A 57,671-nucleotide genomic window follows, 5' to 3' on the forward strand; every position below is an offset into this window, starting at 1 on the left:
CATTTTTTACCATCGGCTGATTGAAATGAGCAGGCGAAAGTTTCTCCTTCATTTCCGCATCACGGGTCACAATCACACTATAAAGTTGCATCCCACCCATCGTAGAAGCACGGAAAGAGGTTTCAAGCAAATCATTTAACAAACTCGGATTTATATCTTTAGGCAGATATTTCCGGATAGTTCTTCTGTTTTTTACGGTTTCAAACATATCTTTTTTTTGCAAAGATATAAAAAGAAAAAAATATTCCACCACACTAGCAGAATAGAATAGTTTTCTTTTTGGAAAACTTTAACCTTTGAACAAATTTCAATTTCATCTGTTTATCAAATACTTAGCATAAACAAATGGAAAACTTGCAACCTGTTAATAAATTAATTCATTTTTATTTTGATAGATGAAAAAACATTCTTAGCTTTGCGCCTACATTTGTTAACGATAAGTAAACTTCTACATATTACTTATTAAAAACGAGATTTAACACAAATTGAATCGTGGAAAAACATATTTATTCTTACGACGAAGCCTATGAAGAATCTTTACGATATTTTCAAGGCGACGAGCTTGCTGCAAGGGTTTGGGTAAACAAATACGCAGTAAAGGATTCTTTCGGTAATATCTATGAAAAATCCCCGGAAGACATGCATTGGAGAATTGCAAATGAAGTGGCACGCGTAGAATCGAAGTATCCGAATGCGTTGACAGCAAAAGAACTGTATGATTTACTGGATCACTTCAAGTACATCGTCCCCCAAGGTAGCCCGATGACAGGAATCGGTAACGACTACCAGGTTGCTTCACTATCCAACTGCTTCGTTATCGGAGTAGACGGTGCAGCCGACTCTTATGGCGCTATCATCAAAATCGACGAAGAACAGGTACAACTAATGAAAAGACGCGGTGGTGTAGGTCATGACTTATCACACATCCGTCCGAAAGGTTCTCCCGTTAAAAACTCGGCGTTGACTTCTACTGGTCTTGTTCCGTTCATGGAACGATATTCGAATTCCACTCGTGAAGTAGCTCAAGACGGACGTCGCGGTGCATTGATGTTGAGCGTGTCTATCAAGCATCCGGATTCGGAAGCATTCATTGATGCCAAGATGACCGAAGGTAAAGTGACTGGAGCAAACGTTTCTGTCAAGCTGGACGACGCTTTCATGCAGGCTGCCGTAGACGAAAAGCCGTATGTACAGCAATATCCTATCGACTCTGCCCAACCTACATTCACCAAGGAAATCGACGCTTCTACCTTGTGGAAGAAAATCGTTCACAATGCATGGAAATCGGCAGAACCGGGCGTTTTGTTCTGGGATACGATTATCCGTGAATCTGTGCCTGATTGTTATGCAGACCTGGGGTATAGAACGGTATCTACCAACCCATGTGGAGAAATTCCTCTATGTCCTTACGATTCTTGCCGCTTACTGGCTATCAATCTATATTCTTATGTGGTAAATCCGTTCAAACCGGATGCTTATTTTGATTTCGACTTGTTCCAAAAACACGTGGCTCTCGCTCAACGGATCATGGACGATATTATCGACCTCGAACTAGAGAAGATCGAACGTATCATGACCAAAATTGACGAAGATCCGGAAAACGAAGAAGTAAAACATGCGGAACGTGCACTTTGGGAGAAAATCTACAAGAAGAGCGGACAAGGTCGTCGTACCGGCGTAGGTATCACTGCAGAAGGTGATATGCTTGCTGCTTTAGGATTGCGCTACGGAACGGAAGAAGCAACGGAATTCTCTGAAAAAGTACACAAGACAGTAGCTCTCGGTGCCTATCGTTCTTCAGTGGAAATGGCCAAAGAACGCGGTGCTTTCGAAATATACAATAGCGAACGTGAACAGAACAATCCGTTCATCCAACGCTTGGCAGCAGCCGACCCGAAACTGTATGAGGACATGAAGAAATATGGTCGCCGTAACATTGCCTGCCTGACGATTGCTCCAACCGGAACGACCAGTTTGATGACGCAGACCACTTCGGGTATCGAGCCTGTATTCCTGCCTGTTTACAAACGTAGAAGAAAGGTGAACCCGAACGATACGAATGTGCATGTAGACTTTGTAGACGAAACAGGGGACGCATTCGAAGAATATATCGTATTCCATCATAAATTTGTTACCTGGATGGAAGCTAACGGATACGATCCGGCCAGACGTTACACCCAGGAAGAGATTGACGAACTGGTTGCCAAATCTCCTTATTACAAAGCGACTTCTAACGATGTCGACTGGTTGATGAAGGTGAAGATGCAGGGAAGAATCCAGAAATGGGTAGACCACTCTATCAGCGTAACCATCAATCTGCCGAACGATGTGGACGAGGATTTAGTAAACCGCCTGTATGTAGAAGCATGGAAATCCGGCTGTAAAGGTTGTACCGTATATCGTGACGGTTCACGCTCCGGAGTGCTGATCTCTACGAAATCGGATAAAGACAAGAAAGAAGGACTTCCTCCTTGCAAACCGCCTACGGTTGTAGAGGTACGTCCGAGAATATTGGAAGCAGACGTTGTCCGTTTCCAGAACAACAAGGAAAAATGGGTAGCTTTTGTCGGATTATTGGACGGACACCCTTATGAAATATTCACTGGTTTGCAAGATGACGACGAAGGTATCTTGCTGCCTAAGAGCGTAACTTGCGGACGTATCATCAAAAATGTGGATGAAGACGGTACCAAACGTTACGACTTCCAATTCGAGAACAAACGCGGATATAAGACGACCATTGAAGGATTGTCAGAGAAGTTCAACAAGGAATACTGGAACTATGCAAAATTGATTTCCGGCGTGCTTCGCTACCGGATGCCGATTGAACAGGTTATCAAACTGGTTGGCTCTCTGCAATTGAACAGTGAAAGTATCAACACTTGGAAAAACGGTGTAGAACGTGCATTGAAGAAGTATATTCAGGATGGAACGGAAGCCAAAGGTAAGAAGTGCCCGAACTGTGGCAACGAGACATTGGTTTATCAGGAAGGCTGTCTGATTTGTACTACTTGCGGCGCTTCCAGATGTGGATAATAGTCCTACGTATGTTAATTAATATATAAACAAAAGATTAAAAGGAGTCCGGTGCGGCTCCTTTTATTTTTTATTCAAAAAAATGTCTTATACTTGCAATGTCTTACATATACAATCAAAATCTAATATATATGATTCTATCATTTAATATTGAATACCGCACCAATTGGGGAGAAGAAGTAAGGATTTCCGGCTTATTTCCGGAATCAATTCCTTTACACACCACCGATGGTATCTATTGGACGGCAGAACTTGAGCTTGAAGTCCCTCAAGAAGGGATGACCATCAATTATAGCTATCAGATAGAGCAAAACGGAATAGTTATCCGCAAGGAATGGGACAGTTTTTCGAGATCTATTTTCTTATCAGGCAGTTCCAGGAAGATATACAGAATCAATGATTGCTGGAAAAATATTCCGGAACAACTGTATCTTTATAGTTCTGCTTTTACAGAAGCCTTACTGGCACATCCTGAAAAAGAGAATATCCCGCAAAGATATAAGAAGGGACTGGTTATCAAGGCCTACGCCCCACGTATCAACAAAGATTATTGCCTGGCAATTTGTGGCAACCAGAAATCATTAGGTCACTGGGACCCGGAGAAAGCGGTGTTGATGAGTGATACCAATTTCCCGGAATGGCAGATAGAGCTGGACGCCAGCAAACTTAAATATCCGCTGGAATATAAATTCATCCTCTACAACAAACAGGAAAAGAAAGCAGACTGCTGGGAGAAAAACCCTAACCGCTATCTGGCAGACCCGGAACTGAAGACCAACGAAACGCTCGTGATTTCCGACCGATATGTTTATTTCGACATTCCCGCATGGAAAGGGGCAGGAATCGCTATACCCGTATTTTCTTTAAAATCAGAGAAAAGTTTCGGAGTAGGTGATTTCGGCGACTTGAAACGTATGGTCGACTGGGCAGTAAATACTCGCCAGAAAGTTATTCAGATTTTACCGGTCAACGACACCACCATGACTCATGCATGGACGGACTCTTATCCTTATAACAGCATTTCAATTTATGCTTTCCATCCGATGTACGCGGATATCAGACAAATGGGAACTCTGAAAGATAAAGAAGCGGCATCGAAATTCAGCAAGAAACAAAAGGAACTGAACAGCCTCCCTGCTATTGACTACGAAGCGGTCAACCAAACTAAATGGGAGTTTTTCAACTTACTGTTCCGACAGGAAGGAGAAAAGGTATTGGCTTCCAAAGGTTTCAAAGATTTCTTTGAAACGAACAAGGAATGGCTGCAACCTTATGCAGTCTTTAGTTATCTGCGCGATGCCTACAAAACGCCCAATTTCCGCAAATGGCCGAGACACTCTGTTTACCAAGCGGAAGATATAGAAAAAATGTGCCAACCGGGAACGGCAGATTATCCTCACATTTCGTTGTATTATTATATCCAGTATCATCTGCACCTGCAGTTGTTGTCTGCAACCGAATATGCCCGCCAACACGGTGTCGTATTAAAGGGGGATATTCCGATTGGTATCAGCCGCAACAGCGTGGAAGCCTGGACAGAACCCCATTACTTCAATCTCGACGGACAAGCGGGTGCTCCGCCCGATGATTTCTCGATCAACGGACAAAACTGGGGATTCCCCACATACAACTGGGATGTCATGGAAAAAGACGGATACCGCTGGTGGATGAAGCGTTTTCAGAAAATGGCGGAATACTTCGATGCTTACCGGATCGATCATATCCTCGGGTTCTTCCGTATTTGGGAAATACCAATGCACGCTGTACACGGATTGTTAGGTCAGTTTGATCCTTCTTTACCGATGAGCCGGGAAGAAATCGAAAGTTATGGTCTAACGTTCCGGGATGAATATCTGCTACCATTCATCCATGAATCTTTCCTCGGACAGTTGTTCGGACCGCATACCCATTTAGTCAAACAGGATTTCCTTGAATCGGTTGATGACTCCGGACTTTATCGGATGAAACCGGGATTCGAAACACAACGGGAGGTAGAGCAATTCTTCGCCGGTAGAAATGATGAAGATAGTGTATGGATTCGGGAAGGGCTTTATTCATTAATCAGCAACGTCTTATTTGTTGCGGATAAGAAAGAGGAAGGTAAATACCACCCGCGCATCGGTGTGCAACGGGATTTCGTATTCCGGTCGCTGAACGAAGAAGAGAAAAATGCGTTTAACAAACTATACGATCAGTATTATTATCACCGGCACAACGAGTTCTGGTATCAACAGGCTATGAAGAAGTTACCTCAATTGACACAGTCAACCCGCATGTTGGTTTGTGGAGAAGATTTGGGGATGATTCCTGCTTGTGTGTCGTCGGTGATGAATGATCTCCGGATTCTTAGTCTGGAAATTCAGCGGATGCCTAAGAATCCGATGTATGAATTCGGGCATTTAAATGAGTATCCGTACCGGTCTGTCTGCACAATCTCCACTCACGATATGTCTACGTTGCGTGGCTGGTGGGAAGAAGATTATCAACAGACCCAACGTTACTATAATGCAACGTTAGGACATTACGGAGTTGCACCGACAACTGCCACCCCGGAGTTATGCGAGGAAATCGTACGCAACCATCTCAACAGTAATTCCATTCTCTGTATCTTGTCTTTCCAAGACTGGTTATCGATAGACGGGAAATGGAGAAATCCGAATGTGGCGGAAGAGCGAATTAATGTTCCATCCAATCCACGCAATTACTGGAGATACCGGATGCATCTCACTCTGGAACAGTTGATGAAAGCAAAAACACTTAATGATAAGATTGGTGAACTGATTAAATACACAGGAAGAGATCCGAATAAATAGAATAAAAGATACAAGTAACTTTCAAAAAGGATATTTTCCGGACACTACCGACGCGGATAACACTAGATTAAGAACGCTAAAAATCTATGTGATCCGCGTCATTCGTTTTTCAAGGATATATTGATAACAGAGGTAAAATAAGGAGTTTCAAAACATAGTCAACCATTTTTTTCGCAATAATATCATTACTATATATCATACTTTTTCGCTTTTCGCATCATTCGTTTATTTTTTCAATGTTCCTCTTTTTATTCCGATTTATAAAGTATCTTTGCGCCGAAAAAGAGAAATTAAAAAGAGATAATGGAAGGCAACCAGAGCAGACGTATTGATTTTGTGGACTTAACCAAAGGAGTCTGCATTATCCTTGTGGTAATGGCACACGTTGGAGGGGCCTTCGAACAACTGGATACGAATTCGATGTTATCCTGTTTCCGCATGCCGCTTTACTTCTTTATCTCGGGAGTGTTTTTCAAATCATACGAAGGCCTGTTCGGATTCATCCTACGAAAAATAAACAAATTGATTATTCCTTTTCTTTTCTTCTATCTAAGTGCATTTCTAATGAAATACATTGTTTGGAAGATTGCTCCAGGAGTGTTTCAACTGCCTGTGTCGTGGAATGAACTCTTAGTTGTATTTCATGGACACGACCTTATCAAGTTCAATCCACCGATCTGGTTTCTACTCGCATTATTTAATTGCAACATCCTATTTTATCTAATTCACTTTCTGCGCGAAAAGCATCTGCCTGTCATGTTCGCTGTGACAATCCTGATTGGTTGCGCAGGATTTTATCTCGGAAAATTACAGATAGAGTTACCCCTGTATATAGATGTTTCCATGACTGCCCTCCCCTTCTATGTGGCCGGTTTCTGGATCCGACGGTATAATTTCTTTCTATATCCCAGCCATCGTTTCGACAAACTGATACCGGTTTTTATTGTATTGGCACTGGTGGTAATGTACTTTACCGCTACCACATTGGGTATGCGTACCAACAATTATACGGGAAATATTTTTCAAGTATATATCGCTGCGTTTGCAGGAATATTTATGATTATGTTACTTTGCAAAAAAGTGAAGAAGATAAAGGTTGTTTCTTACTTGGGACGATATTCAATTATCACCTTGAGTATTCATGGACCGATACTTCATTTTTTAGGTCCATTAGTCAGCCGTTATATTCACAATAGTTGGGCACAGGCAAGCGCACTTCTGCTTATAACATTAAGCATCTGCCTTCTGCTCACCCCCGTCTTTCTTAAAGTGATTCCACAAATGGTTGCACAGAAAGACCTGTTAAAAGTCAAACAAGATCATACTAAAAAGACAGTATATGAAGATAAACAGTAGCTATATCCTTTTGAAGGAAATTCGTTGTTACGCCTATCATGGAGTCGCACCGCAAGAAAATCTGATTGGAAATGAATATCTCATTGACCTGAAACTGAAAGTGGATATCAGCAAAGCTGCCCGGACAGATGAGGTTGCCGACACTGTCAACTATGCTGAAGTACATCAAGTGATAAAAAATGAAATGGCTATTCCGTCAAAGTTACTGGAGCATGTCAGCGGACGGATTATACAAAAACTCTTTGACCAATTCCCCTGTATTGAAGAAATCGAACTCCGGCTTTCCAAACGAAACCCACCGATGGGAGCAGATATAGAGTCCGCAGGAATTGAGCTACACTGCAGCAAGAAATAAGATAATCACAGCTAGAAATGAAACATAAATGACGAAATGCAGATAATACGATATTAATAAAGTAATCCGTATCATCTGCATTCCTTTTTTAAGCAAGATCTGCTTCTATTTTCACAGCCGTAAACTACCGGCTTATTTTCTCTTCTTTTTTCTTCGATTTACCGATTCGACAGCTTCCGTCACCACAGGTTTATTCTGGAAACGTTTTGTATAGCTGGAATAGTCCGGATGAATGCGTTCGTAATCAGGATCCATAAATAACGGACTGGAAATAATATGATCCGCCGTAGAACGGTTACAACAGAAAACAATATTTTCTACACCGGCCAAACGGGTTAATGCTTTTACATCCGTATCATGCGGTTGCAATGTCATAGGGTCCGTGAAGAAAAAAAGATAATCAATCTGCCCATCCACAATACGTGATCCCATCTGTTGGTCACCACCTAACGGACCTGATTTTAAAATCGTAAAATCCCACTCTTCATCAGGATGTTTCTCCTTCAATGCTTCCAATATCAAAGTACCCGTAGTACCTGTACAATAGAATTTATTACCCATCAACAGTTCCGAGTTCCACAGTACCCATTCGATGAGGTCTTTTTTCATTGCATCATGCGCTACCAGCCCGATGCCTCTTCTAACCTTTGATTTCATTTGCTATCCTTTTAAATCCGACAATTGAGAGAATCGTTTGCATCCCCTCGCATAAAACTGCCACAAGATACTACTTTTTGTCCGTTCAGGTATCGGATTCAAAGTTTTTTTTCTCATATTCTCTTCACGGGATAAAGAAAACGACGGACATAATCGTTTATACTCTTTCCGCGCACGCATCACAGCACTAGCATTATCCCAGTGCCCTTGCAACAAAAAATTGAACGCCGCCAGATAATCGAGACAAGTCCGGATATGCATCACTTTATTTAACTCCTCCTGTGGAAGATTCTTATAGAGCATGACAAGATTATTACGGAAATTAAGAAAGGTTTTATGAGGATTCTCTTTTTTAAGAGTAGCTCCCCCCACATGATAGACAATGCTTTGAGGTATACAGACAATCTCACGATTCCGTGAACGGAGTCGCCAGCACAAATCTATTTCTTCCATGTGAGCAAAGAAACGTCCATCCAATCCTCCGACATTCACATAATCAACGCGCCGGATAAACAATGCTGCCCCCGTGGCCCAGAAAACAGGAATTACTGTATCATACTGACCTTCGTCTTTCTCCACAACTCCCATGATACGCCCCCTACAAAAAGGATAACCGTATTTATCAATAAAGCCACCGGCTGCCCCGGCATATTCGAAATATTCTTTTTGCCGCTGGCTTCGTATCTTCGGCTGACAAGCAGCTACCTCCGGATGCTTATCAAGATAAGCAATCATTGGTTCCAACCAATGTTCCGTCACCTCGACATCCGAATTCAAAAGAACTACATATTCTGCGTCAACCTGCTGCAATGCTAAATTATATCCATCCGCAAAGCCATAATTCTGATCGAGTACAATCGTTCTGACAGAAGGAAATTCCTGTTGAAGCAAAGTAACGGAAGCGTCCGTAGAACCATTGTCAGCCACACAGACCTCGATCCCCTCCCCTGCCGAATACCGGACGACGGACGGAAGAAAAGTACGGAGCATATCACATCCGTTCCAATTTAAAATTACAACTGAAACTTTCATTGTTATTCCTTCTTCTTGTTCAATTCTTTCTCTTCTAATCGGTCAGCTTCTTCACGAGTCATTTTCCAACGTTTATGAGACCACAACCAATATGCCGGTTCTTTACGAATCGTCTGTTCTAATCTATGAGCAAACATTTCCGTGATTTCTCCTTCTCTTGTTTCTTTCGGTGTTTCCGTCATCAACTTGAACTCCGCTTCACAGTATCCTCTGCGATTCTTACTAAGTTCACAATAGAAAACAGGGAAATTCATCATTTTGGCAATTCGCTCCGCACCATTCAGAAAAGCAGTTTCCTGTCCTAAAAAAGTAGTCCAATATTTATCATATCCACTAGGCCATTGATCAGTAATCAAACCGACTACCATCTTTTTTCCATCATGTTTGAGCTTAATAATTTCACGGGCTGTAGAATGTTTCGGAATATTATACCCCCCGAAACGAGAACGAATACGTTTAAACAACTCATCCAAATATTTATCCCTCAACGGTTTATAAACCTGTACGGGAACATCCCCCGGTTTCATGATTGCTCCCATGCCTATCAACCACTCATAATTGGCATAATGAGGAATCATTACTATAATACCTCCATACTTTTCAGTCAGTTCAAGATATTGTTCCGTATTCTTATAAGTCATTCTCTCACAAAGTTCTTCAGCAGACATATGCAACAATTTCAAATCTTCAAGCATATAATCCGACAAATAGCGATAAAACTTGCGTTCTATCTGTAATCTCTCCGCATCAGTTTTTTCCGGAAATGATCTCAATAGATTTCCCCGAACTACTTTCCGACGATATTTTCCAACACGATACATCAGCAGATAATTAAAATCCGAAAGCATATATAAAACCCGGAACGGAAGAGCTGAAAACAGCCACATTCCACTGTATACCAACCAATAGATAAGTTTTGATTTCATAACTTATATCATAATTGTACCTTTAAGTGCTGTCATCTCCTCATTAAAATCTCCCAGACGTACATTAACCACCTGATTATCCAGCGAGTCATCACTTTCCACCTCTACACGAATATAATTCTCCGTAAATCCGTGCATCGGAGCACCAGCTTTCGATTTTTCCATCAACACCGGCATTGTCTGCCCGATATGACGTGCATAAAAAGCCTGTGTCTTTTGGTCCGATAGTGCCAACAGACGCTGACTACGCTGATGCTTCTCTTCCGGAGAAACCACATATTCTATTTTTAAGGCTTGCGTTCCGGGACGTTCGGAATAGCTAAACACATGCAACTGCGTCACATCCAGACCGTCAATAAACTGATAAGCCTGTTCAAAGTATTCGGGTGTTTCTCCACGGGTTCCCACAATCACGTCCACTCCGATAAAAGCATCCGGCATCACCTCTTTTATCTTCTTCACTTTCGAAGCAAAAAGAGCAGTGTCGTAACGACGGCGCATTAACTGCAAAACTTCATCGCAACCGGATTGCAAAGGGATATGAAAATGAGGCATAAAACTGCGGGAATGAGACACAAACTCGATAATCTCATCAGTCAACAGATTGGGTTCTATGGAAGAGATACGATAACGTTCGATTCCCTCTACCTGATCCAATGCTTTTACCAGATCAAAGAAACTCTCTCCTGTTGTTTTACCAAAATCTCCGATATTCACTCCGGTCAGAACGATTTCTTTTCCACCTTCAGCAGCTGCCTGCCGGGCCTGCTCAACCATGGAAGCAATAGTCCCGTTACGACTTCGCCCGCGGGCGAAAGGAATCGTGCAATATGAACAGAAGTAATCGCATCCATCCTGCACCTTCAAGAAGAAACGGGTACGGTCTCCCCGTGAACACGAGGGAGAAAACGAACGGATATCTTTGGTTGTAGTAGTGATAGCCTCTCCTTTTTCATGCTTTTGGAGGTCGCCCAGATATTGAAGTAGTTCTCCCTTCTGTTCCGCTCCCAGCACTACATCTACTCCATCAATCTTTGCCACGTCGCCGGGCTTCAATTGCGCATAACATCCGGTCACTACCACAAAAGCACCGGGATGCTGCTTTACCAGGCGATGAATGGCTTGCCGGCATTTTTTATCCGCCATCTCCGTCACCGAACAGGTATTTACCACACAGATATCTGCTTTCTCTCCTTTGCGCGCAGTCCGGACTCCTGCCTCACGCAGGATTTTACCGATAGTTGAAGTCTCTGAAAAATTTAATTTGCAGCCTAAAGTATAATAAACGGCTGTCTTATTTTGAAATACAGTGGTATCTATCATAAGCTGTTATAAACACATTAACTTTGCAAAGTTACACATTATTATCAGTAAAACACTTTAGGATACGAAAGTTTATTCCTATTTTTGCACAATTCACTAAAAAACGTGCAATGATTAAAGAGAATTTCATTAAACTATACGAAAATAGTTTTCGTGAGAATTGGGATCTGCCTTGTTATACTGATTATGGAGAAGATACCCAATACACATACGGTGAGGTAGCTGAAAAAATCGCCCGTTTACATCTGTTATTCAAACATTGTAGCCTTCGCAGAGGAGATAAGATTTCAGTTATCGGCAAAAATAACGCTCATTGGTGCATCGCCTATATGGCAACGATCACATACGGAGCGATCATTGTCCCTATCCTTCAAGATTTTACGCCTAATGACGTTCATCATATCGTCAATCATTCCGAATCTGTATTCCTGTTCACCAGCGACAGCATTTGGGAGAATTTGGAAGAGGAAAAATTAACGGGACTACGGGGAGTATTCTCATTGACTGATTTCCGGTGTCTTTATCAACGTGACGGGGAAACCATACAGAAGTTTCTGAAAAATACCGATAAAGAGATGCATGCTTTGTATCCGAAAGGATTTACCCGTGAAGATGTTCAGTACACCACTTTATCCAATGACAAAGTGATGCTGTTAAATTACACTTCCGGAACCACTGGTTTCAGTAAGGGTGTGATGCTGACAGGAAACAATCTTGCCGGCAATGTCACTTTCGGTATTCGTACCGAACTCCTTAAAAAAGGGGATAAAGTGCTTTCTTTCCTTCCCCTCGCCCACGCATACGGTTGCGCATTCGACTTTCTGACAGCAACGGCTGTCGGCACCCATGTCACTTTGCTTGGAAAAACGCCTTCTCCTAAAATTATAATGAAAGCTTTTGAGGAAGTGAAACCTAACCTTATTATTACTGTCCCGCTAGTGATTGAAAAGATATATAAGAATATTATCCAGCCACTCATTAATAAAAAAGGTATGAAGTGGGCACTCAATATCCCTCTGCTCGACACCCAAATCTACAACCAGATACGTAAAAGACTGATTGATGCACTGGGAGGACGGTTTAAAGAGATCATTATCGGTGGCGCCGCTATGGATAAGGAAGTAGAAGAATTCTTCTACAAAATCAAATTCCCTTTTACCATCGGTTATGGAATGACAGAATGCGGTCCGCTTATCAGCTACGCCCCCTGGGATGAATTTGTACTAGGTTCTTCCGGAAAGATTCTAGATATAATGGAAGCACGTATCTATAAGGAAACCCCGGAAGCAGAAACCGGAGAAATCCAGGTTCGGGGAGAAAATGTGATGGTGGGCTACTACAAGAACCAGGAAGCAACGCAGGAAGTATTCACGCAGGACGGCTGGCTACGTACCGGCGACCTCGGTTCCATGGACAGCAACGGAAATATTTTCATCCGGGGACGACTCAAGACTATGATCTTAAGTTCTAGCGGACAGAATATCTTCCCCGAAGAGTTGGAAACCAAACTGAATAACCTGCCTTTCATTCTCGAAAGTCTTGTTATCGAACGCAATAAAAAATTAGTGGCACTTGTTTATGCCGATTACGAAGCGTTGGATTCTCTCGGATTAAATAATCCGGATAACCTGAAAACAATCATGGATGAAAATCTTAAGAACCTGAACAGCAACGTAGCCGCTTATGAGAAAATCAGCAAGATCCAACTCTACCCTACTGAATTTGAAAAAACGCCCAAAAGAAGCATAAAAAGATACTTATATAACAGTATTGCTGTCGATTAGCATGTTCTAAAACATATAAAAAGGGGAGAAAAGTGGCCAGTTACAAAAAAAAATATAAAAAAAGTTGGCGTTTCGAGAACAACATATTGAAAAAGTACATACCTTTGCATCGTTTTAATAAAGCAATTGATTGTATTACGTTTTTAAAAAGCAAAGAAAATGAAAAAATTAGTTTTGATGGCCGTAGCTATCGTAGCAGTATCATTCGCATCATGTGGTAACAAAGCAGCTGACGCAGCAAAAGCAACTCAGGATTCTATCCGTATCGCTGACTCAATCGCAGCAGTAGAAGCAGCAGCTCTTGAAGCTGAACAAGCAGCAGCCGCAGCAGCAGATTCTTTGAATGCTGATAGCACTGCAACTGAAACTGTAGCTGAATAATTCAGAAACAGCTTAGAGAGAATTGAAAGTCTGCCATGCGAAAGCATGCACAGACTTTTTTTTATGCCTTTATTTTAGCAAGCCACACGTTATTTAGCGTATGAACTTTTCACAAAAGGAGCGTTCAATAAATAATCCAGACTTTCTTCTACACTTTCCTCTACCGGAACACTATACTTTTCGATTTCAGCAACGAGATAATTAACGCCTGCAGTTTTTGCATTCTTAAAGATAGCATCAAAACCGACCATTCCACTTTGTCCAATCTCTCTGTGATCTTTCACATGGAATATCTGGAAGCGACCGGGATATTTATTAAAATAATCAACAGGACTGTTTTGTCCGCGAACTACCCAATAAAGGTCCATCTGGAAGAAAACATATTCAGGATTCGTATGTTCCAACATATAATCATACATCACTTTATCTTCTACCTTCTGAAATTCATGAGCGTGATTATGATATCCGAACGACAAACCTTGTTGTTTGCAACGCTTGCCTATTTCATTATAATATGCACAATATGTTTCTAAATCCTTGAGCGTCTTAGGTACATCCATCCATGGAGCTACAATATATTTCATACCGGCAGCTTTGTGATCGGCAATACATTGATCCCACCATTCAAGTGACTTTGAATAGTCGCCGGAAGCCAATTCTTCTTTAGACAATTGTCTTGTACAATGTGAAGACAAAACTTTTAATCCTGCCGATTCGACATCTTTCTTAAATTGTTGGGGAGTACGATCATAAAACTTACCGTTGTTATAATTGGCTGCTTCAACACCGGTATATCCCATGTTTGCCAATTTCTTCAGAAGAGCAGTATAAGTGGGGTCACACTTACCATTTTTGTTGTCTACCTTGTTTAATATATCTCTGACAGAATAGAGCTGAATTGCTACTTCTTTTTTAGCTTTTTTCTTGGTTTGTGCCGTTACTGCCAGTGGAATCATGAAAAGAGCAGCCAATGCACAGATATAAATTCTAGTTTTCATATAATAGATATTAGTGTGGGTTACAATTATTCAGGTTTACATAGAAAAAAACAGGCACGGATTACACAGACTTCACGGTTACTCCATGGCAATCGCCATTCAAAAAAAACGTGAAATACACGTAACCCGTGCCTTTCTTTATTGCTATTCGATTAGTCCAAAACTTTCACGCGGATGTTACGGAACCAAACATCGTCACCGTGATCTTGCAAACCAATGAAACCTTCGTGATTTTCGCCACCGCAATTATTCAGCAATTCAAATGCCAAAGGCCATTTTTCTTCACTGAACTTACTTGCTTGCAACATATCAGTCCATTGTTTTGTCCACAAATGATATTCAAGTACGTTTTCATCGTTTTGTCCGTGAACAACAGTGCCTTTATAAACCATAATCTTAGCCTTGTTCCATTCGCCAAACGGTTTAGAGTTTTGAGGAACTGCCGGAATCATGTCATACAAAGAAGCCGACTGACGATTGTTGTCCTTACCCAATTTTGCATCCGGATGATTGGCATTGTCCAACACCTGATATTCGGGCGCGGAAATATAAATAGGCTCAAGCACATCATTACCGTCTTTATCTTTCGATGTAACTTCCTGAGCTAAATAGAAAATACCGGAGTTACCACCTTTAGAAACCTTCCACTCCATCTCCAGTTCGAAGTTTTTAAACTTGTGAGCAAAGATCAGGTCACCACCATCACCGTCTTGAGCTTCACCGCCACCAGAACCGTTGAATTTGATACAACCGTCTTCAATTGTCCATTTAGAAGGAACACGGTCTTTTCCATAACCACGCCATCCGTTAAATGTTTCGCCATCAAAGATTGTGATATAACCATTTTCATCAACAGGCAGATTCAAGCTATCTGTTTCTGCCGCTTTCAATGATTTAGAGTAAGTCAACGCAACTTTTTGCTCTTCCGGAGCATTTGCTTTCTTCTGACCACCGCAAGAAGCGAAAACGCCTGCAGCAAGACAACAACAAGCTAATGGATAAAATACTTTTTTCATGATATCAACTATTTAATTTTTAATCTTTAATTTTTAATCTACTTTTATCTTGGCATATCAGGCAGTCTCCAGCCTTCACGATAATTATGTTTCACTAATTCAGCCGCAAACTGTTTTGCATTGATCGGATCTGTCCATGTCTTATCAAATGTAGGATGACCATTATGAATCTTGAATCCGTCTTTGATAACAGTACGAATGGTTTCGTTATCACCGATATTTGTAAAACACATGTTAGCTCCATCCCACTCGAGAGTCTTATTCAGAGCTTGCAAACGAATAGCCAATACACCCATTGCTACCATTTCATTCATAGGTCCGGCTTCTGAGAAGTCAGATTTAGTCATGATACGATTAGATTTATCTTCTTTACATGCACGTACCCAATCCATTTCGTGACCACCATTCATTGCTTTAGGAACACGACGGCAAACCTTCGGTGCATTTGGTTTACGACCTGAAAGCAACCAAGGATTCTGTCCATAACATCCGCAAATCAATGTATCTTTTGTTCCGTGGAAAATAGTCAAACCACCACCGCTCTGCATCAGTTGTTTTCCTTCTGGGAATCCTTTCGGACGTTCTGGCATCATACCGCCATCATACCAATGTATTTCCACTTCAGGCATAGCTACTTTCGGCATATTTTCACGAGCAGGGAAAATCATTTTCACGTGTTGTGCCTGTGGAGCACAAGCATTCAACAATAATGTCGATGAACCTTCCACTTTGGTAGGATACTGCAATTTCAATGCTTTAAACGGCTGATGCAAAATATGACAAGCCATATCACCCAATGCACCTGTTCCGTAATCCCACCATCCACGCCAGTTCCAAGGATGGTAAATAGCATTATAAGGATTCATTTTAGCAGGACCTGTGAATAAATCCCAATTCAATGTGCTAGGAATTTTATCAACCTTTTCAGGAACATTCAATCCTTGAGGCCAAATAGGACGGTCTGTTGCACATTCAACTTTCGTTACGTCACCGATTTCACCATTCCAAATCCATTCACATACTAAATCCGTACCTTCATCCGATGCCCCCTGATTACCCATTTGGGTAACCACGCCCGTTGATGCAGCCAGTTTTGTCAACAAACGAGATTCATAAACAGAGTGGGTCAATGGTTTCTGACAATATACATGTTTTCCCATTGTCATTGCGTCAGCAGTGATAATAGCATGAGTATGGTCGGCAGTTGCGATAATCACACCGTCGATAGATTTACCCATTTCATCATACATCTTACGATAGTCCCAGTATTTTTTAGCCTTGGGGAATTCGTCGAACACGCCTTTTGCGTACTTCCAATCCACATCACAAAGAGCCACAATATTTTCAGTGCCCTTTACGTGATTAATGTTGGCATGTCCCATGCCACCAATACCCACAGCTGCAAGATTCAGTTTATCAGTAGGCGAAATATGCCCGTGACTCATACCTAAAATTGTACTGGGAGCAATGGTTATACCTGCTAAAGCAGCGGCTCCCGTTTTGAGAAATTTTCTCCTCGAAATGTTTGACATGATTTTATTTGTTTAAGGGTTAATAATCTTTGGAAGGTTGCCGTGCAACAATCCATATCCATTTTTCATGTTTTTTCTTCGTTCGCGTATTTGCTCCAAAGTGCGCAAATTACCAATAGCGGGCAAATCGTGTTTGCGGGTATCTTTCAAGAATGTCCATGCATATTCGGATGCAATAGCCGAATCGCGCATTAGCGGTAATCGTGAACTGCGTTTTCCGGTTTCTACCGAATCAGCAAACAGGTCACACAACACGTCTATATTCTTGCCGCCGAAAGGTTTCTCTACACGGATGGTCTGATTGACACCGTGTAGGTCGACAACAGCAGTATTGAAGTCATGCGTCATACGCACAACCCCTTTTGTACCTATAATATCTACATACGAATTATGTGTCTGGTCTTTAGATAATTGCCCATAAACAAATCCTTGGGTAATATCAAAAACGACCCCATTTTGAAAAGTTCCGTGACATTGCACCCACCAAGGATCTTTATAGTTCCACATATTCACTCCCTGGGCATTCCATGTTCTATAATCACATCCTGCATACCAACGGGTAATATCTACGTAGTGCATTCCACAATCATGGAAAGCAGGTCCCTCATACTCATGACCTTCACCTGGTGCCAAGCCGGGAGTCATGTGACAAATACGAATAATAGCCAGCTCTCCGATTTCCCCTTGCTGGATATATTCCTTCATTAAATTATGATACCAGGAATTTCGCAGATACAGATTTACCGTAGAAATGAGATTTGTGTTTTCTGTCATTTCTACAACTTTCCACTCATTTTCCATTGTATCTGCAACTGGTTTTTCTGAAATAATGTGTTTGCCGTAACGAATAGCTTTTTCTATTTGTTCCATCCGCGAGTCAGCCAAAGTGAAAAGCCCGACTACCTGCACACTTTCATCCTCAAAAATCTTTTGATTATCTTCTACTATAATAGAGTTAGGGGAAAGCTTTTTAGCCAACTGACGTGATGCCGGATCGGTATCACAAATATAAGCAATATTCCACCGATCACTTTTAGTCATCGCTTCCCAGTAGAATCTTCCCATCCTACCAAAACCGATAATTCCAACTTTAATTCTCGTGTCTACTGAAGATTGCGTGTTCATAATTAAACATAGTGAATTTAAGTACAAATAATAGATAAAACATCAACTTCTAACTACCAAACTGATGAGCTAAAAACTGATATTGCAAATCTAGCCAAATAAATAACGGCTTATTTGACTTACACTACTTTATGTAGATATAAAAATAGCATTTTTTACTATTAATCAACAACTTAGCTAACTTGACACATCAAAAAAATGTAGATGATTTGGAAAGTATTATAATGTTAAAATGATAATTATGTCTCTTGTGTTGAACTAATTTTCATAATTTCATTCTCAAATTCATCCCTGTCGACGGCTGCCTTATTTCTCATTTTCGTACGATAATTATAAACCGTACTTGTAGAGCAACGGAGAAAGTTCGCTATCTTTCCACTATCCGTAATACCCAAGCGTAATAAAGCATAAATACGAAGTTCTCTATTCAATAAAGCATCCGGTTTTAAAATAATTTTCTCTTCATCTTTCAACAGAGCGTTAAAATCAGAAACAAAAGTAGGATACAAACCCAAGAAGACCTTATCAAAACGAGTATATAAAGCGCTAAGTTCATCGTCGATAAGCGCAGATGATTTTAGCTTCTTAATCAGTTCATCATAGTATTTATTAATAGCTATTTTATACAGCATATTCTGATATTTCTCCATTTTATGGATATAGCTAAAGCATACGTCAAAGAATTCGGCTATATAATACTCCTTTATACTATTAATTTCGCACAACTGATTATTTGTATCATTCAGTTGGCTGTTCATGCTATTCAGTTTGTTGTTCAATCGCAAAAGTTCCTCATTACTCTGTGCCAATGCCTGTTTTATTTTCAACGTCTTTTTCATCTGAATATAGATGAAAAGCACCAACAGGACTAAAAGAAAAAGGATAATACTTGTAGAAATAAGAAAAGTAGTCAGATGCGACCGTGATCTGGCCTGCTCCGCCTGATAAGCTGTATTAATAATAGAATTAAATTTATAAATTTCGATGGCACGGAAATGAATACCGGAAGATATAACGTCATCGATAGCAGACTGTGTAAATTTAAAGGCATCAGCTAAATTCTGTTCATCATAGGCTATCAATGCAAGAGATTGCAGGGATGCATTTTCCCGCGTAGCATTCCGGGTATCGGCTATTGCCGACAACATCAGGTATTTTTTTTCCTCATCATACTTTTTCTGATGGTGACATAACCTAGAATACGAATGAGTTATCATGGCATAATTAGGCGTCCCCACTTCTTCAATCTCCAACAGTTCCTTAAAAATCTCTTTCGATTTCAATGTATCACGCCAAATATAATAAGAAGCCTGGGACATTCGATAATCCCAAGAAGTGTGGTCAATGAGGGCAAACAGAGAATCTTGATAAGCAGCCTGCTGCTTACCATACAGATTATTGGCGACAGAAATCGAATAGTGTCCCCAAAAACTGGAATAAGTTTGATAATAGTTTATTAATAAATCTCTGGGAAGTTCTGAAGTCTTTATACTTTTCAAAATAATCTCCGCTTCGCGGAACCTGCCACACATCGAATATAAAAGGCTAAGATGTAAAGACGACTGGTTGGTGAAATAAGGTCTATTCAACTGGCGGGAAATCTCAATATTGCGATCAACATAATGGATGGCTGAATCAATATGAAACTTTTTATATTCATTATATAACCGTAGATTGATTCTATATTCTCCTTCAAGAGTCAAACCGGGACTTCTCAACATACATTTTATCCGGTTTATCCGATCCTCTTTCTCTTTAACAAAGACGTGTTTTTCATCTATCACTCTACGCAAAGAATCAGTCAATAGTTTCAACTCATTATTTGCATAAAGAACACTGCCAATTCCCAAAGCAATCAGCAGAAGCAAAAACCTCTTCTTTAGAAAACAATAGTTGAATTTCATAATAGTAATAGCAAAGATAACAAAAAAAAGCGATTTATTCGTTCAGAACAAATCGCTTTTCATATATGAAGTAAATTTGCTCTTATTCAGCAACTACCTCGAAAGGAATTTCTACCGAAACCTCCTTGTGAAGCTTAACGATAGCCTTGTAGCTACCAACTTCTTTCACAGCGTCTTTTACAACGATGATCTTTCTGTCAACTTCATGACCCAGTTTAGACAATGCTTCAGCAATCTGGATGTTACCAACAGAACCGAAGATAGTACCGGTTGAGCTAACTTTAGTTGCGATAGTCAAAGAAACGCCTTCCAACTTAGCAGCCATAGCTTCAGCATCTTTCTTGATTTTCTCAAGTTTGTGAGCGCGCTGTTTCAGTTCTTCAGCCAACATTTTCTTTGCAGAAGGAGAAGCGATGATAGCTTTTCCAGTCGGGATCAGATAATTACGACCGTATCCGGATTTCACGTTTACGATATCGTTCTTATAACCCAAGTTTACTACGTCTTCTTTTAATATAATTTCCATACTTTTCCTCCTTCTTATTTCATCATGTCAGTTACATAAGGCAGCAATGCCAAGTGACGAGCTCTCTTCACAGCCTGCGCGATACGACGTTGGAACTTCAAAGAAGTACCTGTAATACGACGCGGAAGGATTTTTCCTTGTTCATTCAAGAATTTCTTCAAGAATTCAGGATCTTTGTAGTCGATATACTTAATACCACTCTTTTTGAAACGGCAGTACTTTTTCTTCTTAACGTCTACTGACGGCGGAGTTAAATATCTGATTTCTGATTGAACTTGTTGTGCCATGATTAATCCTCCTTTTTGTTTGATTTAACACTTCTTCTTTTTGCAGCGTATTCAGCAGCATACTTATCCATCTTGAAAGTCAAGAAACGGATTACGCGTTCATCACGACGGAAATTAATTTCCAGCTTGTCAATTACAGTAGGATCTGCATTGAACTCAATCAGTTGATAAAAACCTGTAGACTTTTTCTGAATTGGGTAAGCCAATTTCTTCAGTCCCCAGTTTTCTTCATTAATAATCTCAGCACCTTCAGCTTGAAGAACGCCTTTGAATTTTTCTACCGCTTCCTTCATCTGAACATCAGATAAAACGGGAGTTAAAATGAAAACGGTTTCGTATTGATTCATACTTCGTTTAATTAAATAAATAAATTATTTGATTTTAAATGCGGGTGCAAAGTTAGACATTTTATTTTGAACTACAAATATTTAATCTTTTTTTGTATCCGAAGATAGGATTTATCCGGGAAGAGACTTACCTTTGCAAAGTTGTTTAAACAATAATTTCATGATAGAGCAATTTAATTTCGACATTCGACTTATATTTGCCATATTAAATGGCAAAGTTTCTGCGGCAATCAACCGGAAACTGTACCGTAACTTCCGTCAGAACGGATTGGAAATCAGTCCCGAACAATGGACGGTACTCATTTTCCTGTGGGAAAAAGACGGCGTGACGCAACAAGAGTTGTGTAATGCAACTTTTAAAGACAAGCCCAGCATGACCCGTTTGATAGATAATATGGAACGGCAACATCTTGTTGTGCGCATTTCCGATAAAAAAGACCGCCGCACTAATCTGATCCATCTGACCAAAGACGGGAAAGAACTGGAGGAAAAAGCGCGTGTCATTGCCGGACAGACTCTGAAAGAGGCTCTTCACGGTATCACTCTCGACGAATTGAGCATTGGACAGGAGGTACTGAAAAAGGTGTTCTACAATACAAAAGATTAGATAGAAGAACTTCTCTCCAAATCATAAAATCCACTAAATCGTGCATTTATAATGGAATTTTTATCCAAATAATTTCGCCCGTTAAAGAATTATGCTTTAATTTGTGACTGGAATATTATAATCTATTAAAATACACACACATGAAAGGTTTATTAAAGAACTTAGGATTGATATTAATCTTGGTCGGAGTAGTCATCCTGCTGGCTTGTTCCTTTACAGGAAATGTAAACAACAACGCCATCCTGGGTACTTCAGTAGTACTTGTAGTACTGGGACTCATTTCTTATATTGTTATTAATAAGAAGATCGCTGATTAATTTCGCAAAATCAATAAAAAATCCCGGAAACGAATGTTCCCGGGATTTTTTATTTAGAGTTATCTCAAACGCAATCATTAAGATTCAACTTCCGGAGTAATCAGCTTATAGCCTTTTCCGTGAATATTGATAATTTCGATTGAATCGTCTTCTTTCAGATGCTTACGCAACTTCGTGATATACACGTCCATACTACGGGCATTGAAATAGTTATCGTCAATCCAGATTGTTTTCAGAGCGAAGTCACGTTGCAAAATCTCATTGGCATGTGCACAAAGCAATCCGAGCAGTTCAGACTCTTTGGTAGTCAGCTTAGTTTGTTTGCCTTCTGACGACAGAATTTGTTTCTGTGTGTCGAAAGTAAACTTACCAATCTTATAGATATTGCTTTCTTTGTTCTTCTTTCCACGAACACGTCTCAAGATCGCTTCAATTCTGAATGTCAATTCTTCCATACTAAACGGTTTGGTGATATAATCATCCGCACCGATTTTAAAGCCTTCCAGGATATCTTCTTTCAGCGTTTTGGCCGTCAGGAAGATAATAGGAATTTCAGCATTTGCTGCACGGACATCCTGTGCCAGTGTGAATCCGTCTTTTTTAGGCATCATCACGTCAAACACGCACAAGTCATATTTATTCTTCAAGAAAGCCTTATAACCGGCTTCTCCATCAGGATATAACTCAGCAGAATAACCTTTTGCCTGTAGATATTCTCTTAAAAGCATGCCAAGATTTTCGTCATCCTCGCACAATAAAATACGCAGTTTCTCGTCCATATCAATTATTTTTTAATAAAGGTAATGCAATAATAAATTTAGTTCCCACGTTCAGGTCGCTTTCCGCCCGGATGGTTCCCTTATGATCCAATATAATTTTTCTCACATAAGCCAATCCCAGTCCAAAGCCCTTCACATCGTGCAGATTACCCGTATGTACACGATAGAACTTTTCAAATATCTTTTTCAGGTTCTCTTTTTTGATACCGATACCATTATCCTGTATCGAAATCATCAGTTTACCCGACTCATTCCACGTTCTCACTTTCAGTTCCAGATCCTCTTCCGGTTTCTTATATTTCACCGCGTTATCCATCAGATTAAAGATTACATTCGTGATATGCATCTCGTCTGCAAATATAACAGGATCGGTGGCCTCAAGGTTCGATGTTATCTTACCATTATACCGTTCCACTTTCAGCGCAAAGGTATTGACAACTCCTGCTATTAATTCATTCGCATCAATCTCCTTCATCTTCAAAGTGGCCTTCTGACGTTCGAACATCGACATCTGGAGTACCTTTTCCACCTGGAAGCGCAAGCGCTTGGTTTCATCATTAATCACTCCCGATATATGCTGGAACATCTGCGGCGATTTCCCCACCGCGGGATCTTTCAACATCTGGGCTGCTAATGAAATGGTAGATATCGGTGTTTTAAATTCGTGCGTCATATTATTGATAAAGTCATTCTTCATTTCCGTCAGTTTCTTTTGCCGGAATACGATATAAATCGTAAAGATGAATGTCACTAACAATACCAGTGTAAATATCAGCGACGGAATCATGAAACTGATGGAGTCAAAGATATAATCTTTCTTCCCCGGAAAGTGTACTTTCAAGATACTCATTTTTGCAGGCGGGTCATTCTTGAACAATGCCTGCTGATAAGCGTCTTCACTTCCCTTTGCCTCATAATCCGCACAACGGTAGACTTCCCTTCCGTCTTTGTCGATCACCGTAAAGTGATAAGGCAAATCTATACTATTATTATATAAGCTCGATTTCAGATAGTCATCCAGTTCTTTAAACCGTACTCTGTCTCCAATCGACTTGTCACTTCCCCGGTAAATCATCTGCCAGGCCACTTCATCGAGTAATGCCCGTTGATACATATACCGATTCTTGATGGCTTCCACTAATGAACGCGAAGTTTCCGGAATAGTCTTTGTCCCCCTGTAAGGAGAAATCATAGCCTTCGGAAGCTCGGAGGGCTTAGTGGTCATCACTTTCAGCTCAAAATCCGAATATACTTTTCCATCCTTAGACTTCACTGTAAACCGCTGCGTTTGCTGAATCAAGTTGTCTTGTTGTATGGAAGCATTATTCGCAATCAGCGCCTTTCTTTCTGCTTCTGAAATATCTTCGATCAACCAACGTCTGGTCTCTGCATATTCCACATCCTTGGAAACCTGATCCAGGCTATTGCGTACAGCCGAATCAAACTGTTCCTTACGGGTTTTCATCATTTCCTCTATATAACTTACCTGCAAATACAGCAAGCTAAGGAAGGAAAGCCCCATTACAATACCTAATATCCAAATTGTTGACTTCTTCATAGCAACAAAATTAACACTCCCTAATTAACACTCCTAATGCATTAACTTGATTTAACCGGAACTTCCCGGAAATTAACCGTAAGGAGCTATTTAGGTTGTATTCTGATTACTACAACAATAAAACCCCTCCTTTGGTTTGCAAATTTAATAAAAAATTAAATCTTCTCCTTGTGTTTTTCCATCTTTATTAATCATAGTTAAACAAAAACCGCCCCCTTTTACTTAAAAAAGGCGGCGGTTTTAACGTTTTAGTTGATTCTTTATGCCTAACAGATGATAAATACCGAATATTATAGTGAATATTCAATCAATTATCACCTATCATTTATACTTATTCTTCAGTTTGTTTAGCTTCAAAGTCCTTCATTAACTTATCTTGAACATCCGTCGGCACAAGCTCATAACTAGAGAATTTCATAATGAACGAAGCACGTCCACCCGTGAGAGAGCTAAGCGCCGTAGAATAAGATGACATTTCTTTCAAAGGTACTTTCGCAACCAGTTTCTCAAAACCTTTTTCACTACTCATACCCATAATCATGGCACGACGTCCCTGCAGATCTCCCATCACATCTCCCATCCTATCAGACGGAACGAACACTTCTACATCATAAATCGGTTCCAGAATTTTCGGACCGGCATTCTTGAACGCTTCACTAAAGGCATTACGTCCGGCAAGCATAAAGGAGATTTCATTCGAATCTACCGGGTGCATCTTACCATCGTAAACAATAACGCGCACGTCACGAGCATACGAACCCGTCAACGGTCCTTGCTCCATACGAGACATAATACCTTTCATAATAGCAGGCAAGAAGCGGGCATCGATAGAACCACCGACGATACTGTTAACAAACACCAGTTTACCACCCCATTCCAATGGTATCTCTTCCGTACCTCTCACGGTAATCTTAAATTCCTGTCCATTGAACTTATACGTTTCAGGCACAGGCATACCCTCTTTATAAGGTTCTACGATCAGGTGAACTTCACCAAATTGACCGGCACCACCGGACTGTTTCTTATGACGATAGTCGGCACGGGCAGCCTTTGTAATCGTTTCACGATATGGAATCTTCGGTTCTTCATATTTTACCTGAAGTTTTTCGTTGTTTTCCAAACGCCATTTCAAGGTACGAAGATGGAATTCTCCCTGACCGTGTACCAAAGTCTGTTTCAGTTCTTTTGATTGCTCAATCACCCAGGTAGGATCTTCTTCGCGCATACGGTTCAGGATACTCATCATCTTTTCCACATCCGCTTCATTCACCGGCTTAATGGCACGGGTATATTTAGAGTTCGGATATTTGATAAAATTGAATTTGTAGTCACAATCCTTACCGTTCAGCGTATTACCGGTTTTCACGTCTTTCAGTTTCACGGCAGCACCGATATCACCGGCCTGCAATTCTTCCACCTTGACACGGTTACCACCGGCTACCACATAGATTTGCGCGATACGTTCCTTCGAACCACGGTCGGCATTCAGCAAATCGTCTCCCTCATGAACTTTACCGCTCATTACTTTAAAATAGGAAACTTCACCGATATGCGGTTCCACACTTGTCTTGAAGAAATAAAGAGATTCCGGTCCATTGGAGTCCGGAGCCACTTCTTTACCTTCCGTATTCTGTACCTTCGGCATTTCAGATACAAAAGGAACAACGTTACCCAAGAATTCCATCAAACGGCGAACGCCCATATCTTTACCTCCACAGACGCAAAATACAGGGAACATACCTCTGGCGATCAATCCCTTACGGATGCCTTCACGCATTTCGTCTTCTGACAGGGAATCTTGCTCGAAGAATTTCTCCATCAGATTTTCATCATTCTCGGCAGCAGCTTCTACCAATGCTTTGTGCATTTCCATAGCCTTATCCATTTCTTCTGCCGGAATATCTTCGATTGTCGGAGCCCCTCCTTCGGGTTTCCACGAGTATTTCTTCATCAACAATACGTCGATCAGCGCATTAAAGCCCGGACCGGTAGCTATCGGATATTGGATGGGAACAACTTTAGAGCCGTATGCCTCTTTCAGCTGTTCGAGGATATTATCATAATCGCATTTTTCATTATCAAGCTGGTTGACTAGAAAAATAACAGGTTTATTCAGCTTTTCTGTATAACGGAAGTGATTTTGTGTACCGACTTCGACGCCGTATTGGCCATTGAGAAGGATAATTGCTGTGTCGGTCACATTTAGTGCAGTCACTGTGCTGCCTACGAAGTCGTCCGATCCCGGACAGTCAATAATATTAAGTTTTTTGTTATTCCATTCTACATGGAGAACGGTGGAGAAAACGGAGTAACCATACTCTTGTTCAACAGGAAAATAATCGCTAACTGTGTTTTTTGCGGCAACAGATCCGCGACGTTTTATAACACCACTCTCGAAAAGCATCGCTTCCACGAGAGTGGTTTTCCCAGAGCCAGAACTTCCCAACAAGGCAATGTTCTTGATTTCATTAGTCTGATATACTTTCATAATATATAAGATTTTAGTAATTACTCAGTATGTTTCTCACATACCATTAATTTTGTGATGCGCAAATTAGGGATTAATTGGGGGAAAAGCAACACTTATGGCAGTGTTACTAAACAATGTTATGTAACACATCTTTAACATGAACATTTTCGAAACGGGTTAAAAATTATTTTCGCATGGCTATAAACTAATTTCATAGTTGCAACGAGTAATCCGGCACGATGTTATTTTTAGTTGTTTTCCTTTCATACAATAGTTTCCCCGTTGCCTAATCAGTTTTCGTTTGACTTAAGTCAAGCGATAGTTTAACTTAAGTCATTCTATCGTTTGACTTAAGTCAAACGAAAACCCGGCTACAAGTGCGAATCTTATTTATAAAAGAAAAGATCTTAAATTCAGCATTGCAGGAAATTATCTTCTACTAATCGATGGGGAATTATCTATTTAGCGTATTCCTACCCCAGTATAAATAATTTCCGTCAACTGCTTTTTTGATATATCTAATAATAGTCTTACTTTTACACCCACAAACCCAAACAGCATAGCTATGGCAGGTATCTATCTTCATATTCCTTTTTGCAAAACTCGCTGCATCTACTGCGACTTCTACTCAACCACTCGCAGCGAACTCAAAACCCGTTATGTACAGACTCTCTGCCGGGAGTTGGCGATGCGTAAAGAATACCTGAAAGGAGAAGATATAGAAACTATTTATTTCGGTGGCGGAACCCCGTCTCAACTGGAAAAAGAGGATTTTGAACAAATATTTGATACCATCCGCAAGCACTACGGATTGAATCATTGCCAGGAAATCACGCTGGAAGCTAATCCGGATGATTTATCGCAGGAATATCTGGAAATGCTTTCCTCACTTCCTTTCAACCGCCTCAGCATGGGAATACAGACTTTTGATGACGCTACGCTCAAACTATTGAGACGCCGCCACAATGCCCGTACAGCCATCGAAGCAATTGACAGATGCCGGAAAACCGGTTTCCAGAACATCAGTATCGACCTAATTTACGGATTGCCCGGAGAAATAAAAGAACGATGGGAAAACGATCTCCGCCAGGCTATCAGTCTGAATGTAGAGCATATCTCCGCCTATCACTTGATTTATGAGGAAGATACACCTATATATAATATGTTAAAACAGCACCAGATATCCGAGGTAGACGAAGACTCCAGTTTAGAATTTTTCACATTACTGATAGAGCATTTGCAGAAAGCAGGATTTGAACACTATGAGATTTCCAATTTCTGCCGCCCCGGAAAATATTCCCGCCACAATACTTCCTATTGGAAAGGAATAGCTTATCTGGGATGCGGACCATCGGCACATTCTTTTGACGGAATGACACGGGAATGGAATGTGTCTTCAATCGACACCTATATAAAAGGTATAGAAGAAGACTGCCGTGCTTTCGAGACAGAGTATCTAGACCCAACCACCCGCTACAACGAATTTATTATCACTACCATACGTACCGTATGGGGAACACCTATAGAGAAACTGAAACAGATGTTCGGCAATGAAATGTGGGAGTATTGTCAAAAAATGGCTGCACCTTATCTGAAAAATGGTAAACTGGAGGAATACAACGGAGCTTTGCGCCTGACGCGTGAAGGTATTTTTATTTCCGACAGCATAATGAGTGATTTACTTTGGGTAGACTAACCAAACAAACAAAAAGCCGATGACCGAATCAGAAGTAAGAAAGTTATTGCGGCAAATGAAAGAACTGGATTCGCAAACTGCTTTCCGGGACTTTTACAACATGACTTACGACCGTCTCTTTCGTATTGCCTATTATTATGTGAAACAGGAAGAATGGTCGCAGGAAATCGTTCTCGATGTATTCCTGAAACTATGGAAGCAACGCAGCAATTTGCTTGATGTGAGAAACATTGAAGATTATTGTTTCATTCTCGTCAAAAATGCTTCGCTCAATTATCTGGAAAAAGAATCAAGACATACGCTTATTCATCCCGATTCTCTGCCGGAGCCTCAAGAACAAAGCTATTCACCGGAAGAATCGCTCATCAGTGAAGAACTGTTTGCTCTTTACGTAAAAGCACTCGACCGGCTTCCGGAACGTTGCAGGGAAGTGTTCATCCGCATCCGTGAAGAAAAACAGAGTTACGCACAAGTAGCAGAAGAATTAGGCATCAGCATGAATACAGTGGACGCACAACTTCAGAAAGCAATCACACGTTTAAAAGAGATGATTAGCCGGGCCGAAATAGATTAACATTCTTTTAGACAAAGAGCGTAGGGAGTTTCTGTCCCCCTCCGGTCTTTATCAACAAATAAGTCAATCAATCACTAAAAAAGACAGAAAATGAAAAAGCTAAATGACGCAAACATGGGGATCTTTGTCCTTCTTTCAGTTTGTCTGTGCCTGTTTTCATGCAACAATGACAACGACAACCTACCAAAGGACTATGCAGGATTTGAACATTCGAAGGAAACAGTAGAATGTGAAAGCGACAAATCCGAATGTGAGTTGAAAATTAAAATTGTTGCAACAGAAAAAACAAAAGAAGACCGGACGGTAGTACTTGCCACACCCCCTCCGGTAGTAGGACAAGCAGCAGTGGTACAGCTAACAGAAAAAAAAGTAATCATCAAAGCGGGTAAGAAGTCAGCAACAACTGTCATAAAAATCTATCCTAAACAGATGATATTGAAGAAGCAGAATGTCACTTTATCCTGCACTCCCCAGTGGAAAGAAGGAGGAATCAGCAAACTGACCATTCTGTTGAAACGAAAATAATAGATCAAGAGCAATACAGAAAAAAGATGAAATACACCGATACGGAATTAGAAGAAATACTGAACAAGCTCGTCGCTTCCACACGTTCACCGCGAGGACGGTTTTCAGCAACAACCAGTTACCCGAAACTAGAGAAAAGACTGAAGTCACATACCCGGCGTCTGACACTGATACGTACTTTCTCGGCAGCGGCGGCAGTAGCTCTACTTTGCCTATCGGTATGGACAGCCTATTTATATATGCAACCGGTCACGATACAAACGGTTTCCACCTTGGCAGAGACACGCACAGTCTGTCTTCCTGATGGCAGCACCGTCACTCTCAACCATTATTCTTCACTTTCTTATCCTGAAAAGTTCAAATCGGACAAGCGGGAAGTGAAACTAAATGGGGAGGCTTATTTTGAAGTAAACAAGAACAAAAAACATCCGTTTATCGTGCAGACTGAAACGATTGACGTTCAGGTGTTGGGAACTCACTTCAACGTAGATGCCTATCAGAACAATCCGGATGTAAAGACAACGTTATTGACAGGTTCGGTAGCAGTCAGCAATAAAAGCAAGTCAGTTCGTGTGATTTTGAAACCGAATGAGATTGCTATATATAATAAGGTGGAAGAAAAGCTCACCCGCAAGGTTTTAGAAAACGTAGAAGATGAAATTTCCTGGCGGCAGGGAGAGTTTATATTCGACGACCTACCTTTGCAGGAGATTGCCCGCGAACTATCCAATTCATTCGGAGCAACGATTCACATAGCCGACACGGCTTTGCAAAATTACCGAATCACAGCACGCTTCCGCAATGGAGAAGACCTGACAACTATTTTATCTGTATTACATAATGCCGGTTATTTCGACTACTCACAAAACAATAAACAGATTATTATCACTGCTAAACCAGACTAAGATGAATATTATATTCCAAGATCGCTTCCCTGTCAGAACCATTGTTCTGATAGGGGTAGCACTCCTTATCACCACACAAATATACGCGCAAAATGCGGACGCCCGACTTTCGCTGACACTACGAAACGCCACATTGAAAGAATTCGTCAAACGGATTGAGAATTCAACCGGATATTCTTTTATCTACAGTGAGGAAATTACCATAAAACATAAAATCAATTTGCAGGTAAAGGATAAGCCTTTGCGTGAGATACTTGACCTCGCGTTCAAAAATGAGCAGATCAGTTATCAGTTCACCGGCCGGCATATCCTCCTGCAAAAGAAAAAAGAATCAAAAACTGTAAGCCGCAAGTTCACTATCAGCGGATATGTCACTGATGGGACGTCTTCCGAGACGTTGATTGGAACCAACATCATTGAGAGTCATCAAAATCAAGGAACAACCACCAATCCTTACGGTTTTTACAGCATCACCCTGCCCGAAGGAGAAACCGAACTGCGTTTCTCCTATCTGGGCTATGCCACAGAAGCGCATCATTTTACGCTCTCACAAGACACATTACTAAATATCCGCATGCAGGGTAACACGCAATTGCAGGAAGTAGTCATCGTTTCCGACAAAACCGAGACAGGAACTATAGCCACCCAGATGGGATCTATCGAGATTCCAATGACGCAAATAAAAAATACTCCGAGCATACTGGGAGAGGCAGATGTAATGAAAGCCATCCAACTGATGCCCGGCGTACAGGCAGGAGTAGATGGATCTGCCGGACTGTATATACGTGGTGGAAGCCCGGATCAAAATCTAATCTTACTTGACGGGATTCCTGTATATAACGTAGACCATATGTTCGGATTCTTTTCGGTTTTTACTCCGGAAGCCGTCAAAAAAGTAACACTATTCAAAGGTTCTTTTCCGGCACGTTTCGGCGGACGGCTTTCTTCTGTCATCGACGTCCGTACCAATGACGGAGATATGCAGAAATACCACGGCACACTTAGTATCGGACTACTAACTAGCAAAATCAACCTGGAAGGTCCGATTGTGAAAGGGAAAACGTCTTTCAATATTTCCGCCAGACGTTCGTATGTCGACCTCATCGCTAAACCATTCATGCCGGATGACGAGGAATACAGTTATTATTTTTATGACATCAATGCCAAAATCAATCATAAATTCTCCGACCGGAGCCGCGTCTATCTATCTGCCTACAATGGAAAGGATCATTTTGCTGCCAATTATGATGGAAATACAGATTTCAAAGACGGAAGCAAAATGAATTGGGGAAACACGATTCTTTCTGCCAGATGGAACTATGTATTCAACAACCGTTTATTCTGCAATACGACAGTCTCCTACAGCAACTATTTATTCGACATCAACTCATATACCAACAATCAATATCTCGGCAGTAGCGGTACATCATTTACCAACCGGTATTCAGCCGATTACCGTTCGGGAATCAATGATTGGAATTACCAGATCGACTTCGATTATAATCCATCTCCCAAACACCACCTCAAATTTGGAACAGGATATATCTATCATCGTTTCCGCCCGGAAGTTATAACCTCTAAAATCTCCAATAAGACAGGAGATAAAATAGACCTGGACACAACCTACCACAGCATAGCCAACAACCGGATTTACGGACATGAGTTATCCGCTTACCTGGAAGACAACATCAAGATGAATGATCGTCTGCGCCTGAATCTCGGACTGCATTTCTCATTGTTTCATGTGCAAAAACAAAGTTACTTTTCCTTGCAACCACGTGTTTCCGCACGCTATCAATTGGGAAAAGATGTAACCCTGAAAGCATCTTATACCCAAATGAGCCAATATGTACATTTACTATCGTCAATGCCCATTGCCATGCCTACGGATTTATGGGTTCCGTTCACTAAAAAGATCAAGCCAATGCGCTCCCACCAATATTCATTGGGCGGATACTATACGGGAATCAAAGGATGGGAATTCTCGGTAGAAGGGTATTATAAGGATATGTATAATGTGCTGGAATATAAGGAAGGCGTCAGTTTCTTCGGTTCTTCCTCCGGTTGGGAAAACAAAGTGGAAATGGGCAAAGGACGTTCGGCCGGCATTGAGTTTATGGCACAGAAAACCCTTGGAAGAACAACGGGATGGTTGTCCTACACTTTATCCAAAAGTGATCGTCAGTTTGCCAAAGGCGGTATCAACAACGGTGAACGGTTCCCATATAAATATGACCGAAGACACAATATCAACCTGACAATCAACCATAAGTTCAGCGACCGTATCGACATCGGTGCTTCCTGGGTGTTCTATACAGGTGGAACAAGTACAATCCCTGAAGAGAAAACCGCTGTCATCCGTCCTAGTGACGGCACAAACAACGGATTTGGAGGAGGATATGGATATGGAGGTTATTTTGATTCAAACATAACTTCACCCACCATCGGAGAAGCTTCATATGTGGAGCATCGTAATAATTACCGGTTACCAGCCAGTCACCGGTTGAATGTGGGAGTCAATTTCAACAAAAAGACCAAACATGGTATGCGTACCTGGAATATCAGTCTGTATAATGCATATAATGCGATGAATCCTACTTTTGTATATCGCAGCACCAGCAAAAACGATCCCAACAAACCGATTATCAAGAAGTATACTATACTTCCATTAATTCCGTCATTCACTTACACTTATAAATTCTAAACCCATTATGAGAACTCGTATATGTTATCCATTTATCCTGTTAATAGCATTGCTGACAACAGTTTCTTGCGAAAACGAACTCCCTTTTAGTGTAAAGGACAATCCCCCCAAACTAGTGATGAACGCACTAATCAACGCAGACAGTCTGACCAACGTTCTCTATCTCAATTTCACGGGAAGAGGATACGCCACTCATGTAGAAAATGCCACGGTGGAAGTACGTGTTAACGGACAGTTATCAGAAAGTTTACGTCCGCTCCCACCCCAAACGGAAGGAGATATGCAATGCCGTTTCCATATTTCCAGCAAATTTACTCCCGGAGATGTAGTTCGTATTGACGCCCTCACAGACGACGGACAATATCACGCATGGGCTGAAGTGACCGTACCACAGCGTCCACATGAAATAGCTGATATCGATACGGTCACCATTCCAATGACAAAGTATTATTATACGCAGAATTTTCTCCGATACAAAATCAATATCAAAGATCGATCCAACGAAGATAATTACTACCGGCTTATCATGGATAAGCAAATGACAGTGAAAGACTATAATGAAGAAACAGGGGAATTTGTCAGCCGGACAATACATCGCTATCATTTTATATCCCGCGAGGATATTGTGCTGACAGACGGACAGCCCACCAACAGCGATGACGAAGACAACGGCATGTTCGACACCGTAAAGAATATATATGGTGTATTCGACGACTCACGATTCAAAAATACATCTTACACAATGACGGTTTACAACCAGACAGATATTGACGGATTTCCTGAATACGGCACCAATGTAAAGATGGATATTATTGTACGTCTTTTAAGCATCACGGAAACAGAATATTACTATCTGAAAGCACTTAACCTGGTAGATTCCGACGCTTACGATGAAACAATAAATGAACCAATCAAGTACCCCAGCAATGTACATGGAGGAATTGGGATGATTGGAATCAGTACGGAGACAAGTAAGATCATTCATATAGAAAAACCACAACGATGAAAACAAATCATAAATTATGGATAGCAGACTGCGATAAACCGTAGTTTTGAAGATTCACCGTCTGTCAATGCCGCTTGCGTGGATGATATGGTCGAATGTCTGTCAATAGCCATGAAAGAAATCGTAGAAGAGATTAGCCAAGATTTACATTTAATACTATCTTTGCAGCCAAAAAGCAGGCACTAACTATGTTTATCATTATTGGAATTATGCTGACAGGCATGCTTCTTGGCTACTTGTTACGCAGTAAAAGACTATCATGGATACACAAGATAATCACTCTCCTTATATGGATTCTTCTCTTTCTTCTCGGAATAGATGTAGGGGGTAATGAATCTATCATCAAAGGATTACACACTCTTGGACTGGAAGCTGTTATCATCACGGTAGCTGCGGTCATAGGAAGTACTCTATGCGCATGGGGGTTGTGGTACCTATTATATAGTAAAGGAAAGGAGACAAAAGCATGAAAGGTAGTTTGATTATTGTCTCTTTTTTCATTATCGGCACTCTTTGTGGAGTTTACCATCTCATTCCATACGACTTCACCGACAGTAAACTTAGTTACTATGCCCTCTGCGGACTCATGTTCTGCGTAGGTATCAGCATCGGTAACGATCCGAACACTCTGAAGAGTTTTCGGTCCCTGAATCCCCGGCTTGTATTTCTTCCTATCATGACGATACTCGGCACATTAGCAGGCTGCGCCATAGCGGGAGCTTTTATGAGCCAGCGAAGTCCTTTAGACTGTATGGCAGTTGGAGCCGGATTTGGTTATTACTCGCTCTCCAGCATATTTATCACCGAATATAAAGGTCCCGAATTGGGAACTATCGCATTACTTTCCAATATCATGCGTGAAATTATCGCTTTGCTGTGTGCACCCTTATTAGTGAAATATTTCGGAAAGCTAGCTCCTATTTCTGTTGGTGGAGCCACAACGATGGATACCACTCTTCCTATCATTACCCGATATTCGGGAAAAGAATTTGTAATCATTTCCATCTTCCATGGCTTTGTTGTCGATTTCAGCGTTCCGTTCCTAGTCACATTCCTTTGCTCAATATCATTTTAACAGCAATAAATCCTAAAATAGAGAAATACTCTACTATCGTTTTCGCACACGTATTACAAAAATGTTTCATAAAAAGGTATTTTTATATCAAAAAGCTGATCATCTCTTGACTTACATCAAGAAATCAGCCTAAAAAGGATCTTTTCCTTTTCTTTATTTTTATGCTATAAAACATATTCTTATATTTGCATAGGTAAAAAGAAAAAACTAAGCGCTTAGACAGTATTTTCAATAGGTATTAGATTTGTTTTTAGGAATAGTTTTTAGGTATAACAATTAAAAAAGTAGGTATTATGAAACGTTTAGGATTAACATTAGTGGCAGCGCTCTGCCTTGCTGCTACAACATTTGCAGCCGGAAATCAGCCTACAACTGCAAAATGGGAAGGTAACATCAATGTAAGTAAACTAGGCAAATATTTAAAGTTAAACTCCGATCAGAGTGAAGAAGTAGCCAATATTTGCGATTATTTCTCCACACAGATGTCAAGAGCTACAACAGCGAAGAAAGATAAAGAAGCAAAATTGCGCAACGCTGTTTATGGTAACTTGAAACTGATGAGAAAGACTCTTAGTGCTGAACAGTACGCCAAGTATGCAGCATTGATGAATATCACTTTACAGAATAAAGGTATTGAACTGAATAAGTAAAATGATTAATATGTAAAAGAGAGAGAGGGTGGAAGCCGGTTGGCTTCCACTTTTTTTATATCTCTTTATCCTCATCTATTCACATGGTTTTATCTTCATCGCATATCCGCCCCCCGGATACATTACAATTTTAAGCTTCTTATCAACTGGCAACTTTTTCATTATTTTACGATAGTCAGAAGCGTTTCTATCCGAATTCAAACCATCACAAAAGATTTCTACATAATAATCTGCATTCGGCAAAAAAGACAAATCAACCAGAGTCTTACGAATCGACCAATCATTCATACCTCCTACATACCATACATCTCCTTTACGACGAGCAATGTGAATATAGTGAGAAAGTTTACAATCCAGCGAACGAGTCTCATCCCAAACAGTAGGAACAGATGATATAAAATCAGTGCATTCTTGTTCTTTCATGTACCGGGTAGGTGAATCACATAACATATTCAAGGGAGAATTAAAGACTACATACCCCGCCATTTGACGGCATCGTGTACCTTGACTCATAGGGTTACTATAAACCGGATGATAACTTCCCTGAACTGTATTCTGCATCGCTCCTTGTGTATAATCCACAGGTCCTGCCATCATTCGTATAAACGGAAATTGCAAATCATAAGTAACCTGATCACATTCTACCGGCCTCCATTTCATTTGCTCCAATCCATGTACCCCTTCAAAATTCATCACATTCGGATAAGTCCGTTGAATCCCAAAAGGCTTACAAGCACCATGATAATTAAGAATCATGTGATATCTGGAACATAATTCCGCTGCTTCCCACATAAAGCGAATCATATCCTGATCATCCCTATCCAGAAAGTCTACTTTAAAACCTTTCACTCCCATTTCTGCATAGTGCTTCACCACTTTTTCCATATCCCGGTGAAATGCCCAATAACCAGCCCATAAAATAATATCTACATTCCTACTTTTAGCATAAGAGACCAACTCTGTCAAATCAATTTCAGGAATAACCTGCAACATATCCGCCTGCTGATTTACTGCCCAACCTTCATCCAAAATGACATACTCAATCTGATTTTTAGCAGCAAAATCAATATAATACTTGTAAGTCTCATTATTTATTCCTGCCCGAAAATCCACTCCGGAAATATTCCAATCATTCCACCAATCCCAAGCGACCTTGCCTGGTTTAATCCATGAAATATCTTTCAGTAAGGAAGGTGCCGCTGTCAAGTAAACCAAATCATTATCCAGCAATTCCCTATCCTGCTCGGTTATCGTAAATATTCTCCAGGGAAACGTACGCTTTCCATTAGTGCGGGCAATATAATCATAACGTTTCATCACTATTTGCTGTAGTTGATTATGTCCTCCCTGCTCTGTTTTCTCTGGCAAAGGCGCCCAAACACCTTTCATTGAAAAGCTATCAGGATTACTTTGCAGAAACATACCGGGATAATCCCAAAGGTCACTTTCTGTAATACATACCTTTTCAACATTATCCGGTAGCTCCACTAAAAAAGGATAAAAAATTAACCGTCTATTATTCAGTTGGGGTAACAGTTGATTATCATAAGTATTCTCAAAAGAATTTAAATACTGACTAAACAAATTGTTATCATCTCCATAATTACTGTAAGCGGCATAACCTTTAGTTCCTGATGGAAAATGAAAAACTGCTTTCTCATTATTAATAACAATCTCCTTTTCCTTGAAATCTGTTACAAAACGATAAGCGACTCCCTGATTATAACAACGGAAAACAACTGAATAGTTACCTTTAAAACTAGCAGTCAATTCATTATAAATATTACTAACTTCCTCTTTTATATATATGGGAGATGAAATTTTCTCTGCCACCGAACGCCTGTTTATACTCTTTATTTTTGGATTTTCTCCTAATATACCAATAAAACGGACATCCATGCCAATTGCAGACGGTTGAAGCACTGTCGTTCCATTCCGCGTAATGGCGATCTCCAATTCTTTACCTATCATAACCTGAAGTTCGGTTTTCATATCCGGTGATTGTACATGTAATACTTTTTGTCCCCAACTTACTACAGGTGACAACAAAATACATAACAACAGTTGATACTTGATTTTCATTTTATCAATCGAATTATTTATTTTTATTCACCCTTCAGACGTCTCTCCAGCATTTTCATGAAATAACCACCGACTACTGAGCGCGCGCGAAACACCTTCACTTCGGGGCGGTCCGTATACATCCAGTCAGTCATCGGTACACGATCAGGGGTTGTAGCCATAAACAAATAAACAGGATCTATAAACTTCTCGAATGTTTCCATATCCGGAGCTAAAGTGGCTGTCCATATAATCCAATCAGTCTTGGTATAAGTTTCACGATTATCCAACGGCAGACCATATTTATTCTGCACTGAAAGATAATAAGGTATTTCTGTCTGTACTACTTTGTCTGGAAATATCCGCCAATCCATCAGTTTATCCCATACCAAATTATATTTCTGACTCCATGTTCCCGGTTTGTCAAACGCCAATCGATAATGATCTCCGTCATCAGCCATCTTCATCCATTCCAAAGCCATCTCTTTTGCTTTTTGCATATAGCTTTCACTTAGTTCTTTATTACCCAGATTACCAGCCAGATACCCATAAGATGCTACCCCTAAGATTGCTTTAATGGAAAGATTAGCATTATGGGCCAAATGCCCGGCAAAATCATCTGTACAGAGTTGGTTTGCAGGATCAAGACCATTATTAAGTAAATAATCCGCCCAAGCAGTCAATGTTTTCCAATGTTTTCGGGCATAATCTGCATTTCCTTCTACAGCGGCAATCGACGCTGTTAAAATCAACATATTACCAGATTCTTCTATTGGCATTTCTCCAACATATGTTTCACCATTAGCAAGCGGGTAAGTTCCAACATCATGGGCTGCAAACGGTTTAGTCCATCTGCCACTCTCATTATAATAAAAAATAGGATTCAACATACCTTTAACCAGTTCCGGATTATAAAGCAGAAACAAAGGAGCTGAAGGATAAGTAATATCCACTGTACCAATAGATCCATTACTGGAATTTTCTTTTGAAAGGAACAGTAAATCTTTATTAGGAGCTTCTACCAGTTTATGTGCCGCAATTGCCTGACGATATGCTAAAGCACAAAGTTCGGCATATTTACGTCCTCCTGTTTCAGCCGCCTCTTTCATTAACTGATAATCGAAAGCCATACATCTCTTCATTAATTTCTCATAATCCGAATTCGCCTTATGAAATTGAGATAGGATTGTTTCTGTTCCCTTCCGATTCCAGTAAGGGCGCAAGTTCTCCCCAAAATACTGAATTGAGAATATATCATCATATCCAATTAAGAAACGCCCTTCCGACTTTCTAATAGCTCCCAAAGAACAAACTAAAGCCATTCGCTGGTTTTCTCCTTTAGTGTTGGCTACACCACTATAAAAATCGGTATCTCCCTTTAAAAAACTTTCGCGAAGCTCATTAGGATTTCCAACAGCAGCAAGAGTATTATGACCGTCTGCACCTAAATAGAAATATCCCCAATCAATACGAACATCATCGCCTTTCGTACCAAGGATATTCTGTTGCTGCGTACCACTTTTGAGAAAAACAAAACCATCTTTAGTAAAAGTCTCTGAAACAGACAACTGGTTTGGAAGATTCATAGCCCAACGCGGAGACACTTCTATATAAAGTTCCACATTGTGTGTGTTACCATCATCAGCTTTCATTTCATAAGAAAGATAATTTACCGGGCGGGCTACTAACTCAAGATCATCCATCAAAAAAGGGGCGGTAAAGGTCAAATCCAATTGAACCGGGCCACAAGCAAACTGATAAATCGTTCTTGTCGGCTGTACATCGACAGAGAGTTGACGAGCCGTCTGTGTGAAATAAGATACCCTATCCTCTTCAACAGACAAACTTGAAGTATCGCCATTCATACTCACCATCAGATCATCATCTTCTATTCCCATAAAACGATATGGTACTCCATCTACTTTCACAACACCTATCAAAGGAAAATTTTGCCCTGTCCAATGTTTCAAAGAAGAATCATACAGATTATCCCCAAAGGACCAAACACTAGTGTAAGGATCTATCGTCACTAAAGGATAAGCAGGAGCACGCAACTCATTCTTATCAATATGATATGCCTCTTTATTATTGCAACTTAACAATAATAAAACCATTAATACTCCCGGAAAAATCCAGGATTTTATAATCTTCATATAGAGTTTAAATATTAAATGATGATTTTATTTTTATTCCACAGGTTGGATTGAATACATTTCGTTTGCATTCAGTGTCAGAGTGATCTGTCCATTGCTAACCGCTAAAATTTGGGCACTCCCTAACCCATTCTCGGTTACAGGATATATTGTCACCTGTTTTATTCCAGTCCAATCAGAAGGCAATGTCCATTTCATAGCAGAGTAGCCTTTCTCTGAAAAAGCGATAATCTCCTTGTGGTCTTTTATCCATGTCACAGGAATAAACAAATTATTATCCCGACGTACCAGGTTTCCGTCTTTTATAAGCGTTTTATTTTGTCCGTTTACAACTAATCCATCAGAATAGATTACGGTTTTAGTATCAGCATTATAACTTTCTACTTTATATTTATTCAAGTAAGCCCATTGCAAAGTAGTGATACAGAATTGCTTTTTAAATTCCGTAAAATTCGTATTTGTACTTATTATTTCTTCGCCATGCATATTATCACCAAACAGGAAAGCTGTATCCCATATAGTTCCATACAAACCACTACGTCCTCCACAAGCCAGTTCCGGACTAATTGTACAACGTTCTTCAGCCGTCAGATCGCTATACCACGCTGCCGGTTGTAAACCATAAAAAGCATCAGTACGTTGATACCCCTTATAAAACTCACTTGTTACATCTATCCCCTTATCGCGCCAATAACGAAAAATCTTCCTCATTACTTCAGTCGTCATTTCTTTCGAATACCCGTGATAAGGACTTTCGCGCGGTTCAAATGCATCAATATGCACAGTCTTTGAGGAAGTCAGATCCAGCAGTTCTATCACTTCGTCTATACGTTTCTTGGTATATCCTTTCTTCCATTCATTAACCAGGCATACTTGAAAGTTAGGCATATTATTATAAGATCCCCATTGTAAAAAAGTGCCGTCCGCATTTCGACAAAGCAAATCTTGTTTCACATACGTATGCCATAACGGACTATTCGTATAAGCATCCGTCAAATTGATGTGAACAGAAATTATTGTATTATACTTGGCAGCCTCTTTTTTCAACCAAAGATAACTATCACGCGCAGTCTTATCTTCCGGTCTTTTTAGTGCTTCATTAAATACATTAAAGGCTGGATATTTGTCATCATGTCCATTAAATTGCCACCCCACGAGATATAGTATTTTTGTAATACCACGCGTTAGATTATCAATCTTCTTCACATTATCTAATACATCATTATATCCCAATTTCTTAATAGTACCTCCTTGAAGGTCAGGTTGCGCAAGAAACATTTTCATCAACATAGAAGTATGATAAGAAAGCATATAGGGACGTTCCGGTTTCCCGGTTTTTGTATAGTCATATTTCTCTCCCGAAATATTATCAACAAACTCCTCATCTTCTTCATTCTTTACTACTGAAGTTCGTTCTTCATTGCTACAAGCACTACTAACTGTTGATACCATAACAAACAGCAAGAAATATATAAGGCATAGACGATAACTAAAATTCTTCATTATAATATTTATTAGATGGTTATTATATTATTTTAATCGTACTTGGACGGATTTTCCAACCGTTGAAGAGTATGATTTCCAAATCTTACCTTCTCTCTTTATTAATATCTTAATCCCATTACCATTCCGAATGACACGAATATCAAAAGGTTTTGTATCAAACGCGTACACATTTTTGAGTTCCATAAAATCCCATTCATCCGGTAGTTGGGGGGTCAACACAAATGTATGTAACCCCGTCGGACGGATGCCAAACATACCCTCTATGATAATTCGACAATAAAGACCGCTTTCTGCAGACAAATGGCGCTGATTACCTTCCGGCCAGGCTTCTATCGGATAAGGTACATGATTACCTAATAATCGTTGTGCGGAATAACGTTGTAAATACCGGGTTGCTTTCTCACGCTCACCAGCAGCATAAATACCCCTTAAAGCATATAAAGCAGGCCGATCCCAATAAGTAGAAGTGCCCGTTTGCGACAATAAACCATTCTCCGTCCATAGATGTGGAGAGAGCAATGCATTGACAGTCCCTTCCTTACGGTCAAAGATACCAGCCACCAATGGCACGCATATCCAAGAACGAAGTAGATCGTTACCTTTATAATAACGGTATGTTTCATACCCTTCTATATTCGCTTCAAAATAGCGGGCTATATTCTTTCTTAGTATTTTTGCTTCTTTCCGGTATCCATTAGATAGTGACACAGGCTTTCCCAGTTCTTCACTTAAATAGCTGGCAGAAAGAAGAGCGTCATAGTACAAAGTAGATGTATTAAGATTTGCATCTCCTGCCGGGAAGCGATTCTCCATCTCATCGGTATCTGAAATTACCACACCTTCATCATTAAGTTTTCGTTTACAATACATCAGACACCATTCTATCAAAGGCCACAATTCATTTGCAACGTTAATGTCTCCTAACTCCAAAGCAAAACGTGCTGCACCATAAGCAATCATCGCCGCATCTCCACGATCACCGGCACCATTCCAAATATCTTTTCCTTCTGCTATTATTGAACTCGGAATCGGATTATATTCAGGATTCATAAAACGTGCAAAATGCCGATAAGAATTGATAGCCGCCTCATTACCCGTTTCATACCCAAGAAAAGGAAAAAAAGGATTAACATATTCCGCCTGATCGTTTGCCCAAATAGCTGCATAATAAGCTTCACCGCCCGGCCCATGCATCAACCCGCCACTTGTACGATAAATGCTTTCCGATGCACGGATTTTAGCAAAAGCAAAAGCCGTATTCAAGGTTGTATCAGGAGAACAAAAATCCAGATTATTCCACACTTGTTTTATAAAGTTATCTCGTGAACTAAATTCTGCATCTATATTCGGCAATAGTTCCGTCTGACCTCTTTTATAAGCCTGAATCGATGCCCCAAAAGTGATGGATTCACCACTTCCAAGCAAAAATACGTCCTCTTTACCTACAACAGTAGAAGCCACTAATGTATAACTTCCATCCACTCCCTGATCCGACTTTGTCTGATACACAACACGAGAATGAGGAAGCAATACTTCCACCTTTTCATTTCCCATATTCTTAACAGTATATCGCTCGCACAACATCGGCTTGTCAACAGAAGGAAAAAAGACGCGAGTTAATTCTATCGCAGGAACAAGCTCTCCGCCTGCCTTGGTTCCTCTTGTATGTCCGACTGTAAACTCACTGACTACCGTCAACTTTCCATCCAATCGTATTGACTTTACCTGCTCATTATTCAAGGTTAATCCATTTACCTGTAACATAGCCAAAAAATCAACAGAAAAACGACGGGTCAAGCTAGCATGAGTATCATTAGGAATCGTACGCAACATAGGCCATACCACCGAACGTTCCAAGGAAAAAGTACCATCAGCATTCACACCATAACGAAGCACGGTAGCGACCATTTCACCCCCCATTTCTATATGATCATAGTGGGGAATATTCTGTCCTATACTCCATTCTATCGATTGGTCCGGTTGAATCTGCCAACGAGACTGTCCATCCATTTCACAGAATAGTAATAACCCCACAAATAAAAAAACTAGTTTAGCAATTTTCATTCTTTGTATATTTAAATGCAAGAACATAAAATGTATATTTATAAATCCCATCATCGTAATCATCATATCCATACAATGATGGGAATATTATTTTAATCGATTGGTTGTCCGTCAACAGAAGTCACTTTCTTCATAGAAAACTCCCAAATAGCCGTACGATCAGCATTTCCACTTGGAATAGCTTCCATCTTCACATATCTAGTTTTCAACTGATTATCAAGCATATCATTCGGTATTTCTCCCCAATACAGACCATCTTCCGGGAAACTAATAGAAGCAACTTTGATCCAGTTGACAGTAGCGTCATACTCTTTCAGGCGATTATGCAGTCCCCGATATTCTTCTCCTTCTCCCTGATACCCCGAAAGTATATTCCAGTCATTATCAGACAGGGCAGCATTTACATCATCGGTAGTAATATAGAAGTTAGCACCACCAGCTTTTACATCCCATTTGGAGAACGCACCTAATTGTGCTATGAAATAAGGATATCCAAGATCAATTACAACATACGGATTTCCATAATTTCCACCATGACTATCATTCACATATCCCATCCAACCGAAATTATTAGAGGCATTACCATCGAACAGATAAGAATAAGCATGTCCCCATGGTTCATAAGTCAATGTTCCATAAGCAACTTTCCACTTCGATTTATCCGTCACTTCTGCATTGGTATAAGTATGGAAACCACAAATCAATAACATTTCATCTTTATCTGTATTTGCAGTTTCAGAAAGAGCTAATAATCTGATAGGCAGCACATAAATCACTCCACTATTATTCTTCTTAGCTTCATAAATCTTATCCGGATAAAAAGTTATATTAGCAACAATACTTGTGGCAGATTCCCCCATTGAAATAAGACTATTCGGCAATTCATACATATCAGATTCCAAAACTTTATATGGTATTCCTTCAGGAATACCATATTTTTCATCCAAATCAGCTTGAGAAATTAAATCCAATTGTATATCAGTAGCCAATGCACCTTTCTTCACAATACTAACCGGTACTACATGATAAGTTTCAGCACTGTTTAATATCAGTTGTTCTCTACTCTCTCCAAACGATACGACTACAGGAGACACATTGCATCGAAGTAATACTTTATTTTTATCAGCATTAACTGAATCGCTAGCACTAACTAAATGTACCGGCAACACATATTCGACATTAGCTCCTCCCTCTTTAATAGCACCATAGATTTTCTTAGGTTTAAAAGTAACACGAATTGTTTTTCCTGTTTCATCCCCCAAAATAGATACAGCCTCATCTACTATCACATACATATCCTTGGACAAGACCCGATAATTAGTCCCTTGTTTATCATTATACTCCACATCTACTTCATCCTGTGTTAGTACTTCCAAAAAAGCATTTGCTTCCAAATCTTTGCGCAAACCACCTTTTATCACTGTCAACTGATACTCGTATGCCTCTTCTTCCACAGACATGATAACCTCTTGCGAACCAGTTTCCTTTATTGATAAAATCTTATGATATTCATCCGGAACCAGTTCGTCATACTTTCCATCCAGATCATTACAAGATAGAAACAGACCCAGACATCCTAACAACCAGATATTCAGAATATATTTTTTCATACTTCAGCATTTTTCAAATTAATATTTAGGAGCTTGTTTCAAATGCGGATTATTATAAATTTCGCTAGCATTGACAGGAAGCAAATACATACGATCATCCCATTGAAATGGCTGATCCACTTTCGTCCGTCGATTAAACTCTTCAAAAGTAGGATTCTCCTTTTCTATTGCATTCAATCCTTCACGAACTCCCGCCTTAAATAATTGTGGAGCAATCATCCAGCGACGTGCATCGTAATAACGGTGCCCTTCAGCAAACAATTCAACAAAACGCTCATTACGTATCCAATCCATCAACGGCATTTCATTTAAATCTTTTGCTCCTATTGCAGAAATACCTGCACGTTCCCGCACTTCATTCAAATTATCCAACGCAGGCTGTTGCTCGCCTAAAGCAGCATGACATTCAGCCAAACTCAAATATAACTCTGCCAGCCGAATGAAAGGAGTAGGTACTGAACGATAATTATACCCACCATCCTTCCGAAATGTCAAATCAGGAGCTGCCCATTTCTTCAGGAAATATCCAGTTGTACAATTATCCCGGTTAAACTTACTCGGATTATATCCCTGCTTTAAAGAATTTCTCACTTGTACAATGAGGGGAGAACCATCACATATCTTCTGTCCAAATTCATCACCATCAAACGATAGCCATGCATAAAAACGAGGTTCACGTTTCGTATTCAATTTTATAATATCTTCTCTACCTGCATATCCGGCAGATTCGAACCAGCTATCTTTTGACAATTGCGAATCATTTTCCGGTAGTTTTCCGTCAGCCGTATAAAAATGCTCCACAGCATAAAGTAATGGAGACATCGCACATACACCTCCCCAAGCAGAACCATCATTCTTTGTTACTACCCAATGAGGAACAGCTTCTACTGCATTAGTACTTAACCTATCAGTCACTATTCCCCAAATCACTTCCCGATTTCCTTCCGTTTCTGCAGAACACATCATATAGCGCATTTGCATAACCTTTTTCTTAAAATCATCACTCGTACCCGGGATATTGGGTAGATTCAATTGATGCATAGTTCGAAGGCTCTCTGAAGTCTGCAGATCAAACAAAGCCCTTCCTCCTTCAGCCAGTGCTAGATCCAATGCCTCCTGACATGCCGTTTTGGCACGTACCCATTTATCACGGCTATAGTTCAAGCTCACCAATTCCTTTCCATACCCCGGTGTTTCATAGTTTGTATTTTTCCATCCTGTAAAAGGAAAGCCACCATTCCATAAAGGAGAAGCTGCATATAAAAGTACCCTAGCCTTCAAAGCCTTACTGGCAACGGAAGTAGCACGTCCCAAATCATTGACATCCACTGTTGCAGGTAAAACTTTAGCGGCTTCATCCAACCAACCCACTATCTTATCGACACAATAATCAAAATGAGAGCGCCCGGGAAATTCGTACTTAGGTGTATTCGGCAAATAGTAATGTTCGATTATAGGAATAGGACCATATGCTTCCAACAAACGGAAATGATAATATGCCTGTAAAAACAAAATTTCAGCTTTCCAACGCTGCCTGTCATTCTGAGAAACACCAACCGGATTCAGTTCATCCAATGTCTTTAAAAACAAATGACAATGCCCCAGATAATCATAACAAGAATTCCAAGGTAAAGCAGCCGGGCCCCAATTTGAAACATAAGTAGACGAAAGTTGGTCCCAACTAACTTGTTGTCCCAGATACCCCCACAATAATGGATTCACAAATTCATCTGTAGAACTCTCCAATGCGCCCAAATTATTACAGGGTGCACTATAATTTGTACCTGAATAGCATGAATAAAGAAAGCCGATAGCATCATCTTTATCACGCATCGTATCATCAAAATCAGCCGTTTCAGGAGGTACCACATCCAAATAATTACAAGCTGTAAAACAACAGACCGGCAATATTATTTTTGCCCAATATAACATGTGTTGAATGATCTTCATAGTCTATATTATTATTGAAGTATTTCTAACTGATTAAAAAGTAAACTGAGCCCCGATATTAATAGCACGCTGTAGTGGATAAGCACTATAGGACAATTCCGGATCCCAAAGTTTAAACGGACTCCATACCGCCAGATTATCTCCACTAAGATAGATGCGGCAAAACGAAAAAGAATATCCTAATTCCAACGTTTTGAAACGTAAAAAATTACCATTACGCATCCAGAAACTACTAGGTTTCATATTATTAGCTACTTGAGAATTATTGACTCCCAATCTGGGATAAGCAGCCTCCGGATTAGGACTGGCTTCCGACCAATAATTATCGGCTATAAATTTCATCAGATTCCGGTCCTGATTCCCTACGTCTGAACAGAACGGAGCAATGTTGTCTATCATTAGTGTACGTTGGGCGGAACCATTGAAGAAAACACCGAAATCAATGTTCTTATATGTCCAGTTCAAACCAAACCCATATTGAATACGAGGTATACCTCCATAACGAGATAACATAACTTGGTCCTCTGTCGTAATAGCACCATCACCATTCACATCCCTGTATTTTATATCACCAGGCATTACTGTACTCCCCAAATTCTTTTGTGAAGGACTATTCCGTATATCATCCTCATCTTCAAATAACCCATCTGCAATATAGCCATATGTACATGACAGAGGTTTACCTGTTTTCGTTTGCCATACATAAGGGTAATCCGGTTCGTCATTATACACATATTTATTTTGTGTATACGTAAAATTACCACGTAAATCTACAAACATATCCTTTATTATTTCTTTCTTCCAGTTCACGCTTAATTCAAAGCCTTTATTATCCACTTTCCCAATATTGCTCCATGGAGTAGCATGAGCATATCCCATAATAACCGGCCATGAACCACGCTTCTGCAAAATACGGTCGCGACGGTCATGGAAATAATCGAAAGTGATACTCACCTGATCAAAAAGATTTAGATCTACTCCAATATCAAATTTTTTAGCACGTTCCCACGAAGCATTCTCCACTGCATATCCTTCTATTCCCGGACCTTTTTTAGATATATAAACTCCATCATAAGGACCGGTAGAGAATATTCCGCTTCCATCGATATTGACATTATTAATATACAAAAAATGAGCGGCACCAGCCAAAAGTCCTGTTTCATCACTTCCTACAAGACCATAAGAGCCACGAATTTTGAAGTGAGTTACAGCTGTTGAAAGGGGCTCCCAGAAACTTTCATTACTCACCGCCCAACCCAATGACATTGCTGGAAAAAACTCGAATCGATGTCCGCTAGCCAAACGTTCCGTTCCATTATAACCAAAATTAAATTCAGCAAAATATTTATTCTGATAATCGTAGGTAAAACGTCCGGATAATCCTTGATTCCTCTGTGGCAATACATCACTGCGATACTCACGCTGCATATACATTAACATACCGGAAACTGTATGGTCTTCACCAAAACGTCGATTATAATTAACACGTGCATCAAAATAAAAGGTTCTGTCAGAATAACGATTGATCGTCCCCTGTTTAATATAATCTGTTCCTTTCTGTAATAACTCAAGATAGAAAAACTCCGGATCAGAGGGATCCCAGGTATAATCCATCACTTTATAAAAATAAGGGGAAAGTGTATTTGTGTATGAAGAACTACTGTGGCTTTTCATATTTACAAGTACCGTTGCGCTCAACCCCTTAGTAATAAAATCAAGCTCTTGGCTGATACGCAAAGAAGCATTTATAGTAGAATAGTTACTCTCACTAAATGAACTCATCATAGCAGCATAGGGATTTACATTCACAGTCGACCCGGTAAGTATCGAGTTACCAAACCGAATATGATTATCGCCTTCTTCTGTCGGATAGGTGGCAGGAAAAGCCACCGGATTGGCATTATAAACAGCATTAAATATGTCAGTGGTAGAAATACCAGGACCTTTCTGGTTTCCAAACTGTGCATTCAGGTGCAAATCTATCTTTGTGGTAGAAGTAGGTTTATAAGATATGTTATTTTGAAAAATATAATTCCAATCGTTGATGTTACTATCAAAAGAATAGGTGCTCGGTACATCCAGTAAACCTGTATCATGATTTGCCTGAATTCCCATATAATAAGTTACTTTAGAACCACCACCCTGCATATTGATATTTGCACGCTGATTCATATTAAAATCCTTAAACATCAGACCATACCAGTCTACATTCGGATAAACATAGGGATTGATTCCATTCCGAGTATACTCTATAACTTCATCAGAATACTTAGGAGTAGCCGATGGAGTACGTGTAGTCAGAGCTTCATTATACAAATTCATCCACGTAGGCCCATCCACATACTCAACCCGGTTCATCGGTTTCACAAAAGAATTCTCTACTGTTACGTTAATTCTTGTACGAGTATTCTCCATTCCCTTTTTAGTAGTAATCAACATAACTCCATTTGCACCACGTGCACCATAAATAGCAGTGGCAGAGGCATCCTTCAAAATTGAGAAACTCTCGATTGATTCAGCGGGAATACGGTCCAAATCACCAGCTGATATTTCCACATCATCCATAAGAATCAATGGAGTGGCCCGTCCACCAAAAGTTCCAACTCCACGAATATAAAATTCGGATACAGAACCTGGTTCTCCACTAGTAGTAGATGAAATAACTCCCGCTAATTTTCCAGCAAAATTACTTGTTAAAGAAGAACTGGGGGCTCGTAGTTCTAACCCTTTTACAGTAGCAATAGAACCTGTCACAGACACTTTCTTTTGAGTTCCGGCACCCACAACAATCACTTCCTCCAATTCATTGGAGGATCCCATTTTCACTTCAATAAATCCCAAATCTCCTACAGGGAGCAAACGCTTATCGTAACCAATATAAGAAACTTCTAATACACTTTTATTCGTACATTCCGGAAGAGAGAACTTTCCGTCCAAATCTGTTATTACGCCTACGTCTTTCCCCCTAATCTTAACACTGGCTCCAATCAATGGTGTATTATCGGAACCATCCGTCACTATTCCGCTGATTATTCTTACGTCGTCTTTCTTATTATCTTTCCTGCTTTCTCTGATAATAGCAAATGAATTTCCATTTCTTCGATATGTCAACCCTGTAGATAAAAGTATCTTTTTCAGGAAAGTTTCAACAGGCATTTGTTTTACAGAAATAGTTATTTTTCCAACCTTTGCTAAATCAGTATCACGATAAGTAAACCTGTATACAGTCTCCTTTTCAACTTGATTTAAAACATGCTGTATACTTGTATTTTTCACAGACAATGTTATATATTCTTTTTCATTCTGTTGTTGCGCAAACAAACTCAATGGAATAAAAAATAAAAAGATATAAAACAGAATCAAATAATTATTGCTACTTTTGTAAAAGTTGCATTTAGAAGAGTTATACTCTTTCTTGACATTTTTCATTATATTATCATATAAGGTTAATACTATAATAGTACTCACAATTGTATTAACTAGAGGGGAACCGTTAGTCTGCCAACTTTTCGGTTCCTTTTTTTATGGTGCTCTTTCTTTCATCCTATTTTATTTAAAGTTATTACTCTGATTGAATCACTATTTTACCATCCTTCTCCATATAGGTAAAATCATAATGCATTTGAAGGATCTTCAATACATCATAAATATTATCTTCTTTAAAACTTCCGGTAAACAAGTCCGAATTATACTCATTCTCTAATATTTCAATTTTCATTCCATAACGTTTTTCCAGTTTATTCATGATGTCTGAGAAACAAGTTGACCGAAATACTAATTCTCCTCTCATCCAAGCAGTTTCAAACTCACCAGATGTCGGTGAAACATACAATGAATCACTCAATTTACTATAAACTACCTTTTCATGCGGCTTCATAACAATTGCATGAGCACGATCACCTGTAGTGGTCAGTTTGACGCTCCCTTCTATCAGCATCGTTTCCACATGTTCTTGTTCAGGATAAGCACAGATATTGAACTTTGTACCTAACACTTCAATATTCACATTCTCCGTGTGTACATAAAATGGTTTCTTCGCATCTTTGGCAACTTCCAAATAAGCTTCTCCTGAAAGATATACACTTCTATTTTTTAATCCGAAATCAGAGGGGTATGAAAAAGAAGTAGTAGCATTCAGATAAACTTTCGTACCGTCCGGCAATATCAGCTCCGTTTTGTCTCCACTCTCTACCTGTACTGTCAACTGCGAATTTAACAGACTATTTAGTTTTTCATTATTATAATAGAAATATATTTGAGTTCCTAGCAAAACCGGTATGATAACCGCAGCCGCAACTTTGAGAAAAGTATATAAGAAATGAGGCTGATGGGAATGGGCTGCCGGGCTTAATTTTTTCATAAAATGACTAACACCATCCGGCACGGTAACCGATGTTCCATAATTTTCCCAAACATCTGACAATGTTTGCGTTAATTCTTCGTCAGACATCTTTGCAACAGAGTCCTTTAATTCTTTACCTTCTTGAGAAGTGATAGAATTACGCACAAATTTTTCTAATAAAGTATGTGTCTTTCTTTCCATATATTAGCTGTTTCTATATAGTTAATACGAAACCGCTAATATAATCTACTATGAAAAAATTAGTTTTTTTCGATCAATAAAAAAAAAGAGTGAAAAAGAAGAGAAGAGTACCTTTTATTTCCTTCTTTAGAAGCCGTAAGGCTGTAGAAAGTTGATTATAGACAGTTTGTTCACTTATTCCCAATTTGCTAGCTATCTCTGAAGAGGTTAATCCTTCCTCCTTACTCATCTCAAAGATTTCTCGTTGCCTCGAAGTCAATTTCTCCTTTGCCCGATTTAATTCTTCTACAAAAAGATCAAAATCCAGTTTTCTTTCAATCTCGGTAGGAGTACTTAATACAGCCTCATCACAATAATTCAGATAGTCTTCAAAAAGGGGTTCACTAAGTCGCTTGCGGAATTCATCAATAATCAGATTCCGGGATATTTTGAACAAATATGATTTAAAAGAAAGATCCGGATCAATAAGCTCTCTATTGATCCAGACCTTTATAAAAGTGTCCTGGACAATACTACCAGCCAAATCAGCAGAACGTGTCATTCCTAACACAAAGCCATACAGATTCCCTGCATACATTTTATATAATGCATCAAAATCACGATATGAACCTAAACGTAGCCTTTTTAGCTGTTCTTTATCCATGTGTTTGTATCCTTGGAGACAGTGATATTTATTTAATAGTCACCATCGTAGCCCCAAACCCATATTCCTGGAAAGAAGCATCCTGATAACGGCAATTACTATATTTCCGTTTCAATTCATCAATGACAGCCTTTCGAAGTACCCCATCTCCCTTGCCGTGAATAAAGACAATCTTCTGTTCACGCTTATTCTTATAAGTTTCCATCACTTCGCGAAACTTATCCAATTGATAATTCAGTATTTCAGCATTGCCCATCCCTTGAGTATCATCCAGCAAAGAATCAATATGAAGATCTATTTCAATAATTCCGCTCTTTCCGCCATGAGTAGTATGGTTTGGTTTCACAATAGGTTGTGACTTCGGTTTATCTACAGATTTCTTCTGCAGCAGAGCCTCTTGAATCTCCTCCGCCGAAACATATACTTGTTTGGCAGGCATATCATCTTTCACAATGTCATAAATCAAAGCCGGTTCTTCAAAGAAATCAGAATCGCTAAAGGTATGAAGTTTATAGAACTTCACGGTATCGATCCGTATCTCCACACTAACAGCCGGTTTGATAGCCGCAGGCTTACCGTCCTTGAAAGCGATCAACTGAACAGCCACCCGCTCCATATCATTCAATACATCTTTGGTGAACTCTTCCAACAGCAATTTTGTATTAGGCTCCACCAAACCATGCGAACGGTTCTTCCATGCTTTTCCTTCTGCACTCAAATAAGTGTAATACAAATAATAATTGCTATCATTTACCAGATAAGTTTCAAAAGGAGTAGTCATCATCGCTTTTGCGTCTTCGGGCACATAAGCCAGAAATACATTCAAAGTATCTCCTCCACGCACCTCCGGCTGACGTTGAATAACAGGCATCTCCGGTTTTACCGGTTTAACAGGTTCTTCCGGTTTCGGCGCAGACGAACCGGGTTTACGCCTCATATTATAGTCATCTGTTTCAATCACGACACACTCGCGTATCGGCATCGGAATATCAAACCCATCTACATCTTCTACCAACACAAAATCCTTTCCCTGGAATCCAGTTACGATTCCACCGCCTACCTCACTAAGAAAGCGTACTTTATCTCCTATTTTCATTATTGTATATCCAATTAAAATTCAAACTCAAAAAAACGAGTAACAAAGATAGAGATTTCTATGAAATTAAATGGAGATTCGGTTCTAAAAACAAACCGTCTGCCTTTATTCCTCTTTTTATTGTAACTTTGCCTCTGGAAGTTACGAAAAGAGTGTAATTTATTGGAAATGAGCGTAGGTTAATTGCTCATGATAGTAATAGGTTACGAATTAGTTAGTTATCTACTGCATTATCCTTCTGCGCGTTGCGTAACCTTCAAAGAACTCTTCGTATGCAAAAATAGAAATTAAACGGGAGATTTAGAAATAAATCTCCTGATTTTTTATCCTCACATATAAGTTTTTCCGTAAAAGCGGTTTTGTCCGTCGGCACACCATCGCCCAAAGAGATTTTGGACGAACGTATGCCGACTACCGCATAAGCGGAGAAAAGGGCTTTGCCTCACGCCTAAACAGAAGTTTAGACTGATGATGCAAGGCCCATTTCTTTTGCGCTTATGCCAGAGAGGTGCTTTTACGGATTTCGGACGGTTTTTCTTTTTCGCTGTCCATTTGAGCCGGAAGCGGAAAGCCGTGCATGACCGCCCGCTCCATGAATGGAACAAGCCGTCACCCACGGCAGGCAAACCTGAAAGAATGATTTTATATCTCCGACCGGACACGTCCTGCCGGATATATAAAACCATACTTTCCACACGGTGGTTTGCCCGGTTTCACGCTTCCGGCTATCTCCCTTTTTCTTTTGTGGACTTCTTTTTTTCACGGATTTCTCTTTTGAAATTTTCTGTCTAATCTGCCTCCACTTCCGTTTACCTCCATTTCCGCGCCTTTCAGTGAGCCGCATCAGGCAGTCATTTCCGTTCTGGGCGCAAAGGTAATTCCGGGATTGGACGGGAAAGCAAGGTCAAGCCTCCTGTTTTCAGGAAAAATCTCCAGCACTGCGGGTAGTATTTTTCCCGAAAAACCTTGCATTCCCTAATCCCTACCTTTTTAAGCACCCGAAACGAAAACGACCGATGCGACAGAAAGACGCATTAAAAAAAGTGTCGGATAAACGAGAGGCAGATAAGATAGTTTGAAACTCAACTCCCTCAGCTCTTGAATCCGCATTAAAAACAAAAAAATCAAAACAGCGAAGATATGATGGCAACGGCAAATTTCAGACAAGTGGCGCAATACATAGGACTTGCGATATGCGGTTTAATCGTGCGCACCGCCTTCGGGATATTGGGCATCCTTTGGGGCGTCATCACGGAGATAGTAAACGGAGTGTTCCGAGTGGCGATAGGCGTAATCGTGGCTATCCTCTCAACCATCGCATTCTTCGGCTTCATCCTTTGGTTATTCACCCTTTAACCCATCTTATTGGATTACAAATCCAACAGTTTCATCAATTCAGCAGCCCGACACGCTTCTATCGAATTACTGACAGAGAGTTTCTCCAAAATATTCTGCCGGTGTCGATTGACTGTATTCACACTAATATAAAGGGCAGCTGCTATTTCTTTACTAGATAGTCCTTTACGTATACAGCGAAGTATTTCCTTTTCGCGTTCGGATAGGATATTGCGATGTTCTTCCGAAAAAAAGAGCGTTTCGACCTCTCCACGTTCCATATGGGTAATAGTGGGACATATCCCCTGCTCCGTTCGTTGATCTGCAGACAAGGTATAAAGACAAAAAATCAACCATACACTTCCGGAAGGAGTATTTTCCATTATCTGCACTAGGTTATCAATATACTGATAGACTCCTTTCTCATTCATCATACGTATTCTGCATCTTCCCCGGTACTTCAACCGTTCTTCGGAAGACATCGAAAAGGTCTTCTGAAAAAACTGATACTCCAATAACCGCTTTTCTACCAAGTCTTCAGGATGAATACGCCGATAAATACAATCTTCATCCATAGAATCAATCACACTCAAAGCAGCTTCTTCGGGAGTTAAGCCTAGAAAATGCGCCCAAGGATGAACGGCAATGTAACTTTTCCTATTCGAAAGATCTGAAATAACAGCACATCCACCATTAATCTCCGTCAATGAATGAATAAAGCGTTGATGTTGCTCTACAACTCCATTGTCCAATATTTCATCGGCTATCAGTTGTGTCGCATAAACTTCATCTATTTCCTTTTGTAATACGTCCATCTTATAAAATGGTTATTATTCAGTATTGTTGCACACGGAGGTATGACCTATCTTTGCACCACAAAGATAAAGATAATCAAATAAGAAATGATCATGAAACATTTAAAAATCAAAATGATGTCAATAGCCTTTATGGCAGTAACAACTTCTTCTATGGCACAAAGTTTGAATAAAATGAATTGGCTGAACGAGCCTCAACAATGGGAAATAAAAGATGGCAAAACCTTAGTGATGGATGTTCCTGCAAAAACAGACTTTTGGAGGATTTCTCATTATGGGTTCACAGTGGACGACGGACCTTTCTATTATGCGACTTATGGTGGAGAATTTGAAGCCAAAGTAAAGATAACCGGCAACTATGTCACCACCTTTGACCAAATGGGATTAATGCTGCGCATCGACCATGAAAACTGGATAAAAGCAGGTGTGGAATACGTTGATGGCAAACAGAATGTAAGTGCCGTAGTTACGCATCGGACTAGCGACTGGAGTGTAGTACAATTGCCGGATGCTCCCCGTTCGATATGGATAAAAGCAGTCCGTCGCCTGGATGCAGTAGAAATATTTTTCTCACGTGACGACAAAGAATATATTATGATGCGCACGTGTTGGTTGCAAGATAATTGTCCTGTCATGGTAGGATTAATGGGAGCTTGTCCGGACGGGAAAGGGTTCACCGCTACATTCGAAGAGTTTAAAGTGACTCCATTAGCCGATCAACGAAGGCTGGAATGGGCAAAAAGGCAAATGAACAAATAAAAATCAGTCCTGATGCTATTTATTTAAATAGAGAGAAAGCTCTTTATAATATAAATATGGTAGTATATCTTACTTTAAATGTTCTATTTTTAATATGATGAGTATAAATAGCATCACACGGATTTCCTCTTCCAGCAGTTCTGTTGTATAAAATAATGCAAGAATATACAGTTTCAGAGGAGTTTTTTATTCAAAAACAGTCAAAAGATACACTATAAATAAACTTATTGACAATCGTTTCTTTAAAAGGAATAACCAGTTCCTTTTAAAGGAACGACTCATTGATCGGTGAGAAACACTTTATTCCTTTAAAAGGAGCATATAAAACTTTATTTTAAGTGCTATCCCAGAGCTAACCTACACCTGAAACAGCCAACACTCCACATATCAAATTGAGACAAAACAAAGGCAAGTTCTATACATCTATTCTATAAAAGACGCAGACTAAAACAAATTGTCCCAAAACGCAATCGATTTATTTCTTTTCTAAATTCGAAAACAGCAAATCCTTCTCATTTTCAACTCATGCCTAAATATATACTGCATATATAGAATTATACAACGATAAAATATACGTTTTTTCATATATTATCGCCAAAACCGTATATACTTATCTTTCTCACGGTCCAACGCACCTTCATCAACACAATCATCCAACCGGAACCATGAATGTTCTATCAATGAGCCTCTCTTTTTAACAGACTTATCCCAGTTTCCTATCACTTGTCCTTCATGAAGAACAATCGGATAAAACAGACCATTATTGGTAAATGCTTTCGAGTAATGCTCTTTAGGTAAAACGTCTGTCCGGTCTTTATAGCCAAGCAAATATTCATCATAAGAAGGAAGAAGATGCAAACTGCCGGTAACTT

48 protein-coding genes (2 of these 48 cut by a window edge) are annotated in these 57,671 nt (G+C 39.9%); 19 read left to right on the forward strand and 29 right to left on the reverse strand.

From position 1 onward, the window contains the following. Positions 1-208 carry the 5' portion of an NADPH-dependent oxidoreductase gene (locus KTR06_RS10075; protein WP_008024992.1) on the reverse strand. The gene continues 536 nt to the left of window position 1, outside the view, so only the first 208 of its 744 coding nucleotides appear in the window; its start codon is at positions 206-208; the stop codon falls past the left edge of the window. A gap of 284 nt (positions 209-492) precedes the next feature. On the opposite strand from KTR06_RS10075, the gene KTR06_RS10080 reads away from it, so the two are divergent. From KTR06_RS10080 to folB, 4 genes are all read left to right on the forward strand, one after another. Next, positions 493-3,036 (forward strand): adenosylcobalamin-dependent ribonucleoside-diphosphate reductase, encoded by a 2,544-nt coding sequence (locus tag KTR06_RS10080; protein ID WP_217290308.1) that lies wholly within the window; start codon positions 493-495, stop codon positions 3,034-3,036. A 131-nt stretch (positions 3,037-3,167) separates the two neighbouring features. Next, entirely contained in the window at positions 3,168-5,849 is a 2,682-nt protein-coding gene (locus KTR06_RS10085) for a 4-alpha-glucanotransferase (protein ID WP_217290309.1), read from the forward strand. Positions 5,850-6,152: 303 nt separating this feature from the next. Further along, positions 6,153-7,205, forward strand: coding sequence for an acyltransferase family protein (locus tag KTR06_RS10090; protein WP_087317222.1), 1,053 nt, complete (start codon positions 6,153-6,155; stop codon positions 7,203-7,205). Beyond that, the gene (gene folB / locus KTR06_RS10095) at positions 7,189-7,560 is read left to right on the forward strand and encodes a dihydroneopterin aldolase (protein ID WP_151934590.1); all 372 of its coding nucleotides are present in this window, start codon (positions 7,189-7,191) and stop codon (positions 7,558-7,560) included. The genes KTR06_RS10090 and folB overlap by 17 nt, the downstream gene beginning before the upstream one ends. Positions 7,561-7,692: 132 nt before the next feature. Here the strand turns inward: folB and KTR06_RS10100 are convergent, their stop codons facing one another. The 4 genes from KTR06_RS10100 to mtaB are packed head-to-tail and all read right to left on the reverse strand — an operon-like array spanning position 7,693 to position 11,498. Continuing rightward, the gene (locus KTR06_RS10100; protein WP_004321976.1) at positions 7,693-8,217 is read right to left on the reverse strand and encodes a methylglyoxal synthase; all 525 of its coding nucleotides are present in this window, start codon (positions 8,215-8,217) and stop codon (positions 7,693-7,695) included. Positions 8,218-8,220: 3 nt separating this feature from the next. Next, entirely contained in the window at positions 8,221-9,249 is a 1,029-nt protein-coding gene (locus tag KTR06_RS10105) for a glycosyltransferase family 2 protein (protein ID WP_217290310.1), read from the reverse strand. A 2-nt stretch (positions 9,250-9,251) separates the two neighbouring features. Then, positions 9,252-10,175 (reverse strand): lysophospholipid acyltransferase family protein, encoded by a 924-nt coding sequence (locus KTR06_RS10110; protein WP_217290311.1) that lies wholly within the window; start codon positions 10,173-10,175, stop codon positions 9,252-9,254. Positions 10,176-10,178: 3 nt separating this feature from the next. After that, complete coding sequence (gene mtaB / locus KTR06_RS10115; RefSeq protein ID WP_217290312.1) at positions 10,179-11,498, reverse strand: tRNA (N(6)-L-threonylcarbamoyladenosine(37)-C(2))-methylthiotransferase MtaB; 1,320 nt, start codon at positions 11,496-11,498, stop codon at positions 10,179-10,181. 110 nt (positions 11,499-11,608) lie between these two features. Here mtaB and KTR06_RS10120 point away from each other — a divergent pair, with 110 nt between their 5' ends. Both KTR06_RS10120 and KTR06_RS10125 read left to right on the forward strand, forming a co-directional pair. Then, positions 11,609-13,282 (forward strand): long-chain fatty acid--CoA ligase, encoded by a 1,674-nt coding sequence (locus KTR06_RS10120; RefSeq protein WP_004299337.1) that lies wholly within the window; start codon positions 11,609-11,611, stop codon positions 13,280-13,282. A gap of 159 nt (positions 13,283-13,441) precedes the next feature. After that, a complete protein-coding gene (locus KTR06_RS10125; RefSeq protein ID WP_004299336.1) occupies positions 13,442-13,663 on the forward strand; it encodes a hypothetical protein in 222 nt (73 codons plus the stop codon). A gap of 89 nt (positions 13,664-13,752) precedes the next feature. Here KTR06_RS10125 and KTR06_RS10130 read toward each other — a convergent pair whose 3' ends face one another. The 8 genes from KTR06_RS10130 to rpsF all read right to left on the reverse strand — a co-directional run bounded on the left by KTR06_RS10130 (position 13,753) and on the right by rpsF (position 21,398). Beyond that, complete coding sequence (locus KTR06_RS10130; protein ID WP_008025008.1) at positions 13,753-14,661, reverse strand: sugar phosphate isomerase/epimerase; 909 nt, start codon at positions 14,659-14,661, stop codon at positions 13,753-13,755. Positions 14,662-14,813: 152 nt separating this feature from the next. After that, complete coding sequence (locus tag KTR06_RS10135) at positions 14,814-15,677, reverse strand: DUF1080 domain-containing protein (protein WP_004316253.1); 864 nt, start codon at positions 15,675-15,677, stop codon at positions 14,814-14,816. Between the two features lie 44 nt (positions 15,678-15,721). After that, on the reverse strand, positions 15,722-17,209 hold the full coding sequence (locus KTR06_RS10140; RefSeq protein WP_009040855.1) for a Gfo/Idh/MocA family oxidoreductase: 1,488 nt from the start codon (positions 17,207-17,209) through the stop codon (positions 15,722-15,724). 12 nt (positions 17,210-17,221) lie between these two features. Further along, on the reverse strand, positions 17,222-18,334 hold the full coding sequence (locus KTR06_RS10145; protein ID WP_004299332.1) for a Gfo/Idh/MocA family protein: 1,113 nt from the start codon (positions 18,332-18,334) through the stop codon (positions 17,222-17,224). A gap of 239 nt (positions 18,335-18,573) precedes the next feature. After that, positions 18,574-20,238 (reverse strand): DUF6377 domain-containing protein, encoded by a 1,665-nt coding sequence (locus KTR06_RS10150; RefSeq protein WP_004299331.1) that lies wholly within the window; start codon positions 20,236-20,238, stop codon positions 18,574-18,576. Between the two features lie 82 nt (positions 20,239-20,320). Beyond that, on the reverse strand, positions 20,321-20,764 hold the full coding sequence (rplI, locus tag KTR06_RS10155; RefSeq protein WP_004307965.1) for a 50S ribosomal protein L9: 444 nt from the start codon (positions 20,762-20,764) through the stop codon (positions 20,321-20,323). Positions 20,765-20,778: 14 nt separating this feature from the next. Then, a complete protein-coding gene (rpsR, locus tag KTR06_RS10160) occupies positions 20,779-21,051 on the reverse strand; it encodes a 30S ribosomal protein S18 (protein ID WP_004307964.1) in 273 nt (90 codons plus the stop codon). Positions 21,052-21,053: 2 nt separating this feature from the next. Then, positions 21,054-21,398, reverse strand: coding sequence for a 30S ribosomal protein S6 (gene rpsF / locus KTR06_RS10165; RefSeq protein ID WP_004299329.1), 345 nt, complete (start codon positions 21,396-21,398; stop codon positions 21,054-21,056). A 160-nt stretch (positions 21,399-21,558) separates the two neighbouring features. On the opposite strand from rpsF, the gene KTR06_RS10170 reads away from it, so the two are divergent. Next, the gene (locus tag KTR06_RS10170; protein ID WP_004299328.1) at positions 21,559-22,005 is read left to right on the forward strand and encodes a MarR family winged helix-turn-helix transcriptional regulator; all 447 of its coding nucleotides are present in this window, start codon (positions 21,559-21,561) and stop codon (positions 22,003-22,005) included. Positions 22,006-22,145: 140 nt separating this feature from the next. Then, on the forward strand, positions 22,146-22,322 hold the full coding sequence (locus tag KTR06_RS10175; RefSeq protein ID WP_004299327.1) for a hypothetical protein: 177 nt from the start codon (positions 22,146-22,148) through the stop codon (positions 22,320-22,322). A 77-nt stretch (positions 22,323-22,399) separates the two neighbouring features. On the opposite strand, the gene KTR06_RS10180 is transcribed toward KTR06_RS10175, so the two are convergent. From KTR06_RS10180 to KTR06_RS10190, 3 genes are all read right to left on the reverse strand, one after another. Further along, complete coding sequence (locus KTR06_RS10180) at positions 22,400-23,101, reverse strand: response regulator transcription factor (protein ID WP_004299326.1); 702 nt, start codon at positions 23,099-23,101, stop codon at positions 22,400-22,402. Between the two features lies 1 nt (position 23,102). After that, the gene (locus tag KTR06_RS10185) at positions 23,103-24,659 is read right to left on the reverse strand and encodes a sensor histidine kinase KdpD (RefSeq protein WP_004299325.1); all 1,557 of its coding nucleotides are present in this window, start codon (positions 24,657-24,659) and stop codon (positions 23,103-23,105) included. A gap of 331 nt (positions 24,660-24,990) precedes the next feature. Next, positions 24,991-27,147, reverse strand: coding sequence for a translation factor GTPase family protein (locus tag KTR06_RS10190; protein WP_004299324.1), 2,157 nt, complete (start codon positions 27,145-27,147; stop codon positions 24,991-24,993). Between the two features lie 547 nt (positions 27,148-27,694). On the opposite strand from KTR06_RS10190, the gene hemW reads away from it, so the two are divergent. The 9 genes from hemW (at position 27,695) to KTR06_RS10235 (ending at position 36,264) form a co-directional block, all read left to right on the forward strand. Next, positions 27,695-28,825: a radical SAM family heme chaperone HemW gene (gene hemW, locus KTR06_RS10195; RefSeq protein ID WP_217290313.1), complete on the forward strand. Its 1,131-nt coding sequence runs from the start codon at positions 27,695-27,697 to the stop codon at positions 28,823-28,825. Between the two features lie 19 nt (positions 28,826-28,844). Further along, a complete protein-coding gene (locus tag KTR06_RS10200) occupies positions 28,845-29,399 on the forward strand; it encodes an RNA polymerase sigma-70 factor (protein ID WP_044918835.1) in 555 nt (184 codons plus the stop codon). A 90-nt stretch (positions 29,400-29,489) separates the two neighbouring features. Next, complete coding sequence (locus KTR06_RS10205) at positions 29,490-29,924, forward strand: hypothetical protein (RefSeq protein WP_004307961.1); 435 nt, start codon at positions 29,490-29,492, stop codon at positions 29,922-29,924. Positions 29,925-29,950: 26 nt separating this feature from the next. Then, on the forward strand, positions 29,951-30,829 hold the full coding sequence (locus tag KTR06_RS10210) for a FecR family protein (RefSeq protein ID WP_217290314.1): 879 nt from the start codon (positions 29,951-29,953) through the stop codon (positions 30,827-30,829). A gap of 1 nt (position 30,830) precedes the next feature. After that, positions 30,831-33,533 (forward strand): TonB-dependent receptor, encoded by a 2,703-nt coding sequence (locus KTR06_RS10215; protein ID WP_217290315.1) that lies wholly within the window; start codon positions 30,831-30,833, stop codon positions 33,531-33,533. 7 nt (positions 33,534-33,540) lie between these two features. Then, positions 33,541-34,539, forward strand: coding sequence for a DUF4249 domain-containing protein (locus tag KTR06_RS10220; protein WP_004307958.1), 999 nt, complete (start codon positions 33,541-33,543; stop codon positions 34,537-34,539). Between the two features lie 188 nt (positions 34,540-34,727). Further along, entirely contained in the window at positions 34,728-35,009 is a 282-nt protein-coding gene (locus KTR06_RS10225; protein WP_004307957.1) for a LysO family transporter, read from the forward strand. Further along, positions 35,006-35,614 carry a lysine exporter LysO family protein gene (locus KTR06_RS10230; protein ID WP_004307956.1) on the forward strand — a complete coding sequence of 203 codons (609 nt, stop codon included), beginning with the start codon at positions 35,006-35,008 and terminating at the stop codon, positions 35,612-35,614. The genes KTR06_RS10225 and KTR06_RS10230 overlap by 4 nt, the downstream gene beginning before the upstream one ends. 293 nt (positions 35,615-35,907) lie before the next feature. Continuing rightward, complete coding sequence (locus tag KTR06_RS10235; RefSeq protein ID WP_007757836.1) at positions 35,908-36,264, forward strand: hypothetical protein; 357 nt, start codon at positions 35,908-35,910, stop codon at positions 36,262-36,264. A 75-nt stretch (positions 36,265-36,339) separates the two neighbouring features. Here KTR06_RS10235 and KTR06_RS10240 read toward each other — a convergent pair whose 3' ends face one another. The 11 genes from KTR06_RS10240 to KTR06_RS10290 all read right to left on the reverse strand — a co-directional run bounded on the left by KTR06_RS10240 (position 36,340) and on the right by KTR06_RS10290 (position 54,653). Next, on the reverse strand, positions 36,340-38,346 hold the full coding sequence (locus KTR06_RS10240) for a glycoside hydrolase family 97 protein (RefSeq protein WP_120067902.1): 2,007 nt from the start codon (positions 38,344-38,346) through the stop codon (positions 36,340-36,342). Positions 38,347-38,369: 23 nt separating this feature from the next. Continuing rightward, positions 38,370-40,478, reverse strand: a complete 2,109-nt coding sequence (locus KTR06_RS10245; protein ID WP_120067900.1) for a glutaminase family protein — start codon at positions 40,476-40,478, stop codon at positions 38,370-38,372. A gap of 33 nt (positions 40,479-40,511) precedes the next feature. Further along, positions 40,512-41,930 carry an endo-alpha-N-acetylgalactosaminidase family protein gene (locus KTR06_RS10250; protein WP_217290316.1) on the reverse strand — a complete coding sequence of 473 codons (1,419 nt, stop codon included), beginning with the start codon at positions 41,928-41,930 and terminating at the stop codon, positions 40,512-40,514. A gap of 78 nt (positions 41,931-42,008) precedes the next feature. Then, positions 42,009-44,048 (reverse strand): hypothetical protein, encoded by a 2,040-nt coding sequence (locus tag KTR06_RS10255; RefSeq protein WP_120067920.1) that lies wholly within the window; start codon positions 44,046-44,048, stop codon positions 42,009-42,011. A gap of 92 nt (positions 44,049-44,140) precedes the next feature. Next, positions 44,141-45,658: a DUF1735 domain-containing protein gene (locus KTR06_RS10260; RefSeq protein ID WP_217290317.1), complete on the reverse strand. Its 1,518-nt coding sequence runs from the start codon at positions 45,656-45,658 to the stop codon at positions 44,141-44,143. Positions 45,659-45,676: 18 nt separating this feature from the next. Continuing rightward, on the reverse strand, positions 45,677-47,608 hold the full coding sequence (locus tag KTR06_RS10265; protein ID WP_120067894.1) for a RagB/SusD family nutrient uptake outer membrane protein: 1,932 nt from the start codon (positions 47,606-47,608) through the stop codon (positions 45,677-45,679). A 33-nt stretch (positions 47,609-47,641) separates the two neighbouring features. Then, positions 47,642-50,971, reverse strand: a complete 3,330-nt coding sequence (locus KTR06_RS10270) for a TonB-dependent receptor (protein WP_371745214.1) — start codon at positions 50,969-50,971, stop codon at positions 47,642-47,644. 199 nt (positions 50,972-51,170) lie between these two features. Then, a complete protein-coding gene (locus KTR06_RS10275) occupies positions 51,171-52,151 on the reverse strand; it encodes a FecR family protein (RefSeq protein WP_120067890.1) in 981 nt (326 codons plus the stop codon). 73 nt (positions 52,152-52,224) lie between these two features. Beyond that, positions 52,225-52,794: an RNA polymerase sigma factor gene (locus tag KTR06_RS10280; RefSeq protein WP_120067888.1), complete on the reverse strand. Its 570-nt coding sequence runs from the start codon at positions 52,792-52,794 to the stop codon at positions 52,225-52,227. Between the two features lie 28 nt (positions 52,795-52,822). Then, positions 52,823-53,890, reverse strand: a complete 1,068-nt coding sequence (locus tag KTR06_RS10285) for a DUF2027 domain-containing protein (RefSeq protein ID WP_120067886.1) — start codon at positions 53,888-53,890, stop codon at positions 52,823-52,825. A 514-nt stretch (positions 53,891-54,404) separates the two neighbouring features. After that, positions 54,405-54,653 carry a hypothetical protein gene (locus KTR06_RS10290; RefSeq protein ID WP_207895143.1) on the reverse strand — a complete coding sequence of 83 codons (249 nt, stop codon included), beginning with the start codon at positions 54,651-54,653 and terminating at the stop codon, positions 54,405-54,407. Between the two features lie 377 nt (positions 54,654-55,030). Here KTR06_RS10290 and KTR06_RS10300 point away from each other — a divergent pair, with 377 nt between their 5' ends. Next, positions 55,031-55,246, forward strand: a complete 216-nt coding sequence (locus KTR06_RS10300) for a hypothetical protein (protein ID WP_120067884.1) — start codon at positions 55,031-55,033, stop codon at positions 55,244-55,246. 14 nt (positions 55,247-55,260) lie between these two features. Here KTR06_RS10300 and KTR06_RS10305 read toward each other — a convergent pair whose 3' ends face one another. Further along, entirely contained in the window at positions 55,261-56,040 is a 780-nt protein-coding gene (locus KTR06_RS10305) for a response regulator transcription factor (RefSeq protein ID WP_022199913.1), read from the reverse strand. Between the two features lie 87 nt (positions 56,041-56,127). Between KTR06_RS10305 and KTR06_RS10310 the strand changes: the two genes are divergently transcribed. Beyond that, positions 56,128-56,799 carry a DUF1349 domain-containing protein gene (locus KTR06_RS10310; protein WP_225472708.1) on the forward strand — a complete coding sequence of 224 codons (672 nt, stop codon included), beginning with the start codon at positions 56,128-56,130 and terminating at the stop codon, positions 56,797-56,799. 588 nt (positions 56,800-57,387) lie between these two features. On the opposite strand, the gene KTR06_RS10315 is transcribed toward KTR06_RS10310, so the two are convergent. Beyond that, positions 57,388-57,671, reverse strand: the end of a protein-coding gene (locus KTR06_RS10315) for a winged helix DNA-binding domain-containing protein (RefSeq protein WP_007757852.1). 769 nt of this gene lie beyond the right edge of the window; 284 of the gene's 1,053 nt are visible here — the last part of the coding sequence; its start codon lies off the right edge, out of view; its stop codon occupies positions 57,388-57,390.

It is taken from the genome of Bacteroides sp. MSK.20.12, assembly GCF_019052435.1.
Lineage (GTDB): Bacteria > Bacteroidota > Bacteroidia > Bacteroidales > Bacteroidaceae > Bacteroides > Bacteroides xylanisolvens.

What these genes read in the sequence shown, in the direction of transcription:
- KTR06_RS10085 (WP_217290309.1), top strand. Translation starts at nt 3,168, where the DNA reads ATGATTCTATCATTTAATATTGAATACCGCACCAATTGGGGAGAAGAA.
- KTR06_RS10090 (WP_087317222.1), top strand. Translation starts at nt 6,153, where the DNA reads ATGGAAGGCAACCAGAGCAGACGTATTGATTTTGTGGACTTAACCAAA.
- folB (WP_151934590.1), top strand. Translation starts at nt 7,189, where the DNA reads ATGAAGATAAACAGTAGCTATATCCTTTTGAAGGAAATTCGTTGTTAC.
- KTR06_RS10100 (WP_004321976.1), bottom strand. Translation starts at nt 8,217, where the DNA reads ATGAAATCAAAGGTTAGAAGAGGCATCGGGCTGGTAGCGCATGATGCA.
- KTR06_RS10105 (WP_217290310.1), bottom strand. Translation starts at nt 9,249, where the DNA reads ATGAAAGTTTCAGTTGTAATTTTAAATTGGAACGGATGTGATATGCTC.
- KTR06_RS10110 (WP_217290311.1), bottom strand. Translation starts at nt 10,175, where the DNA reads ATGAAATCAAAACTTATCTATTGGTTGGTATACAGTGGAATGTGGCTG.
- mtaB (WP_217290312.1), bottom strand. Translation starts at nt 11,498, where the DNA reads ATGATAGATACCACTGTATTTCAAAATAAGACAGCCGTTTATTATACT.
- KTR06_RS10120 (WP_004299337.1), top strand. Translation starts at nt 11,609, where the DNA reads ATGATTAAAGAGAATTTCATTAAACTATACGAAAATAGTTTTCGTGAG.
- KTR06_RS10125 (WP_004299336.1), top strand. Translation starts at nt 13,442, where the DNA reads ATGAAAAAATTAGTTTTGATGGCCGTAGCTATCGTAGCAGTATCATTC.
- KTR06_RS10130 (WP_008025008.1), bottom strand. Translation starts at nt 14,661, where the DNA reads ATGAAAACTAGAATTTATATCTGTGCATTGGCTGCTCTTTTCATGATT.
- KTR06_RS10135 (WP_004316253.1), bottom strand. Translation starts at nt 15,677, where the DNA reads ATGAAAAAAGTATTTTATCCATTAGCTTGTTGTTGTCTTGCTGCAGGC.
- KTR06_RS10140 (WP_009040855.1), bottom strand. Translation starts at nt 17,209, where the DNA reads ATGTCAAACATTTCGAGGAGAAAATTTCTCAAAACGGGAGCCGCTGCT.
- KTR06_RS10145 (WP_004299332.1), bottom strand. Translation starts at nt 18,334, where the DNA reads ATGAACACGCAATCTTCAGTAGACACGAGAATTAAAGTTGGAATTATC.
- KTR06_RS10150 (WP_004299331.1), bottom strand. Translation starts at nt 20,238, where the DNA reads ATGAAATTCAACTATTGTTTTCTAAAGAAGAGGTTTTTGCTTCTGCTG.
- rplI (WP_004307965.1), bottom strand. Translation starts at nt 20,764, where the DNA reads ATGGAAATTATATTAAAAGAAGACGTAGTAAACTTGGGTTATAAGAAC.
- rpsR (WP_004307964.1), bottom strand. Translation starts at nt 21,051, where the DNA reads ATGGCACAACAAGTTCAATCAGAAATCAGATATTTAACTCCGCCGTCA.
- rpsF (WP_004299329.1), bottom strand. Translation starts at nt 21,398, where the DNA reads ATGAATCAATACGAAACCGTTTTCATTTTAACTCCCGTTTTATCTGAT.
- KTR06_RS10170 (WP_004299328.1), top strand. Translation starts at nt 21,559, where the DNA reads ATGATAGAGCAATTTAATTTCGACATTCGACTTATATTTGCCATATTA.
- KTR06_RS10175 (WP_004299327.1), top strand. Translation starts at nt 22,146, where the DNA reads ATGAAAGGTTTATTAAAGAACTTAGGATTGATATTAATCTTGGTCGGA.
- KTR06_RS10180 (WP_004299326.1), bottom strand. Translation starts at nt 23,101, where the DNA reads ATGGACGAGAAACTGCGTATTTTATTGTGCGAGGATGACGAAAATCTT.
- KTR06_RS10185 (WP_004299325.1), bottom strand. Translation starts at nt 24,659, where the DNA reads ATGAAGAAGTCAACAATTTGGATATTAGGTATTGTAATGGGGCTTTCC.
- KTR06_RS10190 (WP_004299324.1), bottom strand. Translation starts at nt 27,147, where the DNA reads ATGAAAGTATATCAGACTAATGAAATCAAGAACATTGCCTTGTTGGGA.
- hemW (WP_217290313.1), top strand. Translation starts at nt 27,695, where the DNA reads ATGGCAGGTATCTATCTTCATATTCCTTTTTGCAAAACTCGCTGCATC.
- KTR06_RS10200 (WP_044918835.1), top strand. Translation starts at nt 28,845, where the DNA reads ATGACCGAATCAGAAGTAAGAAAGTTATTGCGGCAAATGAAAGAACTG.
- KTR06_RS10205 (WP_004307961.1), top strand. Translation starts at nt 29,490, where the DNA reads ATGAAAAAGCTAAATGACGCAAACATGGGGATCTTTGTCCTTCTTTCA.
- KTR06_RS10210 (WP_217290314.1), top strand. Translation starts at nt 29,951, where the DNA reads ATGAAATACACCGATACGGAATTAGAAGAAATACTGAACAAGCTCGTC.
- KTR06_RS10215 (WP_217290315.1), top strand. Translation starts at nt 30,831, where the DNA reads ATGAATATTATATTCCAAGATCGCTTCCCTGTCAGAACCATTGTTCTG.
- KTR06_RS10220 (WP_004307958.1), top strand. Translation starts at nt 33,541, where the DNA reads ATGAGAACTCGTATATGTTATCCATTTATCCTGTTAATAGCATTGCTG.
- KTR06_RS10225 (WP_004307957.1), top strand. Translation starts at nt 34,728, where the DNA reads ATGTTTATCATTATTGGAATTATGCTGACAGGCATGCTTCTTGGCTAC.
- KTR06_RS10230 (WP_004307956.1), top strand. Translation starts at nt 35,006, where the DNA reads ATGAAAGGTAGTTTGATTATTGTCTCTTTTTTCATTATCGGCACTCTT.
- KTR06_RS10235 (WP_007757836.1), top strand. Translation starts at nt 35,908, where the DNA reads ATGAAACGTTTAGGATTAACATTAGTGGCAGCGCTCTGCCTTGCTGCT.
- KTR06_RS10240 (WP_120067902.1), bottom strand. Translation starts at nt 38,346, where the DNA reads ATGAAAATCAAGTATCAACTGTTGTTATGTATTTTGTTGTCACCTGTA.
- KTR06_RS10245 (WP_120067900.1), bottom strand. Translation starts at nt 40,478, where the DNA reads ATGAAGATTATAAAATCCTGGATTTTTCCGGGAGTATTAATGGTTTTA.
- KTR06_RS10250 (WP_217290316.1), bottom strand. Translation starts at nt 41,930, where the DNA reads ATGGTATCAACAGTTAGTAGTGCTTGTAGCAATGAAGAACGAACTTCA.
- KTR06_RS10255 (WP_120067920.1), bottom strand. Translation starts at nt 44,048, where the DNA reads ATGAAAATTGCTAAACTAGTTTTTTTATTTGTGGGGTTATTACTATTC.
- KTR06_RS10260 (WP_217290317.1), bottom strand. Translation starts at nt 45,658, where the DNA reads ATGAAAAAATATATTCTGAATATCTGGTTGTTAGGATGTCTGGGTCTG.
- KTR06_RS10265 (WP_120067894.1), bottom strand. Translation starts at nt 47,608, where the DNA reads ATGAAGATCATTCAACACATGTTATATTGGGCAAAAATAATATTGCCG.
- KTR06_RS10275 (WP_120067890.1), bottom strand. Translation starts at nt 52,151, where the DNA reads ATGGAAAGAAAGACACATACTTTATTAGAAAAATTTGTGCGTAATTCT.
- KTR06_RS10280 (WP_120067888.1), bottom strand. Translation starts at nt 52,794, where the DNA reads ATGGATAAAGAACAGCTAAAAAGGCTACGTTTAGGTTCATATCGTGAT.
- KTR06_RS10285 (WP_120067886.1), bottom strand. Translation starts at nt 53,890, where the DNA reads ATGAAAATAGGAGATAAAGTACGCTTTCTTAGTGAGGTAGGCGGTGGA.
- KTR06_RS10300 (WP_120067884.1), top strand. Translation starts at nt 55,031, where the DNA reads ATGATGGCAACGGCAAATTTCAGACAAGTGGCGCAATACATAGGACTT.
- KTR06_RS10305 (WP_022199913.1), bottom strand. Translation starts at nt 56,040, where the DNA reads ATGGACGTATTACAAAAGGAAATAGATGAAGTTTATGCGACACAACTG.
- KTR06_RS10310 (WP_225472708.1), top strand. Translation starts at nt 56,128, where the DNA reads ATGATCATGAAACATTTAAAAATCAAAATGATGTCAATAGCCTTTATG.